35 protein-coding genes and 1 pseudogene (1 of these 36 cut by a window edge) are annotated in these 53,637 nt (G+C 67.4%); 8 read left to right on the top strand and 28 right to left on the bottom strand.

Annotated features, from left to right (window positions below):
• From U4012_RS11540 to U4012_RS11495, 10 genes and pseudogenes are all read right to left on the bottom strand, one after another.
• Positions 1-288: pseudogene (locus tag U4012_RS11540) on the bottom strand (c-type cytochrome biogenesis protein CcsB); the annotation flags it as partial.
• Between the two features lie 183 nt (positions 289-471).
• Positions 472-1,152, bottom strand: a complete 681-nt coding sequence (locus U4012_RS11535; protein WP_321798546.1) for a c-type cytochrome — start codon at positions 1,150-1,152, stop codon at positions 472-474.
• A gap of 43 nt (positions 1,153-1,195) precedes the next feature.
• Positions 1,196-2,581 carry a cytochrome C gene (locus U4012_RS11530; protein WP_321798544.1) on the bottom strand — a complete coding sequence of 462 codons (1,386 nt, stop codon included), beginning with the start codon at positions 2,579-2,581 and terminating at the stop codon, positions 1,196-1,198.
• 153 nt (positions 2,582-2,734) lie between these two features.
• Positions 2,735-4,453, bottom strand: a complete 1,719-nt coding sequence (locus tag U4012_RS11525; protein ID WP_321798542.1) for a c-type cytochrome — start codon at positions 4,451-4,453, stop codon at positions 2,735-2,737.
• A complete protein-coding gene (locus U4012_RS11520; RefSeq protein ID WP_321798540.1) occupies positions 4,450-5,268 on the bottom strand; it encodes a hypothetical protein in 819 nt (272 codons plus the stop codon). Before U4012_RS11520 ends, U4012_RS11525 begins: the two co-directional genes overlap by 4 nt.
• Positions 5,269-5,295: 27 nt before the next feature.
• Positions 5,296-6,120, bottom strand: coding sequence for an outer membrane lipoprotein-sorting protein (locus tag U4012_RS11515; protein ID WP_415750372.1), 825 nt, complete (start codon positions 6,118-6,120; stop codon positions 5,296-5,298).
• 42 nt (positions 6,121-6,162) lie between these two features.
• Positions 6,163-6,489, bottom strand: coding sequence for a hypothetical protein (locus U4012_RS35920; RefSeq protein WP_415750371.1), 327 nt, complete (start codon positions 6,487-6,489; stop codon positions 6,163-6,165).
• A gap of 190 nt (positions 6,490-6,679) precedes the next feature.
• A complete protein-coding gene (locus tag U4012_RS11505; RefSeq protein ID WP_321798536.1) occupies positions 6,680-14,968 on the bottom strand; it encodes an Ig-like domain-containing protein in 8,289 nt (2,762 codons plus the stop codon).
• 17 nt (positions 14,969-14,985) lie between these two features.
• Complete coding sequence (locus U4012_RS11500; protein WP_321798534.1) at positions 14,986-16,518, bottom strand: multicopper oxidase family protein; 1,533 nt, start codon at positions 16,516-16,518, stop codon at positions 14,986-14,988.
• Positions 16,519-16,603: 85 nt separating this feature from the next.
• A complete protein-coding gene (locus U4012_RS11495; protein WP_124487386.1) occupies positions 16,604-18,172 on the bottom strand; it encodes a multicopper oxidase domain-containing protein in 1,569 nt (522 codons plus the stop codon).
• Positions 18,173-18,900: 728 nt separating this feature from the next.
• On the opposite strand from U4012_RS11495, the gene U4012_RS11490 reads away from it, so the two are divergent.
• The 4 genes from U4012_RS11490 (at position 18,901) to U4012_RS11475 (ending at position 27,908) form a co-directional block, all read left to right on the top strand.
• Entirely contained in the window at positions 18,901-19,725 is an 825-nt protein-coding gene (locus tag U4012_RS11490) for an IclR family transcriptional regulator (RefSeq protein ID WP_124571054.1), read from the top strand.
• A 273-nt stretch (positions 19,726-19,998) separates the two neighbouring features.
• The gene (locus U4012_RS11485; RefSeq protein ID WP_124487388.1) at positions 19,999-21,366 is read left to right on the top strand and encodes an MdtA/MuxA family multidrug efflux RND transporter periplasmic adaptor subunit; all 1,368 of its coding nucleotides are present in this window, start codon (positions 19,999-20,001) and stop codon (positions 21,364-21,366) included.
• A gap of 15 nt (positions 21,367-21,381) precedes the next feature.
• Positions 21,382-24,495: an MdtB/MuxB family multidrug efflux RND transporter permease subunit gene (locus U4012_RS11480; protein WP_321798529.1), complete on the top strand. Its 3,114-nt coding sequence runs from the start codon at positions 21,382-21,384 to the stop codon at positions 24,493-24,495.
• A gap of 104 nt (positions 24,496-24,599) precedes the next feature.
• The gene (locus U4012_RS11475) at positions 24,600-27,908 is read left to right on the top strand and encodes an efflux RND transporter permease subunit (protein WP_321798527.1); all 3,309 of its coding nucleotides are present in this window, start codon (positions 24,600-24,602) and stop codon (positions 27,906-27,908) included.
• 69 nt (positions 27,909-27,977) lie between these two features.
• Here the strand turns inward: U4012_RS11475 and U4012_RS11470 are convergent, their stop codons facing one another.
• The 4 genes from U4012_RS11470 to U4012_RS11455 form a co-directional block, all read right to left on the bottom strand.
• Positions 27,978-28,940, bottom strand: a complete 963-nt coding sequence (locus tag U4012_RS11470; RefSeq protein ID WP_321798525.1) for an AraC family transcriptional regulator — start codon at positions 28,938-28,940, stop codon at positions 27,978-27,980.
• Positions 28,941-28,971: 31 nt separating this feature from the next.
• Positions 28,972-30,066 (bottom strand): porin, encoded by a 1,095-nt coding sequence (locus U4012_RS11465; protein ID WP_321798523.1) that lies wholly within the window; start codon positions 30,064-30,066, stop codon positions 28,972-28,974.
• Positions 30,067-30,154: 88 nt separating this feature from the next.
• Entirely contained in the window at positions 30,155-32,359 is a 2,205-nt protein-coding gene (locus U4012_RS11460) for a xanthine dehydrogenase family protein molybdopterin-binding subunit (RefSeq protein WP_321798521.1), read from the bottom strand.
• Positions 32,343-32,783, bottom strand: coding sequence for a (2Fe-2S)-binding protein (locus U4012_RS11455; RefSeq protein WP_321798519.1), 441 nt, complete (start codon positions 32,781-32,783; stop codon positions 32,343-32,345). The genes U4012_RS11460 and U4012_RS11455 overlap by 17 nt, the downstream gene beginning before the upstream one ends.
• Before the next feature lie 276 nt (positions 32,784-33,059).
• Between U4012_RS11455 and U4012_RS11450 the strand changes: the two genes are divergently transcribed.
• Positions 33,060-33,443 (top strand): VOC family protein, encoded by a 384-nt coding sequence (locus tag U4012_RS11450; RefSeq protein ID WP_374692660.1) that lies wholly within the window; start codon positions 33,060-33,062, stop codon positions 33,441-33,443.
• A gap of 94 nt (positions 33,444-33,537) precedes the next feature.
• On the opposite strand, the gene U4012_RS11445 is transcribed toward U4012_RS11450, so the two are convergent.
• Entirely contained in the window at positions 33,538-35,073 is a 1,536-nt protein-coding gene (locus tag U4012_RS11445; RefSeq protein ID WP_321798515.1) for an NYN domain-containing protein, read from the bottom strand.
• A gap of 252 nt (positions 35,074-35,325) precedes the next feature.
• On the opposite strand from U4012_RS11445, the gene U4012_RS11440 reads away from it, so the two are divergent.
• Positions 35,326-35,955 (top strand): SDR family oxidoreductase, encoded by a 630-nt coding sequence (locus tag U4012_RS11440; RefSeq protein ID WP_124487395.1) that lies wholly within the window; start codon positions 35,326-35,328, stop codon positions 35,953-35,955.
• 107 nt (positions 35,956-36,062) lie between these two features.
• Here U4012_RS11440 and U4012_RS11435 read toward each other — a convergent pair whose 3' ends face one another.
• A complete protein-coding gene (locus U4012_RS11435) occupies positions 36,063-36,614 on the bottom strand; it encodes a peroxiredoxin (protein WP_321798511.1) in 552 nt (183 codons plus the stop codon).
• Between the two features lie 279 nt (positions 36,615-36,893).
• Here U4012_RS11435 and cdpA point away from each other — a divergent pair, with 279 nt between their 5' ends.
• On the top strand, positions 36,894-38,633 hold the full coding sequence (gene cdpA, locus U4012_RS11430) for a cyclic di-GMP phosphodiesterase CdpA (protein WP_193759872.1): 1,740 nt from the start codon (positions 36,894-36,896) through the stop codon (positions 38,631-38,633).
• A gap of 27 nt (positions 38,634-38,660) precedes the next feature.
• A complete protein-coding gene (locus U4012_RS11425) occupies positions 38,661-40,172 on the top strand; it encodes an HDOD domain-containing protein (protein WP_044849132.1) in 1,512 nt (503 codons plus the stop codon).
• 78 nt (positions 40,173-40,250) lie between these two features.
• Here the strand turns inward: U4012_RS11425 and U4012_RS11420 are convergent, their stop codons facing one another.
• From U4012_RS11420 to U4012_RS11365, 12 genes are all read right to left on the bottom strand, one after another.
• A complete protein-coding gene (locus tag U4012_RS11420) occupies positions 40,251-41,045 on the bottom strand; it encodes an ABC transporter substrate-binding protein (RefSeq protein ID WP_044849131.1) in 795 nt (264 codons plus the stop codon).
• 356 nt (positions 41,046-41,401) lie between these two features.
• Positions 41,402-42,460, bottom strand: coding sequence for a succinylglutamate desuccinylase (astE, locus tag U4012_RS11415; protein WP_321798508.1), 1,059 nt, complete (start codon positions 42,458-42,460; stop codon positions 41,402-41,404).
• Positions 42,444-43,784 carry an N-succinylarginine dihydrolase gene (astB, locus tag U4012_RS11410; RefSeq protein WP_044849129.1) on the bottom strand — a complete coding sequence of 447 codons (1,341 nt, stop codon included), beginning with the start codon at positions 43,782-43,784 and terminating at the stop codon, positions 42,444-42,446. The genes astE and astB overlap by 17 nt, the downstream gene beginning before the upstream one ends.
• Positions 43,785-43,798: 14 nt before the next feature.
• Positions 43,799-45,262, bottom strand: coding sequence for a succinylglutamate-semialdehyde dehydrogenase (gene astD, locus U4012_RS11405; RefSeq protein ID WP_321798505.1), 1,464 nt, complete (start codon positions 45,260-45,262; stop codon positions 43,799-43,801).
• 7 nt (positions 45,263-45,269) lie between these two features.
• Positions 45,270-46,301: an arginine N-succinyltransferase gene (gene astA, locus U4012_RS11400; RefSeq protein ID WP_321798503.1), complete on the bottom strand. Its 1,032-nt coding sequence runs from the start codon at positions 46,299-46,301 to the stop codon at positions 45,270-45,272.
• Positions 46,298-47,350, bottom strand: coding sequence for an arginine/ornithine succinyltransferase subunit alpha (aruF, locus tag U4012_RS11395; protein ID WP_044849126.1), 1,053 nt, complete (start codon positions 47,348-47,350; stop codon positions 46,298-46,300). The genes astA and aruF overlap by 4 nt, the downstream gene beginning before the upstream one ends.
• Positions 47,351-47,380: 30 nt before the next feature.
• Positions 47,381-48,613 (bottom strand): aspartate aminotransferase family protein, encoded by a 1,233-nt coding sequence (locus U4012_RS11390; RefSeq protein ID WP_044849125.1) that lies wholly within the window; start codon positions 48,611-48,613, stop codon positions 47,381-47,383.
• 952 nt (positions 48,614-49,565) lie between these two features.
• Entirely contained in the window at positions 49,566-50,609 is a 1,044-nt protein-coding gene (locus tag U4012_RS11385) for a GlxA family transcriptional regulator (RefSeq protein ID WP_044849124.1), read from the bottom strand.
• A 19-nt stretch (positions 50,610-50,628) separates the two neighbouring features.
• A complete protein-coding gene (locus U4012_RS11380; RefSeq protein WP_044849123.1) occupies positions 50,629-51,429 on the bottom strand; it encodes an ABC transporter ATP-binding protein in 801 nt (266 codons plus the stop codon).
• 20 nt (positions 51,430-51,449) lie between these two features.
• Positions 51,450-52,163, bottom strand: coding sequence for an ABC transporter permease (locus U4012_RS11375; protein WP_044849122.1), 714 nt, complete (start codon positions 52,161-52,163; stop codon positions 51,450-51,452).
• The gene (locus U4012_RS11370) at positions 52,160-52,849 is read right to left on the bottom strand and encodes an ABC transporter permease (RefSeq protein ID WP_044849121.1); all 690 of its coding nucleotides are present in this window, start codon (positions 52,847-52,849) and stop codon (positions 52,160-52,162) included. Before U4012_RS11370 ends, U4012_RS11375 begins: the two co-directional genes overlap by 4 nt.
• A 266-nt stretch (positions 52,850-53,115) precedes the next feature.
• Positions 53,116-53,637, bottom strand: the 3' portion of a protein-coding gene (locus U4012_RS11365; RefSeq protein WP_044849120.1) for a lipoprotein. 36 nt of this gene lie beyond the right edge of the window; the window shows 522 of its 558 coding nt (coding positions 37-558); its start codon lies beyond the right edge, outside the window; its stop codon occupies positions 53,116-53,118.

Genomic DNA, 53,637 nt, shown 5'->3' with positions numbered 1-53,637 from the left:
CAGCACGGCGATCGACGCCATCATCAGCCGCGCGGGTTTCCAGCGCCAGCCGAGCACGACGAGCGCCGGCACGGTGCCGATCATCACCGCCTTGTCGTAGTCATTCATGTGTTCGTTGTAATGCACGAACGCATGGCCCGCGCCCGCCACGAGTGCCAGTGCGAACAGCCAGTCGATGACCGACAGGCGCGCGAGGAACGGACGGTCGTCGCCCGGCCCGCACGCGCGAACCGCGGCCGGCGCGCGAAGTCGTCGAGGCAGCCGATACAGCGACGCGGCAACGGACATCATGCCGCCGCGGGACGATTGAATGGCTTTCATGAGCGTCACCAGGATGGAACCATCGGATGCAAATAAAAAGAGGCGCCCCGCCCCGGGGGAGACGAGACACCTAAACGATCGCCGCCGGCGCCGCTCGTCTGCCCGCCCCGCGGCACCTGCCGCATGTGACGCCGGTTCGGCGCCGGCGGCTCATTGCTCGACCGACGGGCTCGCCGGGCTGGCCGGTGCGTCGGCTTCCGGTGGAAAGGCCTCGACATAGGCCGCGACCGCGCGCATGTCCTGTTCGGTCATGTTCGCGCACACCGCCTTCATGATCGCGCCGCGTGGCCGCGTGTCGGTTTCCCGGAAAACCCTCAGCTGCTTCATCACGTAGTCCGCGTGCTGGCCGGCGAGCCGTGGGAACCCGGTCATGCCCTCGCCATGCTGGCCATGACATCCGACACAGGCCGATACACCCTTGTCCGGCAGTCCCGACACGAAGATCGCCTTGCCCGTGTCGAGCAGCAAGCGATCGCCGACCTCGCCGAGCACCGCCGGCTGGCTCGAGAAATAATCGGCGAGCTGCTCGATCTGCGCATCGGTCAGATGCGTGAAGCCCCACATGTAGCGCTTCGCATTCGGATCGGCGCGCTCGTGATGCTTGAAGTCGGTCAACTGATCGATGAGGTATTCCTTGCGTTGCCCGGCGAGCTTCGGAAACATCGGCGATACCGACACGCCGGTCGCGCCATGGCAGTTCGAGCACACCTGCAATGCAATGGTCTTGCCCGACACGGCCGGATTGTCGACTTCCCGCGACCGCTCCAGGTCGTGACAACCCGATGCCGCCAGCACCAGCGCAAGCCAAGCGAAATGGGTCACCTTGTTCATGTCAGCGCTCTCCCTGCCGCAATGTCCGTCGCCCCGCCGGGTCTCAGAATGAAGCCAGCCATAGATAGATGAACAGCGTGTCGTTGTCCCTTGCATTGCGTCCGTTGCCGTCGTAGTTGGTCGTCGCGCCGAGGAACTTGGTGAAGTGCGTGTACTGGATACCGATTCGCACGTGCTGATCAGGTATCCAGAATATTTCCGGCGTCCACCCCTGCGTATTCGGATGGAAGTTCGCGCTTGCCGCATAGGCGGCGCTGTCCGCGGTCCCCGTCGTATTGAAGAACGACAGGCTGACGCCGTACTTGGCCTGGTAGATGTACGACGCCTTGAGCCGCAACGAATTCAGGTTCGCGGCCGTGTTGTCGCTCACGACGAAGTTGTTGGGATCGTGAATGTTCTCGCGCACGTAGCGCGCTTGCGCGGTGATCGTATGCGGCTCCAGCAGGTACTGGTACTGCGTGTCGAAACCGTAGTCGCGATAGCGCGTCACGCCCGTGCCGAAGATCGGGAAACTGTTCGGGTCGTTCGGATAGACGTTCACGCTCAGCCCGAACGCGCCGACCATCAGGCTGTGCGGCCCCCATTCGCGCGTCAGCGCGATGCGCGCATACGGGTTGTAGCCGCGCAAATACACCTGCGGGTGATCCGGGTTGCCCGCGCGGCTGCCCTTGCTCAGGAACGACCAGATGCCGTCGGCCGTGCTGTAGGCGGTCAGCTCCGCATAGACCGTCTTGTTCCAGTACAGGTACCCGCCCATGCCGACGACCTGCATGGCGAGCGCGCCCTCGATCACCGGCGTGACCGGAACGCCGGCCACCGGGCTGATCGCGGAGCCGATATACGGATAGCTCCAGGCCGGCGCGGTATTGAATACATCCTGCACGGTCGGGTTGTTGTGCAGCGTCAGGCCGAGGATCAGATCGTTGGCCGGAGACATGATCCGGTCGACGAAGCGAAAGTCGGTGTTGTCCGATGCCCACCAGCCTTTCCATTTTCCGTTGGCATCCTGATGATCGTAGTTCGCATAGGTGAATTGTGCGAAGCCGCCGAGATGGTCGGTGATCTTCCCGGCGAGGAACACGCTCGCGAAGTCGAAGATCGGCAGGCCGTTCTTCGGCGTGACCGGATTGCCGCTGGCGTCGCTGTTGGCTCGCGTCTTGCTCATGTCGGCGACGGCCATCGCCGCGAGCGGAATCGTGCGCTCGCCCAACGTATAACCGTTCAGCTTGAACATGCGCCCGTACGGCGTCAGTTCGGGAAACTGGCCGCCGGCATGGCACGCGACGCAACTTTGCCCGGTCTGGCGCGCGAAGATCGGCAGCGCGTGCCCGACGGACGCCTGCAGCAGCGCGAGCGCCGCTATCACGATCATCCCGCCGCGATGCGCCCAGCGATGACGCGTGTCATGCCCGACAAGAAACGTTGTCATGGCGGTTTCCCTCCTCACGCCGTGTGGCCCGCTCTGCGCCGGAACGTCGCGCGATGTCTCCATTGTGCGAAGCGTCCGCGAAAACCGGCATGGGGAGACTTCCTCCATACGCGGTCTGATTCCTACTCCATCCATCTCGACGTGCGCGGCCGCTCAGGGAACGATCCAGGCTCCGTCGGCGGCAAGCTTCGCGCGATCCGGCCCGGCGAACCGCGCGATATAGCCGCCCTTCGATGCGAAGCGCTGCCCGGGCGCGAGCGTCAGGCGCGGATAGTAGCCGGTCAGGATGCGACGTTCGAGCATGTCCTCGATGCGCTCGACGAGATACTCGCCCACGAACGCATCGACCAGATGCTTCAGCGTCTCGGCGAGCAGGCCGCATGCGAGATACGTGTCGGCCTGCACCTGCGGCGCAACCATCGGGATGTGCCGGATCGTGAACCAGCCGAATGCGTAGTCGACGCGCACGCGCCGCCCTTCGGGCAAGTCGAACGGATAGGCGACGCGCGTCACGCCGCGCCAGCGCGTCGGCAGCGGCGTGCTGTCGAGCCCGCCGAGCAGCCCCGACATGAACACCGTGTCCGACGCGGGCGGCACATGCTCGAGCGCCGCGAGGTCGGGTGGCCGCAGCCACAGCACGAGTGCATCGTCGCGCGGCATCCCGTGCAACGCATGTGCGACATCCTCGTGAGGCGCAAGCGCGCGATTCGACACCGCGATGCCGTGTGCCTTCAGCGCGGTGGCCAGCGCCTGTGCGCCCCGCTCGCCGTTGTCGCCCGCGCGATAGACCTGCCTGACCGTCTTCACCGGCCGCGCCACGGCTTCATCCAGGATGCGCTTCGCGATCAGGTCCGACTCGAGCAGCACGCCGCGCGAGAAGTACACGGAGTAGAAATCGTGATCGGTCTCGACCGGCACCTCGACGTTCGGAAACAGGCACGGCACGGCCTGCTGTTCGCAGAAGTCGTGAACGGGCGCCCAGTTCCTGCCGCCGAGCCCCGACACGACGGCCAGCACCGGCTGTCGCGCGAAATACTGCCTGAGCTGTTCATGCCATGTGTCGGGCGGGCCCGTGAGCGACCAGACGTGCAGCTCCCAGCGCCGATTGACCATGAACATCATTTTTCGCGTCGAGCGCAGCGGCGGCGTCGCGCCGAACGGAAACGCGTTCTTGTCCGCGAAGTAGTGCTGCAGGACGTCGAGCATGCCCGCCCGCTTCACCGGGTCCGCATCGGGCGTGACGATCGTCGCGAAATGCAGCATCGTGTCGGTCACGCCCGACGGCCGGCGGCGATCGAGGCGCTTCAGATAGGCCGTCAGCGCAGCCATGTCGGCATCGCCGAGCGCGTACTGCGGCATCAGCCTGCCGAGCGGCTGGCCATCCGGAGCGGTCCCGTCGCGCACGGCCCGCGCGAGCCGTTCCTCCGTGTACGGTTCGCGATCGGTGCGCATGCCGGCAACGTACGGGATGTCGAGATCCTCGGCGGTTTGCGCGCGCGGATGCGCCAGATAGCGCCACGTGATCGGCGGGACCGTGTTGTTGCCTTCCTTCGAACCGAGGCCGCTGCGCCGGTGGCAATTGATGCAGGCGGCCGCCGCGCCGCGCAGGCGCACGCCGTCCGGATGCACGGCTTCGAGCGGCGCGCCCGAACCGAGGATGCCGCGCTGGTAGATCGCCTCGCCCGCGTCCGCCCGCGCGACGGGCACGGGCGCGACCGGCGCGACGGGCTCGGCGGGCGCCACCTCGTCGCAGCGCGCGTAACCGGCGGGCGCGCACAGCGCGGCCAGCAACATCCAGCGCGCCAGCCGGCGGCTCACGGCAAGCGGACGCGCCGCCACGAGGACGCGCAGCCGCCGCCGGATGCCGTTCATGGCCGTGCCGTCGGCAGGCCGGCACGCGGCGGCGCCGGCGACACGCTCGCATCGATCGCGACCGAACGGCGTCCGCCCGGCGACGCGGGCCGCGTGAAGATCGCATCGTCGAGCGGCGGATTCAGCGACACCTTGTCGATGACCAGCGTGTCCCTGTTCGGGGAAGCCGCCGTATGGCTTTCGATCCTGAACGGGATCTGCAGGCCGTCGACGCCCTTGAAATCGCTGTAGCTCACTTCGACGGTGACCAGGCCGCGCGGGCCGCGCAACTGACGGTCGAACTTCACGTCCAGGAACGTGCGACCATCGATCCACACATGGCGAACCGCGCCGGAAGGCAGCGTCACCGCGAGGCGGTATGCATCGTGGCCGCCGATCTGGTCGACCCCTTCCAGCGCCACGCCGACGCCCTTCGCGTCGTGATCGATCAGCGGCCCGTCGATCACCTGCTCGTCACGCGCCGACCTGATCTCGTCGCTCGAATACGGCCGCGGACTCGCGCCCAACTTCCAGCCTTCCCTGCCGTCGAAGACACGCACACTCTTCTCGTTCAATACCGTCAGCTCGAAGCGCGTCTTGTTCGGCCGCTTCATCGCGAGGACGAACGGCATGTCCCGCACGGGGGCGTTCGCGCTGTCGACATGGCCGAACCAGACCATCGTCCGGACCTTGCGCCATGCGTCGAGCCCGCCCCGCGCGGCGATATTCTTCTCGACGATCTGGTCCGCGGTGAGACCCTGCCCCGGTACTTGCTTGCACGCGCACAAGGCTGCCGCCATGCAGGCGGCGAGCACCCACGATTCGATTCGCTTCATGGCCTCGGTCCTCGCCCGGTCGTCCGGCTAGCGGCTCGACACCCTGGCCGCCCCGAGCTGCGGCTTGCCGAACGACGCATCGTCCACCGGCTGATTCACCGCCACGTGATCGATCGTCAACTTGTGCGTGCCCTTCACGCCGGCAACGGCCGTCTCGAGCGTGTGCGGCACGACGATTCCCCCCTCCTTGCGGAAGTCGCGGAAGAACACGGAGACGCCGTGCGTCCTGCCGTCGAGCACGCGCGGCTCGCCGTCGATCTTCAGCTCGAGGAACGTGGCCGCATCGATCCACACGCGACGCTCCGCGCGCTCTTTCGTCGTCACTTTCAACACGTAGGCGCGATGTCCTTCCACCGTTTCCGAGCCGATCAGCTGAACCGTGCTGCCCTTGCTCGCGTAATCGACGAGCGGCCCGTCCAGTTCCGCGGACTGCGCCGCCGACTTCGCCTCGGCCGGCGTATAGGGCTCGACTTCGTCACGGCCGAGAAACGGCCGGACTTTCCAGCCCTGCGCACCGTCATAGACCTGGAACGCCGTCTGCCCGTTGAAGCGGACTTCGAAGCGACTCTTGTGCGGACGCTTCATCGTCATCACGAACGGCAGCGCGGTGTTCTTCTTGCCGCCGGCCTCCATCAGCCCCGACATCGTCAGCGTGCTGACCGTGCGCCACGCTTGCAGCCCGCCGCGCGCCGCCACGTTGCGCTCGACGATCTGCGCGGCGCTCGCTTGCCCCGCCGATGCTGCCTTGGCCTGGGCGGTGCCTGCCGCCGAGGCCGCGATCGAGTCGGGCGCCAGCGCGAGCAAACCCGCCAATGAGACCGCCCCCATTGCTACCGAAAGAAACCGGGTCATGAGTCTTCTCCTGTCCCTGTGCCGCGCATCGCGGCCGTATCGTTATTCGACCAGCAGCCCGTCGATATGCAACGATCCGATGATCACGTTCACGCGTTCGCCGATCTTGACGACGTTGCCCTTGTTCGAAAACACCATCCAGTATTCCCGGCCGGCCTCGAGCTGGCCGCTTTGCCGCAACTGGCCGACCTTGTCCATCACCGGCACCTCCAGCAGCGCGTGACTCGTCTGCCCGTACAGATACGGCGTCGCGCTCCTGTCGGCTAGCCGCTTCGCCGCGGCCGGATCGGTCACGCGGTAGCTGAAACGGATCAGGTTGTCCGATGTGATGCGGTGCACCTTCAGGTTGTCGATCCCCCTCGTCATCATGTAGTAGGTTCTCGCGCGCCGCGGGAGGTCCGGCCGGTATGGCGAATGCTTCGCACCGGCGCCGGGCGTAGCGGGCGCGCCCTGCTGCGCCGCGGCCGGCTCTGCGACGGCTGCGGCGGCGAGACAGGCGGCGACGGCGTAAAGCGCCGCTCGCCTGCACGGCAAACGTGAACGGTTCATGGCCCCCCCTTCAAGGTCGATTCAGCGCCGCGCCGAGCCCAAGCGGCTTGTTCGGCAAGCCGCCCACGACACCGGCCGGCGCGGTCGGCGCCGCCAGCGGAGCGATCGGCAGGCCGCCCACGGCGCCGGCCGGCACGTTCGGCACCGCGAGCGGAGGGATCGGCAGGCCGCCCACCACGTCGGTCAGCACCGTGCCGAGCGCCAGCGGATCGATCGGCAGACCGCCCACGAGCCCGGACGGCAGGAACTCGACCGCACCGATGTCGTACTTCCCCTGTTGCGGACGCGTCGTGCCGAAGAAATCATGATTCGGCGCGCCCGCCTGCGTTCCCGCGTTGATCGCGGGCGAACCTGCGCGCGGCGAGTAGTTGCCGAGCAGCACGCCATACCCGGAGCCGCCTGACACGATCGACATGTTGAACAGCGACAGCGGGCCGTACGACATGTTGATCCACTGATTGCCTTCGTCTGGCACCGCCGATGGCAGCAGGCTGAACAGCGGGTTCGGCAGCACCGTGTCCGAGATGCCGGGCGGCACCGCGAAGCCGTTTCCGCCTCCTTCCGGCGGCACGCGCGCGCCATTGCAGTACTGGCTCACGACCGACGGGTTGGCCCCGCTGTTGTTCGCGCCCGGGTAGTCGCCCGCATCGGTCAGGATCGAGTACTGCGGGCTCAGCGTGAGACCCGACTGATGGTTGCCCGGGCCCGTGTCGCCATACGCACCGATGTCCCAATAGACCGCGTTCGGATCGCAATAACCCGTCGCATGCCCGGCCTGGTTCAACGTCGGGTTCAGCGCAACCGTGTTCTGCAGCCCGGGAATGTTCGGATTCACTCCGGACACCGTGATGAAGAACGTGCGGTTCTGCCAGAACACGTTGTTGGTCAGCACCGGGTTCGAGAACGTCGTGCAGTTCGGCAGACCCGCCGGACACGCGACGCCGGGCGCGGTGAACGCGGCGATGAAGTTCGCCGTATGCCGCGCGGTCTCGAGTCCGGCCGGCTGGTACGTCGACGTCGTGATCGGATTGCACGTCGTTTGCGCGCCGACCGTGGTGCAGTTCGGCGGCCCGACGTTCGCCTGGGTGGCCGCATCCGTGTTGAACAGCACGCCGGCGGACGCCGTCGCGTCGTTCGACATCACGGTGTTGTTGACGAAGCTCACGCGCACCGCGTCCTGCAGCGACACGCCGCCACCGCCCCAGCCCGCCACGTTGTTCGCGATGATGTTGTTGATCACGCGAACCGTGTACCAATTCGCCGCATTGTTGGGGCTGCGCTCCACGTCCGTGCCGTTCACCTGCTGCAGCCGCAACCCGCCGCCCTTGCCGCTCTCCGCCGTGTTACCCATGATCAGATTGCCGTCGATCACGAGCCGCGGCCCGATACCGTCGGACAGTTGCGGTGCGCAGTCCACGTCGACCGTCGAGTTTTCGCAGAAGGTGCCATCCGGCGGCACGCCCTGGGCGATGATGCCGCCGCCGTAGGTGGGCAGTGTCGGGTTGTTGCTCTGGTTGAACAGCACCCAGTTGTGCGAGATGTCGCCGGCGTAGCTGAAGCCGAAGTGCGCGACGCCTCCGCCGTCACCGCTGCTCATGTTGCCGCACACCCAGTTGTAGTTGAAGCGATAGTTGTCGGCGCCCGAGCAGAACACCACGCCTCCGGCCGATGACGGCGTGCTCGAATTGATTTCGTCGCCGTACGCCGCGTTCGACGTCACCGAGTTGTGATGCACGTTCACGGTCTTGTTGAAGCCGAACGGAAGCTGGGTGATGCCGTCGGCCGCGATCGTGCCGTCCGGTACCTCGACCTGGCCGACCGAGATGCCGCCGGAAAGCGTGCCCGCGTTCGCGAACACCCGGTTGTTCGACACCTCCATCAGATGGTTCCAGCCGTGCAGGAAAATCCCGCCGCCGCCTTGCGAACTGTTCGTGACCGTGATGCCGTCGATGCGCGACGGATTGCACAGGAAGTTGCTCGGGTTATTCCGGCAATCCGGCGGGTTCGGCTGGAACCGCGTCGGGCCCGTGAGCGGCACGCAAATGCCGTTCGCGGTGCAGTTCGGGTCGGGTTGCGGCACGCCGCCCACCAGCACGTCCCGCACGCCCTTGCCGAGCACCGTGATGCCCGCGCCTTCGTACGCGCCCATCAGCGTCGGCTCGAGCAGCATTTCGCCGAGGTTGCCGTTCAGGTTCGAGTCCCACCCCACGGTCGGCTCGAACGGGATCGGGTCCACCTTGCGCTGCATCGCCGTCGGGCACGTGTACGTACCGGTCGGATCGAACGGGTTCGATGCCGAGATCATCGCGCCGTTCATTGCGACACCGAACAGGCAGTCGACCTTCCTGCGCCACGCGTCCATCTTGCCCGACGGATGCGTGTTCGCGTTGATCACGACCGACGGGGCGCCGACGCCCTGCAGCCGCACCGGCTTCCACATCACGACCATTTCGTTGTAGGTGCCCGGACCGACGATGATCATGTCGCCCGGGGTCGCGTTGTCGATCGCGGTCTGGATCGCGTCGTTGGTCGCGTTCTCGCCGTTCACGTAGGTCGGCGCCTTGCCGCCCACCGTCACGGTGACCGTATCGATCGTGTTCTTGCCGCTGGCGGTCGTGACGACCAGTTCGCCGCACGACGCCGGCGTCAGCACGCCGCGTTGATCAACGGTGCAGCTCGAGCCGATCAACGGCGTGACGACGACATGGATCTCCGAGTCGGTCCACGACTGCACTGAAGCCACGTGGCCGCCGATCGTGACCTTCCCTTGCGTCGCGCCGAAGCCATAGTGGCGCGTGACGAATTTCTGGTTGAACGGCGCGGCGGTCGCGGCTGGCCCGTTGTACGCGTTGTTCGGCACGACCTGGTCGCCGAGCGCCTTGATCGTCAGCTGGTGACCGACCGTGCTGACCCACGGGCCCGCCCCTCCGCCGCTCGAGTCGCCGGTCACGCTGGCGATCGCGGGCGTGCCGTCCGGGTACGCACAGTCAGGCGGGTTGTAGCCGGACGCAAACGCCTGCACCGGCACCACCGGCGTGTCCATGTACTGGGTCTGTCCGGGCATGAACGGGATCTCGTAGCAGAACTGGCTGTACGCCGGGTTGAACATCGGATCGCGGATCGTCTTCCCCGGATGCGCCGGGTCGGGCATGTCCGGATCGTTCATGCACGCGACCATCATCGTCGGCGCGTAGCCGGTCGGGTTCGGCGGGTTGACCTGCCACGTCGAATAGTTCAGCCCGTTGAAGATGCCCCACGAATCCGAATACGTACGCGCCACTTCATTGCCGGCGAAGTCCTTCATCGAGATCGGCACGTTCGGCACCGCGAACTTCTCGCCGAACTGCGGCGAGTACGGATCGAACTCGGACGAGAAGTCGTCGAGCATGAAGCCGGTGTAGTGCGCGGCGACATGCGTCGAGCTGAACAGCCAGAACTTGGCGAGCACCGACATCTCGTTCGTGAGCGTGACTTCCTTGCGGTCGCACAGGTGCCGCGACGCACCCGCGAACGGCGCGACCTCCTTCGAGCCCGGGAACAGGCTGATGTAGTCCGGCACGATACGCAGCGCGCCGACGCACGGCCAGAAGGTCTCGACACTGCCCGTGTCGCCTTCGTGCCGCGGTGTCGAACCGAGATCGGACGTCGGGTTCTGCGCATTGTTCGGGTTGAAGGTCGAATTCATCGCCGCCTGGTCGGGCAGGATGAAGATGTTGCCGAGGCCGCCGAACTGCTGCGTCACCGGGGCGATGTAGTTGTCGCCGATCAGGATGTTCTTGTCCTCCTCCTTCACGAGCTCGTAGCCCGGCGGCACCACCACCTCGACGACGTATTTCCCGGTCGGCAGCATCTTGGTGCCGTCGCCCGACGGATTCGCCACGCAGATCGTGCAGTTCGTGCCCGTCGGCAGGCCCGTCGACGGATCGCGCGTCGTCACGCTCGGGAACTGGTACATCCCGTCGTAGGGCGCCGGCTGCACCTGGTTGAACGCGTGCATGCCGTCATAGCACTTGAACTGCGAATTCGCAGGCAACGCGCGATGCGTCGGGTCGAGCCACTGCGGGCTGTTCTTCAACGTATAGAAGAACGGGTCGCTCGCCTCCTGCCCCGGGCAGTTCATGTTCGGAATGCCGTCGGAGCGGAAGCCCTGCGCCCAGTCGTCCCAGCTGCTCGTCTTCGTCGTGTCGACGAGCGCGAGCGTCGTCGTGCCGTCCGTCGCCGTATCCTCCCGGTACAGGTTGACCGTCACGTTCGGAATGTCCGGCGTCCAGCTCGTGTGAATCAGCAGCGCCGGGTCGTCGAACGGCCGCGTCGACGCGTAGATCACCTCGCCCTTGATGCCGCCGTTCTCGGTCGGGCCGTACGGCTTCTTGCCGAACTCGATGAACGAATTCTGGCCGGAGAAGCCCTGCCAGCCTTCGGTCGTCACCCACGGCGGGTCGATCCGCGCGGTCGACGGGTTCGTGCCGGACTGGTCGGTGCAGTCCGCGTCGTTGCAATACTTGGCGCCCGGCACGCGCAGGTTCGTCGGCAGATGCGCGGTCGAGGATTCGATCGTGTTGGCGAAATTCGCCGCGATGTTCGAGTTGCCGCCGCCAGGCGTGCCGTCGACCGGGCCGCCCGCGTCATACACCACGTGCACGCCCGTCTGTTTGTAGCGCGTCGTGTCGGCTTCGGCCACGTACCAGTTGAACAGCGGGAACACTTCGTTGAATCCGGCGAAGCCGTTCAGGTCCGTGTTGTTGAAGTTCGAATAGCTCCCGTCGCGGAAACGGATGTTGGTCGGCACGAGCGTGAGCCCGGGCTCGCTGTCCTGCGACACGCCGTCGCCGTTCTGGTCGAAGAAGGTCCGCGTGTACAGATTCGTGTGCCACTGCAGCACGGGGATATCGCCGAGGTCCTTGGACTGTCCGCCCTTCAATTGCGTCGCCGTCGCCAGCCCGTCGACGATCTGGTCGTTCCATTGGTCGAAGACCGTGATGCGGAACGTGCCGTCGGGCAGGCCGCTGATCTTGAACGTGCCGTCGGGATTGCACTTGGTAAAGGCGATGTCCTCCCCGTCGGTGTCGCCGACGCTCACGTAGCACTGCGTGAAGCCGAGCGAATCGCGCGAGCCCGAGCCGTACAGGTTCTCGTTCGGCGGACGGCTGTAGTGCAGATTCGTGATCCGGCCGGCAAGCGAGTTGTTGCAGGTCGTGCCGGCGCATACCACCGGCAGCCGGTCGTTGATGATCTTCGGATTCGCGAAGCCGATCGACACGTGGAAGCCCGCGGGCCCGAACTCCTGGAAGTACGACGGGCCGCCGACCTTGATGAACGCATCGTGAGCCTTCTGTCCGTCCAGCGTGTTGGTCTGCAGCCATTCCTCGCCGCGGCCGGTCCGGTCGGCGCCCGGCGTCGCAACGACGCCATAACGTCCCGGCATCAGGTTCGCGATGACCGCCTGGCCGACCAGCGGCGACAGCGTCTTGCCGTCGGACTCGTACTTCGGGCAGGTCGGGATCATGCCGACGAGGCCGTCGGTCGACGTCGTCGAAATCGGGCACGCGTTCAGGCCGGTGGAAGGATCGACGGTGCCCTGCAGCGAGTTCGACAGCGGCATGTTGAACATGTCGTAGGTCATCTGCCCGGTGGCGTCGCCGGTGCCGCCGGCGTCGTCGAACAGCTTGATCTCGAACCCGCCGAGACCCGGCTCATGCGCGCTGCCGAAGCCGTCGTTGCCGCCGCTCACGTCCACTTCGCCGTTGACGGGCGCGTCGTCCTCGAACACGAATACCGAGATCTTCGCGGTCTGCAACGGCGTCTCCTGCACGAGCACGTTGACGTTCTTCTGGGCCGGTGCGATCGGCGCGCCGCCCATCGTATGACCGCAGGTGCCCGTGCCCGGCGCGAAATCCGCGCCGCCGGGGCCCGACGGGCAATCCTTTGAAATGTCGAACTGCCGCATCGCGCCGGTGGGGTTGTTCGGATCGACGGGTTTCGGGGCGCCGCCGCCATTCGAGAAACTGTTACCGGCATCGCCCGGCAGGATCGAGATGTAGTAGTGCTTGGTTGGATCGAGCGACACCTGGCTCGGATCGACCGGCACCTGTTGCGATGCACTCGCGCGGCACGCGCCGTTGCCGATATCGCATACCGCGGGCACGTGCGTGTTGGTGGCAGGATCGAACACCGTCTGCCCCGACTCGCACGCAACCGTGCCGACGCAACCCGCCGCGACCACCGGCATGTAGCTCGTATGGAAGCTGGTGCCGAGACTCGGCACCGGCAGCGGCGGACAGTTCGCGGGGCGCGGTGTCGTGTTCACCTGGCAGGCCGGGTCGATCTGGAACGTGCGGTCTTCCTCGATGATCCAGCGGTAGTCGGTGAGCTGCACGGGCGTCTTGCCCGGTGCCGTGCTCGGCCCGTCCAGCACCTTCACGGCGAGCCCGCTGCCGCCCTTGAACGTGACGGCAACGTTCGCCGGGGCGCTCGCCGTGTTCTGCGAGTTGACCGCCGTATACTTGAAGGTCACGCCCGCGGTCGCGGCGCCGACGGGCGGCGCGCTCGGCGTCACGGAGAACGAACCGTCCGCATTCAGCGTAACGGTGCCGCCGCTGACGCTGCCCGGTACCACTGCCGCGGTGAGCGGCAGGCCGCTCGGGTCCGTGTCGTTGACGAGCACGCCCGGCGCGCCGATCTGCAGCCGCGACGCGATGTTGCTCGTGTAGCTGTCGTCGTGAGCGACCGGCGGCCCGGACAGGCAGCCGGCGGCTTGCGTGCAGGGAGCCAGCGTCACCGTCGCGGTGACCGCGGGATTGCCGTTCGCCTGATACACGAAGCTGTCCGACGTTGCACCGGCATTAGGCACGTAGTTGAACGTGCCGTCCGGGTTCAGCGTCACCGTGCCGTTGGCCGGCTTGGTCACGAGCTGCACGCCATAGACGCCGACGTCATTGGCGATCACCCCTTTCCCGGGGTCCGCCACGGTCAGCGTGTTGCCCGCCACGAGGAAGTACTTGTCGGGATTGGCGACGACGTTCTGGCCGCCTCCGCCTGCGGACGGAAGCGCGCCGTTGTTGATGCTGAGATATGCCTGCATGCCGCCGTCGCGCTGGTTGTTGGTGGACAGGCTCAGTTGCCGGTCGAACACCGGCAGCGCGGGCGCATTCAGGCCCGGCGCGGTCATCATCACGTCGTAAGTCTTGCCGGCCGCCAGGAACACGGACGACTGCACGCGCGGATTGCCGGGCAGCGGATTGCCGTCCTCGGCGACGAGCGTGAAGCCGGAGACCGACGGGTTCCCGCTTTGCGCGCCGACCACCGACGGCACGTGCATCCGCAGGCCCGCGTTGACGAAGCGCAGCAGCACCTGGCCGGTCGACACGGAAGCCCTTGCGGGGAACGACGAGCGGTCCGGATGCGTACGATCGAAAGCGACGCCGTTGATCAGGTAATAACGCGGATCGTAGTTCACGGCCGGCGGATAGCAGGTGCCGAACGATGAGGAGTGCGAATCCCCGCAGCCACCGGAAAGGCCGGACCATACCTTGGTTTCGCTGAAGCCGCTCTTCACCACGGCCGCGGCGACCGCGGCGTTCTGCACCGGATCGATTTCGCTCAGCACGAGCGGGATGTCGGCGTCGTATGGCACGCCCGGATAGGCGACCGGTCGCGACGTTGCGGACGCCGGCGGCGTGCGCACCACCAGCACGCCGTAGAGGCCCATCGGCCCCTGGATCGACGGATGGGAGCCCGATTCGATCAGGTAGGTGCCGGGCCGCAGGTTGTTCCACGTCAGCGCCGTCGTCGCGCCGTGCGCCACCTCGGTCGAGAACGACTGAACCCGCGGCCCTTGCGCGGGCGGCGTAAACGTCGCACCGCTGCCGGTGCCGGCGATCGGCCAGGTCGTCGAGGTCTGGGTCGGATGCACGGGGCTCGGGGTCGACGTCGCCGTCTTGCCGAGACCGCCGCCCAGCTGGCCGACGATCACGAGCGACGTCGGCACGGAGGCCGGCAGACTGTTCGTGAGGTTGATCGTCAGCGTCGCGCCGGACGGCACGGTGATCACCACCGGCGACCAGCCCGATCCGGCGCCGGGATTGGCCGCCGCACAGGTGGCCGGCGCCACGGCGGCCGCCGAGCACGTGTAGCCCCACATCGGCACGATCTCGCCGTCGGGCATCGTGGCAGTCACGGCCTTCGCCGTCAGGTTCACGGTCTGGGCGAGCGATGCCTCGCTCGCTGCCAGCAGCATCGACGCGGCGAGGCTCGCCTTGGCCAGGCGGAGAAACGTCGCCTTGAACTGGATGAATCGCATTTCCGTTCTCCCCGCCTCTAGTTGCCTTCGTTGATCACGAAGACTTGTGGATCGACGAGCATCATCATCATCATTCCGCCCGGGAAGATGTTGTTCGTGGTGATCTCGCGTTCATTGTGCGAATGCCACATGAATGCAAAGCCCGCTTCGCTTCCCGGCGGATTCGCGATCGTGCCGCTCGGCGGCGTCGTGCCGGTCGGCGAGGTCGCGCGAATCGTCGCATCCGGTCCGAGATAGGGACTGCCGCCATACCACGCACCGTTCGTCAGGATGTGCGAGTCGGGCAGCGTGACCGGTCCGCCGCTGCCGACGTTGCCGAACGGATGCGCTTCGAGCGCCTTGTTGTGGTCCGCGCACCATTCGTAGTAGTTCGGCGCCGTCGGGTCCGCGGTGTAGTAGCCGTTCGCATCGGGAATGCAGACGCTGCCGTCGCCGGGCTTGTGCCCGTACACGTCCCAGTTGAGCCCCTTGCCGGTCCAGTAGAAGATGCCGTCCAGGGTTTCGCCCGGCGTCGTGGTCGTGGTGAACAGCAGCGGGCCCGCGACCTTGGTCGCGTCCGTCTTGGCAAGCAGCAGGTTGCCGTCGCGCGCGAGCACGCGGACGTGATTGCCGTGCTCGTGGAACGGATGCTGCCAGCGGCCCGTGCCGATGATCCGCAACAGCACCAGCTCGCCGGGGTGCATGTGCGGATTGCCGTTGTAGGGCTGGTGCGGATACTGCATCGCATAGTTCGGATCCATGTCGTCCGGCATCGAACGGCCATTGATCATGAAATACGCGGGATGATAAGGCTCGGTCTCGACGGTCATGCAGCCCGTCGGCAGCGTGCACGTCTTCGCGGCCTCCTGCTCGGCCTGCGTATGGATGCGCGGATCCATTTCGGAGAACTGAAAAAGATACTCACGGTCGTAGCACGCTGAAACATGGTTGTATGCCGCCGCCGCGTTGCGGTAGTCCGGCTGGCCGTCGGGCAGCGTCGCGGCGACTGCGCGGCATCCTGCCGGCACGGCCAGCACGCCCGGCGCCGAGGTCGGCAATACGATGATCGCGCCATAGAGGCCCATCTCGATCTGCAGGTCGCCCCGTGTGCCGCTGTAGTAGGCATGCGTGCCGGGCGTCGCCGCGACGAAACTGTAGGTCACCGTGTTGCCGTGCGCCGCCTCGCGCGTGAGCAGCCCCGGCACGCCGGTGAGCGCGGCCGGACACGAGCCGTCGGGATTGAGCGCCGCCGCGCACACCTGGAATCCCTGAAACAGGATCGACGTGTTGCCCGCGGCCGCGGGCAGGTTGTTCGTGAGCGTCACCGTGATCACGTCGCCCTGCCGCACGATCAGCGTCGGCCCGGGAATCTGCATGCTCGGGCAGTTCGCCCCCGTGATGCCCGCCGGCGAGAATCCCGCCGGCGCCGTGCGGCAGCCGTAGCCCCACGAATAGACGCTCGTGCCGTCCGGCTGGCTGATGCGGCTCGCTTCCGCGCTCAGGTCGAAATGCGTGCCGGTGATGCCCGGCGCGGCGGCCAGAACCGGCCCGCAGAGCAATGCGGCAAGCATTGCCACGGCGAGCCGTACGAGCCGTCCGGCACCCGTGCACATAGCGGTCCGGATGTCATGAGTGAAGTGGCCCACGATATTTCTCCTAGATGCAGGACTTCGTAGCCGGGTTGAGCGCGGCCGGGCAGATGCGGACCTCCGTCATCAGCCCCCCGAAGTTCTCGGCGTCGTTCGACAGGTGATCGAGATTCGGCGTGTAGAGGTAGTAGACCGACCCCGGCGCGTACTTCGTCGTGTCGCTCGCATCGAGAATCACGTCGATGGATTCGCCGCCGCCGAGCGTGATCGAGTTCGTGTAGTAGGTCATGTCGTTGCCGGCCATGTCGCGCAGCAACCGGGCGTTGACGCCGATCACGTGCATCCTCACGCCCAGCGACGCGAGCGTCTGGAATTCGGTGACGTCGAGATCGGAAATCCTGAGCAGCGCGCGGCCGCCGGCCGGGATATTGATGATGGTCGGCAGCGGCTGGGAAACATGGGCCGTGCCGTCGGCCACCGGAGTCTGCATCGGCCCCTGGGTCACCGTGTCCGGATAGCTGCGCCCGTTCAGCATGAAGTACTTGTCCTTCATGTCGGTGAACGGTTCCGGGTTGAACGTCATCCCCACGAAATGGAAGTTCGGATCGAAGCCGTGGATCTGCACCGGATACTCGACGTCGTATGCAGTCGAACCGTCGCCGTCGTTGTACGCGTAGAGCGTCGGCTTGCCGCTCTTGTCGTTGACGTGCAGCACGCCATTCGAAGGCGGCAGCGGCGTCGAGCACAGAATGTCGTTGCCGCACCGCGTACGAAGATCGCCTTGCTGCGCCACCAGCGCGGCGTACAGCGAATGGCCGGACGGCACCCGGTTCTGGCGCGGCCGCACGAAGATCTGGCCGACCATCCCCATCTGGAGGTGCTCCGGCGGCGTGATGTGGCAGTGCCAGAAGTAGGTGCCGGCATCGGGCGCGAGATAGTAATAGGTGAAGCTGGCGCCGATGTTGATCGCCACCGACGCATCCGGCACGCCGTCATAGAACGACGACGCATTCGGATAACCGTGGAAGTGCACCGTGTGCTGCTCGAACAGGTCGGGGCGCATGATCATGCCGACGTTCGTGAGCGTCAGGAAGAACTCGTCGTCCTCGTCGATCGCCATCTCGGGCGCCGGCATGTTGCCGTTCATCACGCCGATGTCCATGATCGGGCGCGGATCCACATGGCCGGTCAACTGGCCCGGCGGCGACGATTCCGGGTCGGGCACGAGGCCGACCGCGCCGTTGTAGGTCGGGTCGGTTCTCGGATCGCCGACCGTGTTGAACACCGATGCGAATTCCGTACCGGCGCGGCCGGCCTGGATGTCGGCAATGCCGGACAACGGGCCGAAGGCAAACAGGTACGTCTGCGTGCCGTCGGCCATGGTGGCGTACCCGTCACCGCCCGAGATCTGCTGACACTTGATGGCGCCGTTGACGATACCGGTCGGCGTGGAGTTCAGCCCGGTGAAGGACGGTCCGGTGTAGGCGGGTTCCGCACCGCCGGCCGGCAGCGCCGTCGGATGGGACGGCGTGGTGAACGGACATTGAACGCGAAACGTTTGGGCAAACGAGGGAACGGCGCACATCAGGAGCAACAGTGCCGCCACACTGCTGCAACACGCGCGGGTACTGAACATATGACCTCCATCCAAGGGGTCCGCCAGCGACACGCGCTGGACGTCATGCTCTGCTGCAGACGCGGGCCGCGAAGCTTTCACGGCCCGTACCGGCATTCTGCGGACGCGCGCGCAAGGCCGGGATGGGTCACCCTCCTACTTTTGCATAGGGGGTCCCCGGCGAACGGGGGCATCGTTTGCCGCACGATCGGCGCAGACCGCGCGGGCATGCCGGCGGCGCGGCCAGCCGATGATCGAAATGACGGAAACGAGGGTCCGGCGCCGAACGACGCGGCGATTCGGAGGAGGATGGCGGGCGACGCGGTAGACTTCGCTGTGGCGCAACCGCGGCGTTCAGGCCCTGATGGCGGGCTTGCCGGGCTGCAACGGGAAACGACGGGCAAAAAAAAGCGCCACGGAGACCGTGGCGCTAAAAAAGTTCTAGCCATTCCGAGGGCCGTGCTAGAACCTGAGAGACTGCGCGAAACACCGTTGCCGGTTAAACTCCTGAAACGATGTTTCGAAAACGTGAGACATTCTTTCCGTTTCCGCCCGACAAGTCAAGCGGTATTTGCACCGGTTTGTTCACTTTCCGGCAATGCTCATTTGAGCACTTTCCTAATAAACCAAGGGTGAACCCGTAAAATCTCATCCGATGAACGATTCACCCATGGAACATGCATCTTTTGACAATCATCCTACAATACCAACAAAATGAAATCGAGTTTCGGAAATAGAGAGAATCCCTCGTGTCGACATCTGTAACGCCTTCCGCGCCCCGAGACCGCGAATCGTCGCCGGACGAGATCACCGCGCTCGCGCGCGGCCTCGCCGTGCTGCGCCGCATCGCGGCCGCCGACGCCCCGGTCAGCAACCGCGAGCTGACCGAATTGACGGGCATCCCGAAACCGACCGTGTCGCGCATCACGGCGACGCTCGTCAGCGCCGGCTTCCTGTTCCAGCTGCCCGACAGCGAGCGCTTCGTGCTGACCGCGTCGGTGCTGGAGCTGAGCCACGGCTTCCTGCGCAACTTCGACATCCGCGCGCGCTCGCGGCCGTTCATGATCGAACTCGCCGAGCGCACGTCGCTGTCGGTGCACCTCGCGGTGCGCGACCGGCTCGACATGGTCGCGATCGACGTGATCCGGCCGCGCTCGGCCGTGCTCGTCACGCGCCTCGAGATCGGCTCGCGGATGGACATCGCGCGCACCGCGGTCGGCCGCGCGTATCTCGCGGCGCTGGAGGACGACGAGCGCCGCACGCTGCTCGACGCGCTGCGCGCGACGGCCGGCGACGACTGGCCGCACGTATCGGCGCGCCTGACCCCCGGCCTCGAGGACGCGATGCGCGCCGGCCACGCGATCGCGATCGGCGAATGGCGCGAAGGGCTGAATGCGGTCGCGGCCGGGTTCGTCGGCCCGTCGGGCCAGCGCTATTCGGTGAACTGCGGCGGCGCATCGAGTCAGTGCCCGCCAGAATGGCTGCAGGAACACGTGGTGCCCGCGCTGCACGAGTGCATCGCGAAAATCACCCGCGAGATCGGCGGCGCGCCGGCCCGGCGCAGCGCCGTGTAATCGATCCGTCATCGCCCCGTCGCGTTCTGTAACGACCGTAACCCGTTGAAAGATAGACGACTGGACTGTAACGGGGACGGGACGTAGGATCATGCCCATCGTCGCGCCGCATTCGCGGCGCGCACCGCTCTTTTCTTTTTCCGCGCAGACCGGAAGGGCCCGTACCGAGCCGGCCTTCCGGCACCGCATGCCCCTGCGCCGCCCAGGCCCGTTTTCCAGCCCGGTTTCGAGCCCGTTTCCCGGCCTGCCGAGCCGTCTTCCTGACAGAACCCGATGGACAATCAACAAAAGCCCACGCCCCCTTCGAAGGATCCCGCCTCCCCCGCCGCGCGCCGCCCGCGCCGCACGCTGGTGATCGGGACGCTCGCGGTCGTCGTCATCGGCGGCCTGCTGTGGTGGCACCCGTGGAACCGCACGCAGGCCGACGCGCAGGCGGCGGCCAGCGCGGCCTCCGGCGCGAGCGCAGGCGGCGGCCATCGCGGCCGCGGCGGCCCCGCCGCGATGGCGAACGTTCCGCAACCCGTATCGGTCGCGACCGCGACGCAGGGCGAGATGCCGATCGTGCTGTCCGCGCTCGGCACCGTGACGCCGCTCGCGAGCGTGACGGTCAAGACGCAGCTGTCGGGCTACCTGCAGTCGGTCGCGTTCCAGGAAGGCCAGATCGTCAGGAAGGGCGACCTGCTCGCGCAGATCGACCCGCGCCCGTACCAGGTCGCGCTCGAGAACGCCGAAGGCACGCACGCGCGCGACTCGGCACTGCTCGCGACGGCCCGCCTCGACCTGAAGCGCTACCAGACGCTGCTGTCGCAGGATTCGATCGCATCGCAGACGGTCGACACCCAGGCGTCGCTCGTCAAGCAATATGAAGGAACGGTGAAGACCGACCAGGCGGCGATCGATTCCGCGAAGCTGAACCTCGCGTACGCGCGCATCACGGCGCCGGTGTCGGGCCGCGTCGGCCTGCGCCAGGTCGACCCCGGCAACTACGTGACGCCGGGCGACACGAACGGGATCGTCGTGATCACGCAGCTGCAGCCGATGAGCGTGATCTTCACGACTTCGGAAGACAACCTGCCGCAGATCGTCAAGCAGGTGAACGCGGGCCGGAAACTGTCGGTCACCGCGTACAACCGCAACAACACGGTGCCGCTCGAGACGGGATCGCTCGCCACGCTCGACAACCAGATCGACACCAGCACCGGCACGGTCAAGCTGCGCGCGACCTTCGATAACAAGGAAGGGCTGCTGTTCCCGAATCAGTTCGTGAACGCGCGGCTGCTGGTCGACGTGATGCGCGATGCGACGATCGTGCCGACGGCCGCCGTGCTGACGGGCTCGATCGGCCAGTTCGTGTACATCGTGAAGCCCGACAACACGGTGACGGTGCGCAAGGTCACGATCGGCCCGGTCGACGGCGAGCGCACGAGCATCGTCAGCGGCGTCGCGCTCGGCGAGCGCGTGGTCACCGACGGCTCCGACCGGCTGCGCGAAGGCGCGAAGATCACGATCCCGGCCGACAAGCCGAAAGGCGCGTCGGGCGCGCACGGCGCCGGCGCGGCGTCCGGCGCATCGGGCGCGGCCGCCCGCCGCGGCGGACACAAGCACGGCGCGTCGCAGGCAGCGGCCCCCGCGGCCCAGTAACGCGCGGGCCGCTCGATGAATCCATCCCGCCTCTTCATTCTCCGGCCGGTCGGCACCGCCCTCCTGATGGCGGCGATCATGCTGGCCGGTCTCGTCGCGCTGCGCTTCCTGCCGCTCGCCGCCCTGCCCGAGGTCGACTACCCGACGATCCAGGTCCAGACCTTCTATCCGGGCGCGAGCCCGGAGGTGATGACGTCGGCGGTCACCGCGCCGCTGGAGCGGCAGTTCGGCCAGATGCCGTCGCTGAACCAGATGTCGTCGCAAAGCTCGGCCGGCGCGTCGGTGATCACGCTGCAGTTCTCGCTCGACCTGCCGCTCGACATCGCCGAACAGGAAGTGCAGGCCGCGATCAACGCGGCCGGCAACCTGCTGCCGTCCGACCTCCCGGCCCCGCCGATCTATGCGAAGGTCAATCCGGCCGACGCGCCGGTGCTGACCCTCGCGATCACGTCGAAGACCCTGCCGCTCACCCAGGTGCAGGACCTGACCGACACGCGTCTCGCGATGAAGATCTCGCAGATCGCGGGCGTCGGCCTCGTCAGCCTGTCGGGCGGCAACCGGCCGGCCGTGCGGATCCAGGCGAACCCGACCGCGCTCGCGCAGTACGGGATGAACCTCGACGACCTGCGCACGACGATCTCGAACCTGAACGTGAACACGCCGAAGGGCAACTTCGACGGCCCGACGCGCGCGTACACGATCAACGCGAACGACCAGCTCACCAGCGCCGATCAATACAACGACGCGGTCGTCGCCTACAAGAGCGGCCGCCCGGTGATGCTGACCGACGTCGCGAAGATCGTCGCCGGCTCCGAGAACACCAAGCTCGGCGCGTGGGTCAATGCGGAGCCCGCGATCATCCTGAACGTGCAGCGCCAGCCGGGCGCGAACGTGATCGCGACCGTCGACGCGATCAAGGCGCAGCTGCCGAAGCTGCAGGAGACGCTGCCCGCCGCGCTCGACGTGCAGATCGTCACCGACCGCACGACGATGATCCGCGCCGCCGTGCGCGACGTGCAGTTCGAGCTGCTGCTCGCGGTCGCGCTGGTCGTGCTGGTGATGTACCTGTTCCTCGCGAACGTCTACGCGACCATCATCCCGAGCCTGTCGGTGCCGCTGTCGCTGATCGGCACGCTCGCGGTGATGTACATGGCCGGCTTCTCGCTGAACAACCTGTCGCTGATGGCGCTCACCATCGCGACCGGCTTCGTCGTCGACGACGCGATCGTGATGATCGAGAACATCGCGCGCTACGTCGAGGAAGGCGACACGGGCCTCGAGGCCGCGCTGAAGGGCTCGAGACAGATCGGCTTCACGATCATCTCGCTGACGGTGTCGCTGATCGCGGTGCTGATCCCGCTGCTGTTCATGGGCGACGTGGTCGGCCGCCTGTTCCACGAGTTCGCGATCACGCTCGCGGTGACGATCGTGATCTCGGCGATCGTGTCGCTCACGCTCGTGCCGATGATGTGCGCGAAGCTGCTGCGCCATTCGCCGCCGCCGGAGAGCCACCGCTTCGAGGCGCGCGTGCACCGCGCGATCGACTGGGTGATCGCACGCTACGGGGTCGCGCTCGAATGGGTGCTGAACCGCCAGCGCTCGACGCTCGTCGTCGCGGTGCTGACGCTCGTGCTGACCGGCCTGCTCTACGTGTTCATACCGAAGGGCTTCTTCCCCGCGCAGGACACCGGCGTGATCCAGGCGATCACGCAGGCGCCGCAGTCGATCTCGTACGGCGCGATGGCCGAACGCCAGCAGGCGCTCGCGGCCGAGATCCTGAAGGATCCGAACGTCGCGAGCCTCACGTCGTTCATCGGCGTCGACGGCAGCAACATCACGCTGAACAGCGGCCGGATGCTGATCAACCTGAAGGCGCGCGACGCCCGCTCCGAATCGTCCGCGCAGATCATCCGCGACCTGCAGCAGCGCGTCGCGAACGTGACCGGCATCTCGCTGTTCATGCAGTCGGTACAGGACCTGACGATCGACTCGACCGTGAGCCCGACGCAGTACCAGTTCATGCTGACGAGCCCGAACCCGGACGAGTTCGCGACCTGGGTGCCGAAGCTCGTCACGCGGCTGCAAAAGGAGCCGTCGCTCGCCGACGTCGCGACCGACCTGCAGAGCAACGGCCAGTCGGTCTACATCGAGATCGACCGCGCGAGCGCCGCGCGCTTCGGCATCACGCCGGCGACCGTCGACAACGCGCTGTACGACGCGTTCGGCCAGCGCATCGTGTCGACCATCTTCACGCAGTCGAACCAGTACCGCGTGATTCTCGAGTCGGAGCCGAAGGAGCAGCATTACGCCGAATCGCTGAGCGACATCTACCTGCCGTCCGCGGGCGGCGGCCAGGTGCCGCTGTCGTCGATCGCGTCGTTCCACGAGCGGCCGTCGCCGCTGCTCGTCGCGCACCTGTCGCAGTTCCCGTCGACGACGATCTCGTTCAACCTCGCGCCGGGCGCGTCGCTCGGCGAGGCCGTGAAGGCGATCGGCGCCGCCGAGCAGGACATCGGCCTGCCCGGCTCGTTCCAGACGCGCTTCCAGGGCGCCGCGCTCGCGTTCCAGGCGTCGCTGTCGAACCAGCTGTTCCTGATCCTCGCGGCGGTCATCACGATGTACATCGTGCTCGGCGTGCTGTACGAGAGCTACATCCACCCGATCACGATCCTGTCGACGCTGCCGTCGGCCGGCGTCGGCGCGCTGCTTGCGCTGATGATCACCGGGCACGACCTCGACATCATCGGGATCATCGGGATCGTGCTGCTGATCGGCATCGTGAAGAAGAACGCGATCATGATGATCGACTTCGCGCTCGAAGCCGAGCGGGTCGAAGGCAAGCCGCCGCGCGAGGCGATCTACCAGGCGTGCCTGCTGCGCTTCCGGCCGATCCTGATGACGACGCTCGCCGCGCTGCTCGGCGCGGTGCCGCTGATCGTCGGCGCGGGCGCGGGCTCCGAGCTGCGCCAGCCGCTCGGAATCGCGATCGCGGGCGGCCTGATCGTGTCGCAGGTGCTGACGCTGTTCACGACGCCGGTGATCTACCTCGGCTTCGACAGCCTCGCGCGCCGCGTGCGCGGCTGGTTCGAGCGGCACGGCCCCGGCGCCGGCACGCGCACGGACGTGTAAATGAAACGACCCCCACGCTCACTTCGTTCGCGTGGGGGGGCGCAGCCCCCCCATCTCCCGAAAACGCATCCGTCGGAACACGCGGCGGCCCAGCGAGTGCCGACATGAACCTGTCGCGCCCCTTCATCACCCGCCCCGTCGCGACGACGCTGCTCGCGCTCGGCGTCGCGCTCGCGGGCCTGTTCGCGTTCATCCGGCTGCCGGTGTCGCCGCTGCCGCAGGTCGACTTCCCGACCATCTCGGTGCAGGCGTCGCTGCCCGGCGCGAGCCCCGAGACGGTCGCGACCAGCGTGACGAGCCCGCTCGAGCGGCACCTCGGCTCAATCGCCGACGTCAGCGAAATGACGTCGACCAGCACCGTCGGCAACGCGCGGATCATCCTGCAGTTCGGGCTGAACCGCGACATCGACGGCGCCGCGCGCGACGTGCAGGCCGCGATCAACGCGGCGCGCGCCGACCTGCCCGCGTCGCTCAGGAGCAACCCGACGTATCGCAAGGTCAACCCGGCCGACTCGCCGATCATGATCGTGTCGCTCACGTCGGAAACGTCGTCGCCCGCGAAACTGTACGACGCCGCATCGACGGTGCTGCAGCAGTCGCTGTCGCAGATCGACGGGATCGGCCAGGTGTCGGTGAGCGGCTCCGCGAACCCGGCCGTGCGCGTCGAGCTCGAGCCGCATGCGCTGTTCCACTACGGGATCGGCCTCGAGGACGTGCGCGCCGCGCTCGCGTCCGCGAACGCCAACAGCCCGAAGGGCGCGATCGAATTCGGCCCGAAGCACTACCAGCTCTATACGAACGACCAGGCGTCGCAGGCGTCGCAGTACAGCGACCTCGTCGTCGCTTACCGCAAAGGCGCGGCCGTGCGGCTGTCCGACCTGTCCGAGGTCGTGGACGGCGTCGAGGACCTGCGCAACCTCGGTTTGTCGAACGGCAAGCGCGCGGTGCTCGTGATCCTCTACCGCTCGCCCGGCGCGAACATCATCGAGACGATCGACCGCGTGCGCGCGGCGCTGCCGCAGCTCACCGCGTCGCTGCCGGCCGACATCACGGTCACGCCGGTGCTCGACCGTTCGACGACGATCCGTGCGTCGCTGAAGGACACCGAGCACACGCTGCTGATCGCGGTCAGCCTGGTCGTGATGGTCGTGTTCCTGTTCCTGCGCAACTGGCGCGCGACGCTGATCCCGAGCGTCGCGGTGCCGATCTCGATCGTCGGCACGTTCGGCGCGATGTACCTGCTCGGCTTCTCGATCGACAACCTGTCGCTGATGGCGCTGATCGTCGCGACCGGCTTCGTCGTCGACGATGCGATCGTCGTGCTCGAGAACATCACGCGCCACATCGAGAACGGCAAGCCGAGGTTGCAGGCCGCGTTCGACGGCGCGCGCGAGGTCGGCTTCACCGTGCTGTCGATGAGCATCTCGCTCGTCGCGGTGTTCCTGCCGATCCTGCTGATGGGCGGCATCGTCGGGCGGCTGTTCCGCGAGTTCGCACTGACGCTGTCGCTCGCGATCGGCGTGTCGCTCGCAGTGTCGCTCACCGTCACGCCGATGATGTGCGCGCGGCTGCTGCGCGAAGCGCACGACGTGCAGGAGGAAGGCCGCCTCGGCCGCTTCCTCGAGCGCTTCTTCACGCGGATGCAGCGCGGCTACGAGCGCTCGCTGTCGTGGGCGCTGCGCCGCCCGCTGCTGGTGCTGCTGATCCTGTTCGCGACGATCGGGCTGAACGTCTACCTGTACATCATCGTGCCGAAGGGCTTCTTCCCGCAGCAGGACACCGGGCTGATGATCGGCGGCATCCAGGCCGACCAGTCGACCTCGTTCCAGGCGATGAAGCTGAAGTTCGCCGAGATGATGCGGATCGTGCAGGCGAACCCGAACGTGAAGAGCGTCGCGGGCTTCACCGGCGGCACGCAGACCAACTCGGGCTTCATGTTCGTCACGCTGAAGGACCGCACCGAGCGCAAGCTGTCGGCCGACCAGGTGATCCAGCAGCTGCGCAGGCCGCTGTCGGACGTCGCGGGCGCGCGCACGTTCCTGCAGGCCGCGCAGGACATCCGCGTCGGCGGCCGGCAAAGCAGCGCGCAGTACCAGTTCACGCTGCTCGGCGATTCGAGCGCCGAACTGTACAAGTGGGCGCCGCTCCTGACCGAGGCGCTGCAGAAGCGCGCCGAGCTGACCGACGTGAACTCCGACCAGCAGCAAGGCGGCCTCGAGGCGATGGTGACGATCGACCGCGCGAGCGCCGCGCGGCTCGGCATCAAGCCCGCGCAGATCGACAACACGCTGTACGACGCGTTCGGCCAGCGCCAGGTCTCGACGATCTACAACCCGCTGAACCAGTACCACGTCGTGATGGAGGTCGCGCCGAAATACTGGCAGAGCCCGGAGATGCTGAACCAGGTGTGGATCAGCACGTCGGGCGGCAGCGCGAACGGCTCGCAGACCACCAACGCGGCGGCCGGCACCTTCGTCGCGACCTCGGCCGGCACGTCGAGCGCCGGCACGGCCGCGACGAGCGCCGCGGCGATCGCGTCCGATTCCGCGCGCAACCAGGCGCTGAACTCGATCGCGTCGAGCGGCAAGTCGAGCGCGTCGTCGGGCGCGGCGGTGTCGACGTCGAAGTCGACGATGATTCCGCTGTCCGCGATCGCGACCTTCGGCCCGAGCACGACGCCGCTGTCGGTCAACCACCAGGGGCTGTTCGTCGCGACGACGATCTCGTTCAACCTGCCGCCGGGCGTGTCGCTGTCGCAGGCGACCCAGGTGATCTACCAGACGATGGCGCAGATCGGCGTGCCGCCAACGATCGTCGGCAGCTTCCAGGGCACCGCGCAGGCGTTCCAGCAGTCGCTGAACAACCAGCCGATCCTGATTCTCGCGGCGCTGCTGGCCGTCTACATCGTGCTCGGGATCCTGTACGAGAGCTACATCCACCCGATCACGATCCTGTCGACGCTGCCGTCGGCCGGCGTCGGCGCCCTGCTCGCGCTGCTGTTGTTCAAGACCGAGTTCAGCATCATCGCGCTGATCGGCGTGATCCTGCTGATCGGTATCGTGAAGAAGAACGCGATCATGATGGTCGACTTCGCGATCGACCAGACGCGCAACGGCAACAAATCGTCGTTCGATGCGATCCACGAGGCGTGCCTGCTGCGCTTCCGGCCGATCATGATGACCACGATGGCGGCACTCCTCGGCGCGCTGCCGCTCGCGTTCGGCCACGGCGACGGCGCCGAGCTGCGCGCGCCGCTCGGGATCGCGATCGCCGGCGGCCTGATCATGTCGCAGGTGCTGACGCTCTATACGACGCCGGTCGTCTATCTGTACATGGACCGGTTCCGCGTGTGGGGCGAAAAGCGCCGCAACCGCCGCGGCAATTCGGGCGGACCGGCGGTGGCCGGGGAGTAACGGCACGCGGCCGCTTCGAGAATCGCGAGCCTGCGCGCAAGCGCGGGCTCGCGATAGCGCGACGCGCCGTCATCCATGTCGCGCGAGGTCATACAGATCCTTTGCGTTGCGCGCATAGCGGCGCGGCGCCATTCCCGACCAGCGATGAAACGCGCGCGCAAATGCCTTCTCCGACGTGTAGCCGACCCGCTCGGCAACCTCGATCAGCCGCAGCTTGCCGTGCGCGAGCTCGCCGCTCGCCAGATACATCCGGTAGGCGGTCAGGTGGACGATCGGCGTCTCGCCGACCAGTTCCGCAAAACGCGCGCAAAAGCGCGAGCGCGACATGCCGGCCTCGGCCGCGAGACTCGCGAGCTGCCAGTTGCGGCGCGGGTCGCGATGCATCAGCGCCATCGCACGGCCGATCTGCGGATCGGTCAGGCCGCGCAGCCAGCCCGTATGATTTGCCGACGACTGCAGGTGCGCGCGCAACAGCTGCACGAACAGCACGTCGGCGAGACGCGTCGCGGCGACCGCCCAGCCGGGCTGGCACGCCATCGACTCCTCGATGAAGCTCTGCAGCGTGCTCGCGAGCCAGGGCGCGACGGCCGCGTCGTTCGCGCGGACGTGGATCAGTGGCGGCAGCACGGATAACAGCGGGCTGCGCACGAGGTCGCGATAAATGACGATCCCGGTATAGAGGTCGCTGGTCGCGCCGCCACCGCCCGCGGCGAATTCGAGCGGCGTGTCGAAGCGCGGCCGGATGCCCTTGTCCGCCATCAACGTATCGAACAGCACCGGTGGCTCGTCGAGCGACGACGCCATCACGTGCTCGTCGCCGTGCGGCAGCAGCACGAAGTCGCCCGGCCCCACGTGCACGGGCGCGGCACCGGCGACCGAGAGGAAGAACGGGCTGCCCGCGCAGGTGCGAAACGGTGCGCCCGCGACGGCCGGCTTGCGGATCGCCCACGGTGCGCTCAACGTGAAGCGCCCGGTGACGACCGCATCGGCCCGCAGATCGGCCAGCACGTCGCTGAGAAGATCGGTCGTCATCGTCGGAGTCTCCGTGGTGCGTGCCGGCGGCTCAAAAGCGCTGCTGGATGCCCGCCATCACGCCGACCTGGTTCCGGCCGGCGCCGACGGTGCCGCCGGCCGCCACCGCCGACGTGCCGAGTGCGCTGTTCGTCATGTAGCCGACCGACGTATAGAGCATCGTACGCTTCGACAGGCTGTAATTGGCGCGCGCGACGAACAGGTTCGAGTCGTAGCGGCCGCGCAGCAGGTAGCGCACCGCCTGTGCGTCGAACGATAGCGCCGGCGTCGCGTAGACCGTGCCGCCCGCGAAGAAGATGTCCGACTGGCTGTGCGTCGCGGCCGCCGTGTTACGGCGGATCCAGCCCGCGCCGAGTTTCGCGATGCCGAATTTCACGTACGCGTCGACGATCGTGCGCGTGTCCGTATAGCCGGGGCTCGACAGCGGCGCCGACGCACCCGCGCCGCCGTGCATCACGTCGTACGAAGCGGCCGCGCCGAACTGCGGCGCGTCGTACGCGACCATCATCGTGTACTGGCGGCAGGCGACCGGATCGCCCGCCACGTTGCCCGCGCAGTTCGTGGCCGACGGGCCGGCCGGGCCCGCGCCGTCGCGCCCGGTGCTGTAGGTACCGCCGAGCGTCAGGCCGCCGAAGTGGCCGAGATAGCCGACCGCGTTGTCGCTGCGCGCGTTCGGCAGATAGCTGTCGAAGCTCGCCATCGAATGAATCGACGGGCCGATCACGTCGGCGTTCAGCAGCACCAGCATCGACATGTTCATCTGCCGCCCGAGGGTGAGCGCCCCGTACGGCGATTCGATGCCGACGTTCGCCTGCCGGCCGAAGAGCCGGCCGCCGTAGTTCAGCGCGCCCGAGTTCAGCGCGAAGCCGTTCTCGAGCACGAAGAACGCGCGATAGCCGCCGCCGAGATCCTCGACGCCGCGCAACCCGAAGCGCGACGGCACCTCGCCGGTCAGCGACGGCATGCCGGCGACCGAGCCGCCGCCCGCCGCGTTGTTGTAGTACTGGACGCCGGTATCGACGATGCCGTACAGCGTCACGCTGCTCTGCGCATGCGCGCCCGGCGACACGGCAGCGGCGGCCGCCGCGAACGAAACGGCCGTCGCGGCCGTGCGGAAGGTTTTCATGGAAGTCTCCAGACCAGTCGTGTAGTTATGCTTGATATTGACCGGCGTCGCATCGCACGCCGCCGGCCTTGGGGGAACACCGGAAAGCTCAGGTCACGAGCGGCGTGGCGAACGGCATCGAGCGCGGCCGCTCGCCGGTCGCATGCCAGATCGCGTCGGCGACGGCCGGTGCGACCGGCGGCAACGCGACTTCGCCGCAGCCTTGCGGGTCGCGATCGCTGTCGACGATCACGACGTCGATCTTCGGCATCGCGGCCAGACCGAGCAGCGGGTAGTCCGCGAAATTGCGCTGCACGACCGCGCCGTGCGCGAACGTGATCTCGCTTCGGAACGTATTGGTCAGCGCGAAGCCGACGCCGCCTTCGACCATCTCGCGAATCAGCAGCGGATTGATCGCGCGGCCGCAGTCGATCCCGCACACGATCCGCTCGAGCTTCACGTTGCCGCCCGTCACGCGCACCTCGGCGATCGTCGCGACGTACGTGCGGAACGCGCCGCCGCGCCCCGTGTACAACGAATACGCGACGCCGCGCGACAGGCCGGCCGGCGCGCGGCCGAACCAGTTCGCGCGCGCGGCCGTCGCGTCGAGCACGCGCAGCGCGAGCGGGTCGTGCTTGAGCAACGCGCGCCGGTATCGCACGGGGTCGGCCCGCGCCGTGTGCGCGAGTTCGTTTACAAAGCTCTCGAGGAAAAACACCGTCGACGTGCTGCCGACGCTGCGCATGAAGCTGACCGGAATCGGCTGCATCACCGTGACCGAGTCGACCAGCAGGTTCGGCACGTCGTAGCAAAGGTCGTACAAGCCGTCGAGCATCGTCTCGTCCCAGCCACCCGCCTTCTCGTAGCGGTCGCGCTTGATCGCCGCATACAGCGAGTGGCCCGCGACGCGCGCATGCAGCGCGACCGGCAGCCCGTCGCTGCCGAGCGCGGCGCGCAACCGCGCGGACGCGCACGGCCGATAGAAGCCGTGACGGATGTCGTCCTCGCGCGAGCGGATCACCTTCACGGGCCGCCCGACCGCCTTCGACGCGACGGCCGCATGCACGACGAAATCGGGCACGTACTTGCGGCCGAAGCTGCCGCCAAGAAACGTCGTGTTGACGAGGATGCGCTCGGCCGGCATGCCGAACAGCGACGACAGCGTCCAGCGCACTTTGTCCTGCCCCTGGATCGGCCCCCACACCTCGATGTCGTCCGCCCGCACGTGCACGGTCGCGTTGACGGGCTCCATCGTCGCGTGAACGATGTACGGCGTGTGGTAGTCGGCTTCGACGAGCGTGCCGGCCTCGGCGAGCCGGCGAGCGGGCTCGCCGATCGTCGTCGCGACCGCCGCGTGCTCCGCCTGCAGCGCGCCCTTGCACTGCGCGAGAATCGTCGCGCTGTCGAACGCCGGCGTCGGGCCCGCATCCCACACGATGTCCGCCGCGTCGCACGCCTTCTTCGCCTGCCAGTAGGTATGCGCGACAACGATCACCGCGTCCTTCGCGAGCACGACGTCCGCGACGCCGGGCATCGCACGCAACGCGTCGCGATTCTTCACGGCCGTCGGCCGGCCGTTCAGCGTCGGCGCCATCGCCAGCGCGCCGACCAGCATATCGGGCACCTGCACGTCGATGCCGTAGATCGCGCTGCCATCGACTTTCGCGGGCACGTCGAGCTTGTGCAGGGGACGACCGATCAGCGTGTGCGCGGATTCCGGCTTCAGGCGCGGCTGCGGGTCGTGCGGCAGCTTCGCGGCGGCATCGACGAGTTCGCCATATGACAGCGACCGGCCGCTCGGCGCATGGATGACACGGCCGTCGCGCGTCACGCACTGCGTGTCGCGCACGCCGAGCCGCGCGGCACCGGCCCGTAGGAACGCCGAGCGCGCCTGCGCGCCCGCGATGCGCAGCCGCGTGTAGAACATCGTCGCCGACATCGATGCGCCGACGAACTGCTGCGGCGCCTCGTTCGCGGCGTCGATCCGGTACGCGTCGCGCCCCGTGACGAATTCGATCGTCACGCTGCGCCAGTCGGCATCCATCTCGTCGGCGAGCACCTGCGGCAGCCCCGTGTAGACGCCCTGCCCGACTTCGGCTTGCGACAGGCCGATGATCGTCCTGCCGTCAGCGTCGACGCGCACCCAGTCGTTGATCTCGCGAAAGCGTGCGCCGTCGCCGGCCGCCTGCACGACGTCGCCGATCGCGAGCGGCAGCAGCAGGCTGCCCGCCAGCGCGACGCCGCCCTTCAGGAATACGCGCCGCGATGCATTCGGCGTGTGCAGCACCCGCACCGCGTCAGCCGGCCGCGACATGGATGGCCTCGCGAATGCGTTGATAGGTCGCGCAGCGGCACAGGTTCGTGACGGCCTGGTCGATCTGCGCGTCGGTCGGCTTGCGATGCCGCGCGAGCAGCGCGGCGGTGGCCATCACCATCCCCGACTGGCAGTAGCCACACTGCGGCACGTCCTTCTCGATCCACGCGCGCTGCACCGGGTGTGAGCGATCGTGCGACAGCCCCTCGATCGTCGTGACCGCGCGACCCGCGACGCTTGCGGCCGGCAGCACGCACGAGCGTGCGGCCTCGCCGTCGAGATGCACGGTGCAGGCACCGCACGCGCCGATGCCGCAGCCGTATTTGGTGCCGGTAAGCCGGGCCGCGTCGCGTATGACCCACAGCAGCGGCGTATCGGGATCGCCGTCGAAATCGAACGGCTGGCCGTTCAGCGTGAAGCGCATCGTCTGTCTCCCTGTTGCGCATCGCCGGTTCGTCATCCGGCGGATGGCGGCGATGGTTGACAGGGATTCTTGGCGGCGCAAAAAGCCACGCCAATGACCTTTGCTCCCGAAAAAGTAGCCGATCGTCCAGATCGTTGCAGACGACGATTCGCTGACGGCCGCCGCACCAGCCGCCGTCGTGGCCGCCGCGCTCGCCGCCCATCCGGCTTGCACGCCGGCGGCGATCGACTATCGTGTGTCCATGCCCACCCTCGCGCCCCGTCCCCGGGACCCGCCATGAACGTCCAGCTGAACCATACGATCGTCTGGTGCCGCGACAAGCACGCATCGAGCCGCTTCCTGACCGAACTTCTGGAACTGCCGGCGCCGACGCCGTTCGGCGCGATGCTGGTCGTCCAGCTCGACAACGGCGTGTCGCTCGATTTTTATGAAAAAGAGGGAGAGATCACGGCCCAGCACTACGCGTTCCTGACCGACGAGGCCGGCTTCGACCGCGTGTTCGCGCGCATTCGCGCGCGCGGCCTGCCGCACTGGGCGGATCCGGCGAAGCGGCAGCCCGGTGAGATCTACCGCCATGACGGCGGGCGGGGTGTGTATTTCGACGATCCGGACGGTCACTTCCTCGAGGTGATGACGCGGCCGTACGTGCTGAACGGATAACGAAGCGCGTCGGCCGGTGTTGCACCGGCCGACGCGGCGGCGCGGGCAGCGCCCTTGGTCGGACGCCGCCCCGCCCTGACGCCCGCTGACTCCGTTACTCGGCGGCGGCAGCCGTCTTGCGCGGACGGCGCGCGCGGGTCGCCGTCTTGCGGGCCGGCTTCTTCGGCTTGGCGCCGGTTGCCGCGTCGGCGGCCGCTTCACCGGTCGATTCGGCCGCCGGTGCGGCCTCGTGCGACGGCTGCGCGGCAGCCGCCGACGCACCGTACTCGCCGGCCGTCGGCACCGCGTGCTGCGCCGCGATGTGCCGGTCCTCACCGTGGTCCGCGTCGCGATGCGTCGCTACTGCCTGCTTGCCTTCCGCATGCTTGCCTTCGGTGTGCTTGCCTTCCGCGTGCTTGTCGCCACCGTGCTTCGCACCGCCGTGCGCGGCCTCGTCCGGATTCGCCGCCGTGTGACGGCCGGCCCCCTTCGCATCGCCCGCCTGCTTCACGCCGGCCTTCTTCGCCCCTGCCTTCTTCGCCGCGGTCTTGCGCGCGCGCTTGCGGCCGTCCTTCGCGTCACCGTGCGTGTCGGCCGCCTCATTCGCGTCGGCCGTCGCGGCCGGCACGAGCGCCGCTTCGTTCACGACGTCGACGACGTCCGCCTCGTCCGCATCGACCCGCACGCTTTCGCCGACCGCCGCTTCCGCCTGCTGCCCGCGGCGCCGCGGCTCGCGCTCGGCCGTTGCGGCTTCCCCGTGGCGCCCGCCGTGACCGTGCTGCGCGCCGCCCGTATCGCGCGCCGCCGCCACCGGCTCGGCCGCCGCCGCGGACTGGCGTGGCCGCGACACGAACGCGCCCGACTTGTCGTCGCGACCCACCTCGAGCAGGCCGCGCGCCTGCGCTTCGTCGAGCAGGTTGCCGAATGCGCGGAAACCGTAATACGACTCGTTGAAGTCCGGCTTGCGGCGCTTGATCGCGCTCTTGAGCACCGACGCCCAGATCTTGCCGACGTCGTCGCGCTCCGACGCCAGCGCATCGAACGTCTCGACCGCGAGCGCGATCGCCTCGCTGCGGCGCACTTCCAGTTCCGGCTTGCGCGACGGCTCGTCGGCGCGCTTCGCGCCGCCGTTGCCGGTGCGCTGCTGTTCGCGCTTCGCCAGCGCGCGCTGCTGCTCGCGCACCAGGTCGTCGTAGAAAATGAATTCGTCGCAGTTCGCGACCAGCAGGTCCGACGTCGACTTCTTCACGCCGACCCCGATCACCTTCTTCGCGTTCTCGCGCAGCTTCGACACGAGCGGCGAGAAATCCGAGTCGCCGCTGATGATCACGAACGTATCGACGTGCGACTTCGTGTAGCAGAGATCGAGCGCGTCCACGACGAGCCGGATGTCGGCCGAATTCTTGCCCGACTGGCGCACGTGCGGAATCTCGATCAGCTCGAAGCTCGCCTCGTGCATCGAGGCCTTGAAGCCCTTGTAGCGCTCCCAGTCGCAATACGCCTTCTTCACGACGATGCTGCCCTTCAGCAGCAGCCGCTCCAGCACGGGCTTGATGTCGAATTTCTCGTACTTCGCGTCGCGCACGCCGAGCGCGACGTTCTCGAAGTCGCAGAACACGGCCATGCTGACGTTGTCCAGGGGTAATGCCATGTGTACTCCAACCGGTTGGTCGCCGCGTTGTATTGCCTGGCGGCGAAAAATGCATCGCGCACATGATAGCCGGTCGGCGGGGCGATTCCGCGATCCGTGCGCGCGAGCGCGCGGAGACGGGGCGCCGCGCCGGCCGTTTCGGTGCGGTACAGCCCCAATTACCCGAGCGCCGCCGCCCCGATCGACATACACTTGAGTATCGGTCGTCCGTCCCTATCTGGAAGGACGACGCATCGAGCAAGGAGCGGTTTCATGACGACGAAGGTATTGCTGATTGGCGCGACCGGCCGCACCGGCCGGGCCTGCGCGGATCTGCTGCTGGAGCAGCCGGAATTCGAGGTGACTGCGCTGGTGCGCCGGCACGGCTATGCGCTGCCGGGCGCGAAGGTCGTCGAGGCCGATCTGACGGGCGATTTCTCGCACGCGTTCCAGGGCATCACGCACGTGATCTACGCGGCCGGCTCGGCGGAATCGGAAGGCGCCGCCGAAGAGGAGCAGATCGACCGCGACGCGGTCGCGCGCGCGGCCGAGCATGCGCTCGCCTACAACGTGCAGAAGCTGGTCGTGATCAGTTCGCTGACCGCGTACTGGCCGGAGCGCAGCGGCGACGCGCTGCGCCACTACTCGCAGATGAAGCGCGAAGGCGACGACCGCGTGATCGCGTCGGGCATCGATTACGTGATCCTGCGCCCCGGCCCGCTCGCGGACGGCCCGGGCGTCGGCAAGATCGCGCTGACCGAGGAGCCGCTCGACGCAGCGCCGCCGGTGTCGCGCCAGGATGTCGCGTGGGCCGCGATCGAGGCGATCAAGCTGGGCATTTCGCGCAAGGTCATCGGCTTCGTCGGCGGCAGCGTGCCGATCGAACAGGCATTGCGCGCCTGACGCTTGCCCGGCCTGCCCGCGCCGCCACGGGGCGGCCGCGTGTCATCGCGCCTGCGGCCCGCGAAGCGGGCCGCTTTACGGCGGGCTGACCGCCTGCTCGTGGCTGCTTACGGCTTCGGATGCGCGTCGGCCCACGCCTTCACCGCGCCGAGCGTGTTCTCGACATGCTTGTCGGGCGACAGGCTCGTATATTCGTACAACACCTTCCCTTCCGGCGAAATCACGTAGGACACGCGGTTCGCGCGATCGAGCGCGGGCAGCTTCGCGTCGTATTCGCGGATGATCTTCGCATCCGGATCGGCCGCGACCGGGAACTTGCTGCGGCACTCGCTCACCGAGAACTTCGTCAGCGTGTCGATGTTGTCCGCGGATACGCCGATCACCGTCGCGCCGTAAGCCTTGTAACGATCGACCGCATCCGCGAACGCATGCGCCTCGATGGTGCAGCCCTTCGTGAACGCGGCCGGGTAGAAGTACAGCACGACCGGTCCGTGCTTCAGCGCATCGGCCAGCGAGTACGTGTAAGTCTTGCCGCCCAGCGACGCCTGCGTCGTGAAGTCGGGCGCCGCGGCGCCCGGCTTCAGTTCCGCCTGCGCGACCCGCGCATGGCCGGCCACCAGCAGCGCCGCCGCGGCGCCCACCCATAGTTTTCGCTTCATCTGCGTCCTCATTTCTTATAAAGTCAGCCTCGATGTAGGCCGCATCGGCGTTCGCCTGTCGAACGCCGATGTGCGCGACCCGGTCCAGCGGCCGTGCCAGCCGCGGCCGGCCGGTTAAAGATTTCGCGCAGCCTGCCGTTATTTCTTCCGGACAACCAGTTCCAGCCCTTCACGTCAGCGAGACACATGGAAGCCAACAGGAAACAGACGCCACGCAAGGGCTCCTGGCGCAATGCCTTGCATACGCTGCGCCGCTTCGCCTGGTCGGGCGGCGCGCTGATGCCTGCGCGCGCCGGCGCGCCGCGCCGCGACGACACCGTGCGCAACTGGCTGGAACAGACGGTCGGCACGGTGGACTTCCTCGCCCATGTCGACCGCGAGCTGCGTTTCCTGTACGTGTCCGATGCGAGCCTGCGCTTCATCGGCTATCACCGCGACTACCTGCACACGCTGACGCTGCGCGACCTGATCGCGGAACAGGATACCGCGACGCTCGAAGGCCTGCTTGCACGCGCCGCGCGCTCCGGCCAGGTCGAGAAGGCGACGATGTGCATCGTCAAGTCGCTCACCTATCCGCTCGACGTCGAGGTCCGCGCGTTCAAGAGCCGCCACCACGGCGTCGACGGCTTCGCGATCGCGGCGTTCGACGTGTCGGCCTGGCGTGCGCTCGAGGCCCGCCTGACGTACGAGATGCACCACGACCCGATGACGGGGCTCGGCAACCTGTCCGCACTCGTGCCGGCGCTGATGCGCGCCCAGCAGGCCGCCGACGAAAGCGGCACCTGTGCCGCCCTGCTGCTGCTCGACCTCGACGACTACCAGCGCATCAACCGCGCGCTCGGCTACGACGCCGGCGACACGCTGTTGCGCGACACCGCGCAGCGACTGCAGGCGCTCGTCGCGCCCGGCGAGCAGCTCGCGCGTGTCGCGAGCGACAAGTTCGCGGTCGTGCTCACCGCACCGGACCGCGCACACGCGAGCAATGCCGCAGACGCGCTCGCGCGCCGGCTGCAGGCCGCGGTGCGCGAACCTTACGCGTACCAGGGGCAGACCGTCCACCTGTCCGCGAGCATCGGCATCGCCGTGTACCCGGACGAACGGGCCGCGCCCCATCGCGCGCAGCATCACAGCCCGCTGCTGCGCCGCGCCGACCACGCACTCGCGCAGGCGAAGGCATCGGGCGGCAACGCGCTCGCGTTTCACGCGCCGGTCGACGATCCGGCCGACGCAGAGCGGCTCAAGCTCGAAGCCGACCTGTACGACGGCGTGCGCAACGGCGAGTTCTCGCTCCACTTCCAGCCGATCACGCGCAGCCAGTCGGGGGCGGTGGACGGCGTCGAGGCGCTGATCCGCTGGCGTCATCCGGTGCACGGCCTCGTGCCGCCGGCGACCTTCATTCCGCTCGCCGAATCGATCGGCCTGATCAACTATCTCGGCAACTGGGTGCTCAAGGCCGCGTGCATGCAGCTCGTCGCCTGGGATCGCCAGGGGCTCGCGCTGCAGTACGTGGCGGTCAACGTGTCGCCGCAGCAGTTCCGCGACCCGCGCTTCACGCAGAGCGTGCGCGAGGCGATCGCGCTGACGGGCATCGACCCGCGCCGCATCGTGCTGGAAATCACCGAAAGCCTGCTGATGCACGACCCCGTGCAGGCGAAGGGGCTGCTCGAGGAGCTGACCGAGCTCGGCATCCGCTTCGCGATCGACGATTTCGGCACCGGCTATTCGAGCCTCGCCTACCTGCAGCGCTTCCCGCTCGCGAAGCTGAAGATCGACCGCAGCTTCGTCGAGAACCTGCTGACGTCGCGCAACGACCGCGCGATCGTGTCGGCGGTGGTCGGCCTCGCGCAGACGCTCGATCTCGAGCTCGTCGCGGAAGGCGTCGAGACCGAGGCGCAGCGCGAACTGCTGACCGAGATGGGCTGCAACCACATCCAGGGCTGGCTCGTGTGCCAGGCGCTGCCGTCCGAGGAACTCGCACGGCGCTTCGAGGCGCAGCAGCTGCGCCTGCACGCCGCCTGACGCGCGCGGCGAACCGGATAGATCCGTATGTCAATCACCGCACACCTGCCCCGCACGGCGCTGCTCGACAAGCTGTGGGCCCGGATGAACGAACGGGGCGACTTCCCGCTGCTGTCGGAATCGCTGCGCGCGACGATGGCCGCGATGAAGAACGACGACCTCGACTTCACCGCGCTCGTGCGCGTCGTGCTGTCGGATTTCGCGCTCACACAGAAAGTCCTGCGGCTCGCCAATTCCGCGATGTACATGGCGTTCGGCGGCAACATCACGACCGTCACGCGGGCGCTGATGGTGCTCGGCATGGACACGGTCGGCCATCTGGTCGTCGGGCTGAAGCTCGTCGATCACTTCCACCACAGCACGCCGCGCCGCATCGACGCGAAGCTCGAGCTGAACCGCGCGCTGCTGTCCGGCTGCGTCGCCCGCAAGCTCACCGAGCATGCGGAGCTGCGCGGCGGCGAGGAAGCCGTCGTCTGCACGCTGATGCGCCAGGTCGGCAAGCTGCTGGTGGTCTGCTATCTCGACAGCGAATGGGACCGGATCCGCCGTCGCGCCGCCGAGCTGGACGGCGACGATGCGGCCGCGTGCATCGACGTGCTCGGCGTCGGCTTCGACGAGATCGGCCTCGAGGCCGCCGCGAGCTGGCGGCTGCCCGACGTGATCCGCGCCGGGATGGCCGACGACGATGGCCGTACCGCGCATGCCGCGAGCCTCGACGAGGACGATGACGACGCCGACCGCCAGCGCTCCCGCGACGCGTGCGCCGACGACAGCCCCGGCCGCGTACGCTGGCTGCGCGCGGTGAGCCGCTGCTCGACCGATGTCGCCGGTGCGCTCGCGATGCCCGCGGGGCCGCAGCGCGACGCGCACATCGCGGTGCTCGCGCAGCACTACAGCCAGGAGCTGGACATCGACGCCGACGCGCTGGTGGCGATCGCCGACCGGCTTGCATCCGAGGAAGCGAGCGACACCGTGATGCGCGAGATCGTCGAGCTGCGCGCGAACGCCGACGCGATCGCGCGGGCGCAGCCCGATCCCGAGGCATGCCTCGAGGCCGGTCTCGCGGACCTGCGCGCGCTGCCGTCCGAGCACGTGCTGACGCCGGTGCTCGCGCTCGCGTCGGAAAGCCTGCTCGCGGGCCTCGCGTTCACGCGCACCGTGATGTTCGTGCGCCGGGAAGACGGCGCGTTCGCCGCGCGTCTCGGCTTCGGCCCGGGCGTCGATGCGGCGCTCGACCGGCTGTGCTTCGACGAGCGCTTCGAGCCGGACGTGTTCCATCTCGCGATCACGAACTCGGTCGGCATCTTCATCGAGCAGGCGCAGGACCCGAAGATGGTGAAGCGCCTGCCCGCGTGGTATCTCGACGCACTTCCGGACACGCGCGCGTTCGTGCTGCTGCCGGTGCGCGTCGGCGCGAAAACGGTCGGCCTGCTGTACGGCGACTGGGCCGGCGCGCAGCCGGCGCGCAAGATCACGCAGCAGGAGATGAGCGTGCTCAACGAACTCGCGCGCGAACTGGGGCGGTTCTTTCCCGCGTAATCGGCGTGATGCGGGCGGCGCCCCAAAAGCAAACCGGCCGCAAAAGCGGCCGGCTGCAGGTACGACGGATCGAAATGCTTACTTGAGCGTGACCGGCACGCTGAAGTACTTCTTCGCGAGGTTGTCGATCGTGCCGTCGGCCTTCAGTTCCTTCAGCGCCTGATCGAGCGCGGTCTTCAGCGCCGCGTCGTTCTTGCGCAGGCCGAAGCCGACGCCCGAACCGAGGATCTCGGCATCGCTGACCGTGCCGCCGGCGAAGCCGAAGCCCTGGCCTTGCGGCTTCGACAGGAAGCCCTTCGAGCCGGCCTCCGAATCCTGGAACGCCGCGTCGAGACGGCCCGACTTCAGGTCGGCGTAGGCCAGGTCCTGCGTCTGGTACGGCACGACTTCGACGCCGGCCGGCGCCCACTTCTTCTTCGCGTACGCTTCCTGGATCGTGCCCTGCAGCACGCCGACGCGCTTGCCCTTCAGTGCTTGCGGGGTCGGCTGCAGGCCGCTGCCCTGCTTCGCGATCAGCTGGTTCGGGATCGTGTAGATCGGATCGGTGAACGCGATCGCGTGCTTGCGCTGGTCGGTGATCGTCATGTCCGAGTTGATCGCGTCGAACTTGCGCGCCTGCAGCGCGGGGATCAGGCCGTCGAAGTCGTTCTCGACCCACACGCACTTCGTCTTCAGCTTCGCGCACACCGCGTTGCCGATGTCGATGTCGAAGCCGGTCAGCTTGCCGTCGGGCGTCTTGTATTCGAACGGCGCGTACGAGGCCTCGACGCCGAACCGGATCTCCTTCAGATCCGCTGCCATCGCGCTGCCTGCCGCCACGGCCGATGCCGCCACTACCGCGTGCGCGGCCACTTTACGCCAATCCAACTTCATCAGGTGTTCTCCTCGATACTCGAATGTTCCGGAACTACGGGCGCATGCATCATCGCAGGGTCGGATGACGACGCCAATGCCGATGCCGCGCCTTGATGCGGCGCAACAGCCGCAAGGCCGCGATTGTACCAATCCGCGCGGCCCGGCACGGCAAAGCGGCCGCCGGCCCGCGATGCTGCGCTGCGTGCACGATGACGGCAGGGTGCGCCGTCGAACTTGCAAGACGATGTCGCAAATACGCAAGCGCGACGCACGGGCCGTCTGCGCGGCATGCGGGCGTCGATCGCAAAAAAGGGAAATGCGGCCGGACGACGCGGGGGCCGCGGCCCCCGCAGCCACGCGCCACCAGCCTTGGATCAGACGAGTGCGGCCAGCGTCTCGCGCGTCGTATCGACCACGAGCAGGCCCGCGCGCAGGCCCGGCTTGACAGCCGGATTCGGAAACACGATGCGCTCCTCGTCGTGCTGCACCGTGTAGCGGTAGTCGCCGTCCTGCGCGAGTACCGTGCCGCGCGCGAACGCGGTGAAATTCGCGACGTCGGCCGCGACGAACAGCTCGAGTGCATCGCTCTGCTTCGTGATCTGGTCGATCACGGTGAACACGCGCGGCAACGCGGCGTCGACGTCGCGCGGCGCACCGGACACGAGCCTGCGCACCGCACGGTCCGCCGGCGCGAAGCGCGACAGGTCGTTCTGGCCGAACGGCCGCACCTTGCCGAGTTCGAGCGTGCACGCGAGCGCGCCGCAGTGCTCGGCCGTGTAATGCGAATACGTGTTGCCCTTCGCGGTATGCAGCAGCACGGCCGCGATGCGCGCATCGCCGAGCCATTCGACCATCTTGCGGGCCGGCGGCGTGCCCGTGTGGGGCAGCAGCGCGAACTGTTCGAACACCGATGCGCGGATCGCCGTGTGCATGTCGACGTGCCAGCGCGCGCTGCCTGCCGGCGCGGCCGCGAAGAACGCGGCGGCCGCCGCTTCGAGCTGCACCGCGCGCGGCGCTTCGCGGCTCGCGGGCACTTGCGCGTGACGGCCGCTGAACAGGCGGTTCAGGTCGTCGTCGAGATAGCGTGCGCCCGCGCGCATCGCCGGCACGTTGCCGAGCACGACGAGCAGGCGGCACGCGAGCGGCAGCGTGCCCGCCGCGAGATCGCGCACGAGCATCGACAGCAGCTCGATCGGCGCGGTCTCGTCGCCATGCACGCCGGCCGACACGAGCACGCTCGCACGCGCCGCAGCGCCCGCTTCGTCCGCTGCCGGCTCGAGCGCGAGCAGCCCGTCGCCGAGCCAATGCCAGCGCACCGCGCCGTTCGCGCACACGCCGCCGTCGGAGGCCGGCGCGTCGCCCGCGAGCGTGAACGCGAGGAAGTCGTCGAGCAGCACGGCGGCCGGCGCGCGGGACTCAGCGCTGGAAGTCATACAGCGACCCGACGCGCAGGATCTGCGTGAGCTCGTCGAGCGCCGTGCGCGATTCGTCGAGCAGCGTCGGATCGGCGAGGTCTTCCGGTGCGAGACGGTCGCGGTAGTGCTTTTCGATCCACGCGTCGAGCGACGCGAACAGCGTGTCGTTGATCCACACGTTCGACGTGACGGCCGCACGCTCGGCGTCGTTCAGCACGACGCGCAGGCGCAGGCAAGCCGGGCCGCCGCCGTTCTTCATGCTTTCGCGCAGGTCGAACACGAGCACGTCGCGGATCGGGCCGTTGCCGGCCGCGAGCTGGTCGAGATAGGCGGCAACGTTCGCGTTCTCGCGGCATTCCTGCGGCACGACGAGCACCTGCGAGCCGTCCGCGCGCGACAGCAGCTGGCTGTTGAACAGGTACGACGTGACCGCATCGTTCACGCTCACGGCCGCATCGGGCACCTCAATCACGTTCAGCCGCGCACCGCGCGCGTCGAGCGTGGCCGTCAGCGTGTCGTAGATCGCCTGCTTGTTGACGAACGCGCGCTCGTGCGTGAACAGCGTGTCGCGGTTGCCGACCGAGATCACGTCGTTGTGGAACACGCCTGCATCGATCACGTCCGGATCCTGCTGCGCATAGACCGTCGCCGTTTCGGCGAGACCGTGGCGATGCGCGACCGCGCGGCTCGCCTCGAAGGTCTGGCGCGCCGGGAAGCGCTTCGGCTCCACGCCGCGTCGGTATTCCGCGCGGCCGTACACGAAGAACTCGACGCCCGGCAGGCCGTATTCGGCGCAAAAGCGCGTGTGGTTGGCCGCGCCCTCGTCGCCGAGTGCCGGCGTGCCCGTCAGCGCCTCGTGCACCGCGAAGTGCGCGGGATCGGCGAACAGCGTCGACAGCGTGCGGCGCGTCGCTTCGTGCTCGATCGCGCGATGCAGCTTGCTGCACAGGTTGGCCGGCGTGAAGTGCACGCGGCCGTCGCTCGTGTCGGCCGACGGGCTGACGGTCGCCGCGTTCGCGGTCCACATCGCCGACGCCGAGCTCGCCGCTGCGAGCAGCTCGGGCGCCTGCTTCGCGGCCTTCGCGATCACGTCCGCGTCCTTGCCGGAGAAGCCGAGCTCGCGCAGCAGGCGCAGCGACGGGCGCTCCTGCGGCGGCAGCACGCCTTGCGCGAAGCCGAGATCCGCGAGCTGCTTCATCTTGCGCAGCCCCTGCTTCGCGGCGGCCTTCGGATTCGCGGCCGACTTCTCGTTGTTGAGCGACGCCACGTTGCCGAACGACAGCCCGGCGTAGTTGTGGGTCGGGCCGACGAGTCCGTCGAAATTGGCTTCTTGTGCGTTCATCGTCGTTCCCTCGATCAGAAATGCAGGCCCGGCGACAGGCTCGCGGGCAAGGTCAGTTGGGTGCTTTCCACCGACGCCATCGGATATGCGCAATAGTCGGCCGCGTAGTACGCGCTCGGCCGATGGTTGCCCGAGCGGCCCGTGCCGCCGAACGGCGCGGCGGACGATGCGCCGTTGGTCGGTCGGTTCCAGTTGACGATCCCGGCGCGAATCGTGCGGCGGAAGTGGTCCCAAGCGTTGGCGTCGTCGGCGAGCAGGCCGGCCGACAGGCCGAACGCCGTGTCGTTCGCGCGCTCGATCGCTTCGTCGAACGTCGCGTAGCGGACGATCTGCGCGAGCGGGCCGAAGTGCTCTTCGTCGGGCAGGTTCGCCACGCCGGTCACGTCGATGATCGACGCGTTCACGAAGCCCAGGCGCGGATCGCGCTGCGTCATCGCGATGATCGGCTGCGCGCCCTGCTCGATCAGGCGCGATTGCGCGTCGACGAGCTTGGCGGCCGCGCGTGCCGAGATCACCGCGCCCATGAACGGCTGCGGATCGGCGTCGAACACGTCGGCCGTGATCTTCGACGTGACGTCGGCGAAGCGTGCGAGGAAGCGGTCGCCGAACGCGCCCTGCGGCACGAAGATGCGGCGTGCGCACGTGCAGCGCTGGCCGGCCGACAGGAACGCCGACTGGATCGTGTGATGCACGGCCGCGTCGACGTCCTCGACTTCGCCGATCACGAGCGGGTTGTTGCCGCCCATCTCGAGCGCGAGCACGATTTCCGGACGGCCGCCGAACTGCTTGTGCAGCAGCGTGCCGGTATCCGAGCTGCCGGTGAAGAACAGCCCGTCGATCTGCCGGTGATTCGCGAGCGCGATGCCGGTGTCCTTCTCGCCCTGCACGAGGTTCAGCACGCCGGCCGGCAGACCGGCTTCCTGCCACACCTCGACCGTCGCGCGCGCAACGCCCGGCGCGAGCTCCGACGGCTTGAACACGACCGTGTTGCCCGCGATCAGCGCCGGCACGATATGACCGTTCGGCAAGTGGCCGGGGAAGTTGTACGGACCGAACACCGCGACGACGCCGTGCGGGCGATGGCGCAGCACCGCGACGCCGTCCGCCATGTCCTGGCGCTTCTCGCCGGTGCGTTCCTGGTAGGCCTGGATCGAGATGCCGACCTTCGCGGCCATCGCCGCGACTTCGGTGCGGGCTTCCCACAGCGGCTTGCCCGTCTCGCGGCCGATCGCGGTCGCGATCGCTTCCTTGCGTTCGGTGAGCAGCGCGGCGAAGCGCTTGACGATTTCGCAGCGCGCTTCGAAGTCGAGCGCCGACCAGCCGGCGAACGCGCGGCGCGCGCTCGCGACCGCGCGGTCGACGTCGGCCGCCGACGCGCTTTCGCCCTGCCATGCGATCGCGTCGGTGCCCGGGTTGCGCGAAGCGAAGACGGGGCCCGAGCCTGCGACCCAGGCGCCGTCGATGAAGAGTTCCGTCATGATTCGTTTATCCCTGTTTGACTTTGAGCGGCAGCACGCGGACCGGATCGCCGGCCTTCACGTCGAGCGCGGCGGCATCGTCGGTCGACAGCACGAACGCCCCGTTCGCGACCACGCCCGGCGCGACGCCGACGCGGAAATCGCCGAGCGACGTGTTCGATACGAGCGACTTCGGCGTATCTTCCCGCACGTCGGGCACGCCGATCGCGACCGGCACGACGACGCTCTCGCGCACCGTGCGCAGGTCGTTGACGTGGCATTCGAGCACCGGGCCCGCGTCGAAGATGTCGACGTGGTTCTGGTAGCGCAGCCCTTCGGCCTCGAGCATCTTGCGGGCCGGCAGCGTGTCGCGGTGCGTGAGGCCGACCGCGTCCTGCGCGTCCTGCGGCAGCAGGTCGACGTACACCGGATAGCGCGGCATCAGTTCCGCGAGGAACGACTTGCGGCCGTGCGAGCTGAGGTAGTCCGCCGCGTTGAAATCGATCTGGTAGAAGTGCGAACCGACCGCGCGCCAGAACGGCGACGTGCCGTCCTCGTCGAAATGGCCGCGCAGTTCCGCGCAGATGCGTTCCGGGAAGCGTTCGCGGAACTGCGCGATGAACATGAAGCGCGAGCGCGACAGCAGGCCGCCGACGCCGCCCGTGCGGTAACGCGGGCTCAGGAACAGCGAGCACACTTCCGCGTAGCCCGTCAGGTCGTGCGAGATGTTCAGCGCGGACATCCGCGTCCACACGCCGAGCTCCTGGCTCGCGTGCACGACCGTGCTCACGCGATAGTTGTAGAACGGCTGTTCGAGGCCGACCTGCGTCTCGATCCCGCACACGCCCGCGATGTCGCCCGTCTTCGATTCTTCCATCACGAAGAAGTAGCCGGCCTCGCCCGGTGCGGCCTCGCCGTCGAGCGTGCGGCGCGTGCGTTCGATGCGCGCGGCGAGCGCGTCGCGATCGGGCTTGAACGTGGTCAGGCCCGGCCCGGTTTCCTTCGCGAGCGACACGAGCGCGTCGACGTCGCCCGTTTGTACGACCCGAACGACGATCATGCTGCGTCTCCCTTCATATCTTCATCGTCACGGCGGTGCAGCGGCACGCAGCGCACGACATCACCATCCTTCACATCGAGCGCCGCGCGCACGTCGCCGGCGAGCGGCGCGTCGGCCGTATCGCCCGGCAGATCGGCCAGTACGCAGCGGAACGATTCGCCGCTGCCGGTCGACACCATGTACGCGACGTCGCCCTGCTGATGCGCGGCTTCGCGCACCGTGCGCTCCGCGCCGTGCTTCACGCATGCGGTGCGGTCGACCTGCGCGGTCAGCACGGGGCCCGCGTCGAAGATGTCGACGAAGCGGTCCGGCTCGAAGCCTTCCTCGAGATGGATGTCGTACGCGAGCAGCGCCGTTTCGTTCGGCTCGCCGAGCACGCGCTGCGCGGCTTCCGGCAGCAGCGGCACGTAGAGCGGATACGCCGGCATCACTTCCGCGATGAACGTGCGGCTGCGGCCGCCCGACGCGATGTCGACGTCGGTGAAGTTGCGGCCGAAGAACTTGCGGCCCACCGCTTCCCAGAACGGCGATGCGCCCGTGCTGTCGCTCACGCCGAGCAGCAGCGTGAACACTTCCGGCGTGAAGCGGCGGCGGTTCGCGGCGATGTACATCATCCGCGCACGCGAGATCAGGTGCGCGGCCGCGTCGCCGCGCAGCGACGGATCGACGTAGAAGCCCGCCAGCCGGCTCTTGCCGGTCAGCTCGTGCGACATCGTGAGCGCGTGGATCTTGCGGTTCACGTGCAGCTCGCGCGACGCGTGGATCAGTGCATCGTTGCGGAATGCGTAGAACGGTTCCGAGTAGCCGGCCGCGGCCACGATGCTCGCCGTGCCGAGCAGCTTGCCCGTCGACGAATCCTCGAGCACGAAGAGGTAGAACTCCTCGCCGGCGAAGTCGACGTCCGCGCGAAACGAATCCTCGGAGAGCGCCACGCGCGCTTCGAGCGCCGCGCGATCGTGCGGCAGCGAGTGCAGGACCGGCTGCGCGGTGCGCGCCATGTGCGCGAGCGCATCGAGATCCGTGAGTTTGCCGGGGCGAACAAATAGCATCGTCGTTCCTGTCTGCGATGGGCGCGCCGCTCAGCGCGCGGTGGCTTCCTGGGCCGCGAGCACCTGCTCGACTGCCTTCTCGAAGCGCTTCACGCCTTCGTCGAGCAGGTCGAACGGGATCACGAGCGACGGCACGAAGCGCAGCACGTTCGGGCCCGCGATCAGCATGATCAGGCCGTTCTCGGCGGCGGCGGTGACGAAGTCCTTCGCGCGGCCGTCGAATGCGGCGGTGAGTTCCGCGCCGACCAGCAGGCCCTTGCCGCGGATGTCCTTGAAGATGCCGAAGCGTGCGTTGATGCGTTCCAGCGCGCCCTTCAGGCGCACGCTGCGTTCGCGCACGCCTTCGAGCAGCGCCGGGTCGCCGATCAGCTCGACGACCTTGTCCGCGATCGCCGACGCGAGCGGGTTGCCGCCGTACGTCGTGCCGTGCACGCCGACCTTGAAGTGGGCGGCCAGTTCGTTCGTCGTCAGCATCGCGCCGATCGGGAAACCGTTGCCGAGTGCCTTCGCGGTCGTGAGGATGTCCGGCGTGACGCCCGTGTCCATGTATGCGTAGAACTGGCCCGTGCGGCCGACGCCCGTCTGCACTTCGTCGAAGATCAGCACTGCGTCGTTGGCGTCGCACGCTTCGCGCAGTGCCTTCAGGAAGGCCGGATCGGCCGGGATCACGCCGCCTTCGCCCTGCACCGGCTCGACGATCACCGCGCAGGTTTGCGGGCCGATCGCGGCCTTGGCCGCTTCGATGTCGTTGAACGGCAGGTGCTTGATGCCTTCCGGCACCGGGCCGAAGCCTTCCGAGTATTTCGGCTGGCCGCCGACGCTGACCGTGAAGAACGTGCGGCCGTGGAACGACTGGACGAACGACACGATTTCGTATTTGTCGGCGCCGTGGCGGTCGAATGCGACGCGGCGCGCGAGTTTGAGGGCGGCTTCGTTCGCTTCCGCGCCCGAGTTCGCGAAGAACGCGCGGTCGGCGAAGGTCAGCGCTTCGAGGCGCTTCGCGAGGCGCAGCACCGGCTCGTTCGTGTAGCCGTTGCCGATGTGCCAGAGCTTGCGGCCTTGTTCGTCCAGGACCTTCAGCAGTTCCGGGTGGCCGTGGCCGAGCGACGTGACGGCGATGCCGCAGGCGAAATCCACGTATTCGCGGCCGGCCGTGTCCCACACGCGCGAGCCCTCTGCACGGTCCGGCACGAACGGCGCGGGGGAGAATACCGGCACCATCACTTCGTCGAATGTCTGGCGGGTCACGGTCGAGGTCGTCATGGTCGTTCCTTTCGGTTTCGTAAGAGGGTTCAACAGGATCAAGTTTAGGTAAGGGTGACGCAAGCGTCTTGCGGAATTGCGACGGGTTCTATCGGAAGCGGATAGGGCGCTTTATTTTGCCTCTCCCCGGCGGGGGTGGTGGCGTTTTGTGCTCGGTTGCTGTTTTCGCGGTTTTTTGGCGGTGTGCTTGCGGTTTTCGTGAAGCACCTGTGATCGTGTCGGTCTATTAGCGTCGCCCCTGCGCGGGGCGGCGGTTACTTTTCTTTGTCTTGCCAAAGAAAAGTAACCAAAAGAAAGGCGCCCGGATAACGCATGACTTCCCGGTGCCGTAGTCCACCAAGTGGCCCTCGCCTAAGTGTCCGCGCCAGTCAGGAACCCGGAGTGGTTCGAGCAATGGTTCTGACACCACTCACCACCCCGCGGAGTGGTATACCGCCCGCTAGCTCCGCCCTCGCTTCGCTCGGCCGACAGGTCCACACGCTCCGCTTTGAAAGCTGTCGGTTGATTGGCTTCCACAATTGCGGCGGGTGGCGCATGAATTCAATAAATTGAAATCGTCGTTGCGGTGCAGCGGCACCCCACTGATTTGGGGAACTGATCAGTGGGTGTCCATGTGTGGCGCGAGCGGATGAATTGCGGCCGAAGAACCTTGCAGCCGAGCATAGCGAGGATGGAGCTAGCGGGCGGTATACCGCTCCGTTGCGTAGGGAGTGGTGTCAGAACCATTGCTCGAACCACTCCGGGTTCCCAACTGGCGCGGACACTTAGGCGAGGGCCACTTGGTTGACTACGGCACCGGGAAGTCACGCGTTATCCGAGCGCCTTTCTTTTGGTTACTTTTCTTTGGCAAGACAAAGAAAAGTAACCGCCGCCCCGCGCAGGGGCGACGCTAATAGACCGACACGATCACAGGTGCTTCACGACAAATGCAAGCGCACCACAAAAAACAGAATCAATCCTTGCCACCCCGCTCAACAAGCGCGCCCCCGCGAGGCTCCCCCCCACCGCCGGTCTGCTTCTCGAGCCAGGCTCTCCGATCCTCCCGAGGCGTGACCCCAAACCTCTCGCGATACGCATTGGAAAAGTGCGCAGCAGAAGAAAACCCACAGGCGAGGCTCACCTGAACGACCGACTTGCTGGTCCGCTGCAACTGCGTGCGAGCCTTGAGCAACCGGAGATTGAGGTAATACTTGGAGGGCATCGCCCCGAGATACTGCCGAAAGAGCCGCTCGAGCTGCCGCCGCGACACGCCGACGAGCCCGGCGATCTCATCGGTCGTCAAAGGATCCTCGACATTGGCTTCCATCAAAAGCAACGCATCGTTCAGCCGAGGATGCCGCTCACCGGGCGCGGTGACAAAAGGAATCCGCTGCCGCTCCTCGCCGCTGCGCAGCGTGCCGGCCCCGAGCGCATCGGCAATGCGCTCACCCAGATCCGCCCCGTGTTCCCGGCCGATCATGGCCAGCATGAAATCGACGGTCGCCTGCCCGCCCGCACAGGTCGCCCGATCGCGATCGATCTCGAAGATCTGCTGCGTGACGATCGAGCGCTCGAACTGTTCGGCAAACTGCTGATACGTCTCCCAGTTCACGCTCACGCGATATCCGGAAAGCTGCCCGGCCATCGCGAGCCACCACACGCCGTGGTGAATCCCCGTGACGACCGGCGTGCGCTGCCCCACCCGCGCGAGACTCGCAAGAAACAACCGATAGTCGGCAAACTGCTGAAACCGCTCCGACACGACGATCAGCCAGTCGCACGCGATCGCATCGTTGAACGCCGCATCGGCATGCCACTGCGCGCCGCCGGCGAGCGGCACCGGCCGCCCGTCCCACGAACACACCTGCCAGCGATACAGCAAGCGCCCGTCGATCTCGTTCGCGAGATGCAACGCATCGACGATCGGACCCACACCCGACATCGACACGGGCGGCAATGCAACGATCGCCACCTGCGTCGTGCGGGTGGCGCCTGCGGGACGAGACACCGGTACCACGTATGAAACGCCCTTCGCGTTACTTGAGGCTACCCGACAGGAACTGCTTCAGACGCTCGCTCTGCGGACGCACCAGCACCTCCTTCGGATCACCCTCTTCCTCGGTCCGCCCCTGATGCAGGAACATCACGTGATTCGACACGTTGCGCGCGAAACCCATCTCGTGCGTGACGACGATCATCGTGCGGCCCTCCTCGGCCAGCTTCTGCATCACCTTCAGCACCTCACCGACGAGCTCCGGATCGAGCGCCGACGTCGGCTCGTCGAACAGCATCACGTCCGGATGCATCGCCAGCGCCCGCGCGATCGCGACACGCTGCTGCTGGCCACCCGACAAATGCGACGGATACTGCTTCTCGACGCGCGGCGGCAAACCCACCTTCTCCAGGTACTCGCGCGCACGCTCCTCGGCTTCCTTCTTCGCAATGCCGAGCACGTGCACCGGCGCTTCCATCACGTTCTCGAGCACGTTCATGTGCGCCCACAGATTGAAGTGCTGGAACACCATCGCGAGCTTGGTGCGGATGCGCTGCAACTGCTTGTGATCGGCCACCTCGAGCGCACCGGCGCGGTCGGTCTTCGTGCGCACGGCCTCGCCGTCGACGACGATCTGCCCCGCATTCGGCCGCTCGAGAAAATTGATGCAGCGCAAGAACGTGCTCTTGCCCGAACCGCTGGCGCCGATGATGCTGATGACGTCGCCGGCCTTCGCGTTCAGCGACACGCCCTTGAGCACCTCGTTGTCGCCATAGCGCTTGTGAATGTCGACCGCGGCAAGCTTGGTGGAAGCGGACGCGCTCGTTTGAGTGATCTCGGCCATCTGGCTCTCCTCGAATGAAATCAATGACGGCCGGCCGCGAGATACGCGAGCCAGTGGCGCTCCGCCCGGCGAAATGCCGCGACGAGTGCGAACGATACCGCAAGATAGATCAGTGCGGCGATCCCGAACGACTGGAACGCCATGTAGGTCGCGGAATTGGCGTCACGCGCGACCTTCAGGATGTCGGGCACGGTCGCCGTGAATGCAACGGTGGTCGCGTGCAGCATCAGGATCACCTCGTTGCTGTACAGCGGCAGCGCACGGCGCAGCGCCGACGGCAGGATCACCCGGCGATACATCGTGAACGGCGACATCCCGTACGCACGCGCCGCCTCGACCTCGCCGTGCGGAATCGCACGAATCGCACCCGCGAAGATCTCGGTCGTGTACGCGCAGGTGTTCAGCGCGAACGCGAGGATCGCGCAGTTGAAGCCGCTGCGGAAGAACGCGTCGAGCAGCGAGTGCGAGCGCACGAACTCGAGGCTGTACATGCCCGTGTACAGCAACAGCAGCTGCACGTAGAGCGGCGTGCCGCGGAACACGTACGTGTAGAACCGCACCGGCATCGACAGCCACTTCTTCTTCGACACGCGTGCGACCGCGAGCGGCACCGCGCACACGAAGCCGAGCGAAATCGACGCGACGAGCAGCCACAGCGTCACCGCAAGGCCGGAGAGGCGCTGGCCGTCCCAGTAAAGGAACGCCTGGCCGAATTCCTGGAGGATCTCGATCATAGTTCTGCGTGGCGCACGCCCGTGGAATAACGTTTCTCGAGCTGGATCAGCACGAGGTTGGAAACGGTCGTGATCGCGAGGTAGATCAGCGCCGCAACGAGGATGAAGAAGAACATGTTGAACGTGCTCTTGCCCGCGTCCTGCGCCGCCTTCACGACGTCGGCGAGGCCGATGATCGACACCAGCGCGGTCGCCTTCACGAGCACCTGCCAGTTGTTGCCGATGCCAGGCAGCGCGAAGCGCATCATCTGCGGAAACATGATCCGCACGAACACGCGCAGCCCGCTCATCCCGTACGCCGAGCCGGCCTCGAGCTGGCCGCGCGGCACCGACAGGAACGCACCGCGGAACGTCTCGGTGAAGTACGCGCCGTAGATGAAGCCGAGCGTCAGCACGCCGGCGACGAACGGGTCGATGTCGATCTGGTCCCAGCCGACGAGGTCGGTGAACTGGTTCAGCCAGATCTGGATGCTGTAGAACAACAGCAGCATCAGGACGAGATCGGGCACCGAGCGGATCAGCGTCGTATAACCGGTCGCGACCGCTCGCAGCACCCGGTTGTGCGACAGCTTCGCCACCGCGCCGATCAGCCCCAGCGCCACCGCAGCGGCGAGCGACAGCACCGACAGCTCGATGGTCTGCACGGTGCCGGCCCAGAGGACAGGACCAAAGCCGTAAAGGAACACGCGCGTCTCCAGTGTTGATGTGAACACCGGCGCGCATCACTGTCCGGCGCCGGGCTGACGCGGATAGTCGCAAGCGAAATTGTTTGCCTCAAATCACCGTGCACGCGATTGCTGCGTCGCAGCAATTCGTCCCACCATTTGCAGGCACGGCCTACCGCGCTGTTTCAAAAGGAAAAAAGCCGCATCCTGACAGTCGGATGACACGCAGGGAAGCGGACTTTTTGCAATTTTCCGGTCGCTTTTTCGATATAGCGCCGGACGCGGGTTCAGCGCCCTTTCAGGATGTCGGAGCGCGATGTCGTATAGACAAGCCCGTCCGGTCCGAAATGGACGTTGAAGAACGCGTCGGTGTTGACGCCGTCCTCGAGCCAGCGCCAGCTCCATACGGTCTCGGGCTTCAGCGGGTACTGCGCGACGTCGCCCGGCTTGCCGAGCAGGCGCCGCACCTCGTCCTCGGTCATCCCCGGGCGCACCTTCGCGAAGTTCTCGGCGGTCAGCACCTGTGTCGCGCCCGTGTAATACCCGCCCGGGTCGAGGTCGACGAACCAGGTCTGGTTGCCCATCGGGCCACGCGGGTATTCGAGGCGCTTCGAGCCGTCGGTGAACGCGCGCTCGGTCTCGGGCTTGCCCATCGTGGCGCGCACGTCGGCTTCGGTCGAGACGCCGGCCTTCAGCCCCTTGAGCAGCAACGGCGCCGGCTTGATCGCGTTGAAGAAGTCCCTGATACGTTGCACGTCGAGATTGCCTTGCTTGTCGTCGCAGCCGGTCAGCGCCAGCGCGGCGGCCAG

Source organism: Burkholderia sp. BCC1988 (assembly GCF_905339895.1).
Classification (GTDB): domain Bacteria; phylum Pseudomonadota; class Gammaproteobacteria; order Burkholderiales; family Burkholderiaceae; genus Burkholderia.
The sequence above is the reverse complement of the archived record's forward strand: the minus strand, read 5'-3'. Positions and strand labels throughout refer to the sequence as shown.

Excerpts from the sequence above, each read along its gene's own strand:
- U4012_RS11455 (WP_321798519.1), bottom strand. The coding sequence starts at position 32,783 with ATGCGCTTCACGCTGAACGGCCAGCCGTTCGATTTCGACGGCGATCCC.
- cdpA (WP_193759872.1), top strand. The coding sequence starts at position 36,894 with ATGCCTGCGCGCGCCGGCGCGCCGCGCCGCGACGACACCGTGCGCAAC.
- U4012_RS11480 (WP_321798529.1), top strand. The coding sequence starts at position 21,382 with ATGAATCCATCCCGCCTCTTCATTCTCCGGCCGGTCGGCACCGCCCTC.
- U4012_RS11530 (WP_321798544.1), bottom strand. The coding sequence starts at position 2,581 with ATGACAACGTTTCTTGTCGGGCATGACACGCGTCATCGCTGGGCGCAT.
- U4012_RS11535 (WP_321798546.1), bottom strand. The coding sequence starts at position 1,152 with ATGAACAAGGTGACCCATTTCGCTTGGCTTGCGCTGGTGCTGGCGGCA.
- U4012_RS11445 (WP_321798515.1), bottom strand. The coding sequence starts at position 35,073 with ATGGCATTACCCCTGGACAACGTCAGCATGGCCGTGTTCTGCGACTTC.
- U4012_RS11380 (WP_044849123.1), bottom strand. The coding sequence starts at position 51,429 with ATGGCCGAGATCACTCAAACGAGCGCGTCCGCTTCCACCAAGCTTGCC.
- U4012_RS11375 (WP_044849122.1), bottom strand. The coding sequence starts at position 52,163 with ATGATCGAGATCCTCCAGGAATTCGGCCAGGCGTTCCTTTACTGGGAC.
- U4012_RS11475 (WP_321798527.1), top strand. The coding sequence starts at position 24,600 with ATGAACCTGTCGCGCCCCTTCATCACCCGCCCCGTCGCGACGACGCTG.
- U4012_RS11450 (WP_374692660.1), top strand. The coding sequence starts at position 33,060 with ATGAACGTCCAGCTGAACCATACGATCGTCTGGTGCCGCGACAAGCAC.
- U4012_RS11525 (WP_321798542.1), bottom strand. The coding sequence starts at position 4,453 with ATGAACGGCATCCGGCGGCGGCTGCGCGTCCTCGTGGCGGCGCGTCCG.
- astD (WP_321798505.1), bottom strand. The coding sequence starts at position 45,262 with ATGACGGAACTCTTCATCGACGGCGCCTGGGTCGCAGGCTCGGGCCCC.
- U4012_RS11420 (WP_044849131.1), bottom strand. The coding sequence starts at position 41,045 with ATGAAGTTGGATTGGCGTAAAGTGGCCGCGCACGCGGTAGTGGCGGCA.
- astA (WP_321798503.1), bottom strand. The coding sequence starts at position 46,301 with ATGATCGTCGTTCGGGTCGTACAAACGGGCGACGTCGACGCGCTCGTG.
- U4012_RS11435 (WP_321798511.1), bottom strand. The coding sequence starts at position 36,614 with ATGAAGCGAAAACTATGGGTGGGCGCCGCGGCGGCGCTGCTGGTGGCC.
- U4012_RS11425 (WP_044849132.1), top strand. The coding sequence starts at position 38,661 with ATGTCAATCACCGCACACCTGCCCCGCACGGCGCTGCTCGACAAGCTG.
- U4012_RS11495 (WP_124487386.1), bottom strand. The coding sequence starts at position 18,172 with ATGTTCAGTACCCGCGCGTGTTGCAGCAGTGTGGCGGCACTGTTGCTC.
- astB (WP_044849129.1), bottom strand. The coding sequence starts at position 43,784 with ATGAACGCACAAGAAGCCAATTTCGACGGACTCGTCGGCCCGACCCAC.
- U4012_RS11515 (WP_415750372.1), bottom strand. The coding sequence starts at position 6,120 with ATGACCCGGTTTCTTTCGGTAGCAATGGGGGCGGTCTCATTGGCGGGT.
- U4012_RS11470 (WP_321798525.1), bottom strand. The coding sequence starts at position 28,940 with ATGACGACCGATCTTCTCAGCGACGTGCTGGCCGATCTGCGGGCCGAT.
- U4012_RS35920 (WP_415750371.1), bottom strand. The coding sequence starts at position 6,489 with ATGATGACGAGGGGGATCGACAACCTGAAGGTGCACCGCATCACATCG.
- U4012_RS11440 (WP_124487395.1), top strand. The coding sequence starts at position 35,326 with ATGACGACGAAGGTATTGCTGATTGGCGCGACCGGCCGCACCGGCCGG.
- astE (WP_321798508.1), bottom strand. The coding sequence starts at position 42,460 with ATGACTTCCAGCGCTGAGTCCCGCGCGCCGGCCGCCGTGCTGCTCGAC.
- U4012_RS11505 (WP_321798536.1), bottom strand. The coding sequence starts at position 14,968 with ATGCGATTCATCCAGTTCAAGGCGACGTTTCTCCGCCTGGCCAAGGCG.
- U4012_RS11500 (WP_321798534.1), bottom strand. The coding sequence starts at position 16,518 with ATGCTTGCCGCATTGCTCTGCGGGCCGGTTCTGGCCGCCGCGCCGGGC.
- U4012_RS11390 (WP_044849125.1), bottom strand. The coding sequence starts at position 48,613 with ATGACGACCTCGACCGTGACCCGCCAGACATTCGACGAAGTGATGGTG.
- U4012_RS11460 (WP_321798521.1), bottom strand. The coding sequence starts at position 32,359 with ATGTCGCGGCCGGCTGACGCGGTGCGGGTGCTGCACACGCCGAATGCA.
- U4012_RS11520 (WP_321798540.1), bottom strand. The coding sequence starts at position 5,268 with ATGAAGCGAATCGAATCGTGGGTGCTCGCCGCCTGCATGGCGGCAGCC.
- aruF (WP_044849126.1), bottom strand. The coding sequence starts at position 47,350 with ATGCTATTTGTTCGCCCCGGCAAACTCACGGATCTCGATGCGCTCGCG.
- U4012_RS11465 (WP_321798523.1), bottom strand. The coding sequence starts at position 30,066 with ATGAAAACCTTCCGCACGGCCGCGACGGCCGTTTCGTTCGCGGCGGCC.
- U4012_RS11485 (WP_124487388.1), top strand. The coding sequence starts at position 19,999 with ATGGACAATCAACAAAAGCCCACGCCCCCTTCGAAGGATCCCGCCTCC.